The sequence below is a fragment of the Corynebacterium sp. HMSC06D04 genome, from assembly GCF_001807315.1.
In the GTDB taxonomy this organism is placed as follows: domain Bacteria; phylum Actinomycetota; class Actinomycetes; order Mycobacteriales; family Mycobacteriaceae; genus Corynebacterium; species Corynebacterium simulans.
Genome location: NZ_KV788559.1, coordinates 227,031 through 268,610, shown reverse-complemented (window position 1 = coordinate 268,610; position 41,580 = coordinate 227,031). Strand labels below are relative to the sequence as shown.

Sequence of the window (41,580 nt, the reverse complement as noted above, 5' to 3'; positions counted from 1 at the left end):
AGCCTCTTCCTTCTTCTCTTCAGCCTTCGGCTCTTCTTTGGCTTCTTCCTTTTCCTCGGCTGGCTTTTCAGCGGAAGAATCGGAAGCAGACTCGCCCTCGTCACCAATGATGGCGATCACGGAGCCGACCTCTACGTCGTCATCTTCGTCAGCCTTGATTTCGAGGATAGTGCCCGCAACGGGGGAAGGGATTTCGGTGTCGACCTTATCGGTGGAGACCTCGAGCAATGGTTCGTCGACCTCGACCGTGTCACCCACGGACTTCAGCCACTGGGTAATCGTGCCTTCGGTTACGGATTCGCCCAGTTCGGGCATCACAACAGAGTGTGCCATAAGTAATAAGACTCCTCGGAAGTCGGAATTGTTTAACGCTGATGCTCAATCCTACCGCGTGTGTGCGACTAGCGTGCACATCTGGGTCCACCAGTCCGTTTTAAGTGCGAAAGTACGCGGGGGAGTAGACTCATGGCCTATGTTTAATCCCTTCCGTCGAAACAGATCTAGGTCCCAGCTGCGGCCCCCACGTGGGCCTGGCGAGACGATCCGGAAGGAAGACGCAGCAGCCCTTTCTGAGTGGGCGCGCGGACGCGCCTATATTGAAGCATTCGTAGAACCCGAAACGGTGGTCAACGAGATGTCCGTGGTTGTCGTGGATGAGACTGGCCAGTTCATCCGCCGCCGGATCGGCGGGCCGAAGGGTATTGATGCCGTGGCGAAACTGCTGCAATGCGATGTCTATGACGTAGAAGAAACCGGCTATCCCCAGCGCATGCGCGAGCGTATGGAGCGCGAACGCATCTTGCGCAAGCGAGAAGAACAAAGACAGCGCCGCGCCCGCTTTGAGCGCGAGCACGGCGCTGAGTAGAAGCCCAGGCTAGGGCTGCGGTTTAGGACTCTGCGATTTCGCGCAGCGCTGCAACCACGGTGCGAACTGGAACGCCGGTGGCGCGCTTCGGGGTGTAGCCGTGCGGTGCGCCGTTGTTCCAGGACGGGCCGGCGACGTCGATGTGCGCCCACTCGATGTCTTCGCCGACGAACTTCTGCAGGTAGGTACCGGCAAATTCCATGCCGCCCTCGCGCTTAGCGTTGATATTGCGGATATCGGCAGCCTGGGACTTGACCTCTTCGTCGTGCTCCTCGAGCAGCGGCATTGCCCATGCGTTCTCACCGACCTCGCGGCCAATCTCAGCAATGCGGTCGCGGAAGAGATCGGAGCCCATGACGCCAGCGGTACGGGTACCCAGCGCGACAATCTGCGCGCCGGTAAGCGTAGCGGTCTCGATGAGGTACTCCGGCTTATCCTCGCTGGCGCGAGCAATGGCATCTGCCAAAACGAGGCGGCCTTCGGCGTCGGTGTTGAGCACCTCAGAGGTGATTCCGCCGTAGTGAGTAATCACATCGCCTGGGCGGGTAGCACCTGGTCCTGGCATGTTTTCAGCAAATGGCAGGGTAGCGGTGACCTTGACTGGGATCTCCAGCTTGGCGGCTGCGATGATGGCAGCGGCCATGGCGGCGGAGCCACCCATGTCGGAGATCATGTCCCACATGCCGGCGCCCGGCTTCAAGGAGATACCGCCGGTATCGAAGGTGATGCCCTTGCCCACCAGAGCAACGGTGCTGGTGGCATCCTTCGGCTCCCAGGTAAGTCGCACTAGGCGTGGTGGGCGCTTGGAGCCTTTGCCCACGGAGATGATGCCGCCGTAGCCTTCCTTCTTCAGCTGCTTTTCATCTAGTACCTCTACCTCCAGGCCTGCCGCGGCAGCCTCGTTGGAGATGAATTCGGCATAAGACTCAGGGTAGAGCTCGTTAGCCGGGGTATTTACCAGATCGCGGGCGAGGTTCACAGCCTCAGCGGTAACGCGCGCGGCCTCGAACTCTTCGGCTGCCTTCTTGTTTGCGATAACGCTGAAGGAAGCCGGCGACTCGGAGTCGTTGGCCTCGCCGGAACGGATGCCACGGTAAGCGTAGCCGCCAAGGACGAGGCCCTCGACGGTGGCGGTCAGGCCAAAGTCCGCAAGGGTGGTGACCACGGTGCCGGCGCCGGTGAGCGCACGCGCGGCGGTGCCGGCGTGACGGCGCAGCATTTCGGCGTCGAGAAGCTCAGCGTCACCCAATCCGACAGCGACGATGAGCGGCGCGATGGAATCCTGCGGTGCAGGGATGCGGGTGATTTCGCCTGCGCGGCCAGTTGCGTCTACCGCAGCAAGCGCCTCGTAGGTAGCGCGCAGCGCAGCGGAATCCAGTGCGTCGCTTCCCGGAACCTCAAGGCCATCCTCGCCGCTGAAAGCTGCGATGAGCAATGCGTCGGCCTTCTTTGGGGCCTTCTTTGCCAGTTCAACAGATGGGAAGCTGCCGCGGGCGGGCAGGGTAAACGCGGACTTTGCCACGATTTCCTCCTTGCATTCGGGATTGAAAATGGTTTTACCTCACACACCCTACCCGCCTACCTCACATCTTTAGGCGAATTTTTCCTGCCCTTCTATAGAAAAGGGAGTAGCGTGTGGGGCATGTTGAACTACACCGTAACGCGTACTGAGCACCCCACTTCCGCTGAAAAGCTGGCCGAGATTCTCCAGGATCCTGGCTTTGGCAAAAAGTTCACTGACCACATGGTGACCATCGATTGGAACGAAGAAAAGGGCTGGCATGACGCGCAGGTGCGTCCGTATGCGCCGTTTAGCATGGACCCAGCCTCCAACATCTTCCACTACGGCCAGGCCATCTTCGAAGGTATTAAGGCCTACCGTCAGCCGGATGGCACCATCGCCACCTTCCGCCCAGAAGAAAACGCGCAGCGTTTCATCGATTCTGCGGCGCGTTTGGCCATGCCGGAGCTGCCGCAGGAAGAGTTTATCGAGTCGCTGCGCCAGCTAGTCGACGTCGATCAGGCATGGGTTCCAGCCGCGGGCGGCGAGGAGGCGCTCTACCTGCGCCCCTTTATGATTTCCACTGAGGTCTCCTTGGGCGTTCACCCGGCGAATTCTTATCGCTACATGCTGATTGCCTCACCGGCAGGCGCATATTTCTCCGGTGGCATCAAACCGGTATCGGTTTGGCTGTGTACCGACTATGTGCGTGCGGCTCCAGGTGGCACTGGTGCGGCGAAGTTCGCTGGCAATTATGCGGGCTCCCTGCTTGCGCAGGCACAGGCTGCGGAGAAGGGATGCGACCAGGTGGTTTGGCTCGATGCCATCGAACACAAGTACATCGAAGAAATGGGTGGGATGAACCTAGCGTTTATCTACGGCGAGGAAGGAAACCAGACCCTGGTTACCCCAGAGCTTTCCGGCTCCTTGCTGCCGGGCATTACCCGTAAGTCCTTGCTGCAGGTAGTACAGGATATGGGGCTTAAAGTTGAGGAGCGCCGCATCACTGCGCAACAGTGGCGCGATGATGTTGCATCGGGTGCGATGACGGAAGCCTTTGCTTGCGGCACCGCCGCCGTTATCACTCCAGTGGGCCATGTCATGGGCGACGACGTTGACTTCAAGGTCAACGGCAACGAAGCCGGCAAGACCACGATGGCGCTGCGCGAGCGGCTCACTGGCATCCAGCGTGGTTGCGTAGAAGATAACCACGGCTGGCTGCACACGCTGGTTGAGAAGGCCGACTAATCCTGCGGCGCCTGTTTGGGCCTATTCTTGAGCCGATTCTAGAGTCGGCTCTTGAGCTGCTGCGAGAACATTGAGTTCGTCCGCGGCAAGTTCGAGGGCGGACTGAATGAGCGGCAACGCGGCCAGTGCGCCCAGGCCTTGTCCGGCGCGCATCTCAAGCTCAAGCAGTGGGCGCAGCTCCAGCAGCTGCAAGGCCTTAATGTGTGCCGGCTCCGTGGTGACATTCGCCGCGAGCAGCCACTGCTTTACGCCTGGTGCGAGGGACTCGGCGAAGACTGCGGCGGCGGCGCACAGCGGGCCGTCGATAAGCATCGGCGTGCGGCGCGCAGTGGCCTGACAGATAAAGCCCACCAACGCCGCAAAGCTAGGCGAGGATGCGGCTTGAATAACCTCCGCGCCCTCCAAGTTGCGGATGCGGAACATGGCGTCGCGGATCACGGTGACTTTGGTCTTCCACATTGCATCCGTGGTGCCCGAGCCAGGGCCCACGATGGCGACCGGCTCAGTGCTGGTGAAATGACCCATGAGCGCTGCGGCAACGGTGGTAGCACCAACGCCCACCTCGGCGGGAATGAGCAGATCGGCGCCGGAATCAATCTCGGCGTCGGCAGTGGCTTGGCCCAAAGAAAACGCCGCCTCGAACTCCTCGTTGCCCATCGCCGGCTCGACGTCGATAGGGGCGGAGGGCGCACAATCGACGACCGTGATGCTGGCGCCTGCGCGGCGTGCCAAGCTGTGGCTCGGTCCGGTGCCTTCCTTTAATTCAGCAATCTGCTGCGCGTCGGATTCGGGTGCGAAAGCAGAAAGGCCGACACCTTCGAAAGTGCGGGTAGCTATGCCATGCGAACCAGCGAAGACGACAACGCGTGGGCGGCGCAAAGCCGCCGCTGGTACGACATCCTGACAAGCAGCAAGCCAGCTCGCGACGCCGCTCAACCTGCCGAAAGAATCTCCGCGTACAGAGGAAGCCAACGCGTCGGCGACGGCGCGGCCTGCTTGCTGATCAGGCTGCGGAACCGGCGTGAGCTCAGACATCGCTACTCCTTAATAACTGCCTAGAAATAACTACCTAGATTAAGTAAGACTGCCTTAGACGGTAGCGCCGCGCTCGACGCGTGGCTTTGGGGTACGCCACTTACGCGGCTGGGAAGCGCGCGTATATGCGTAGAAACCCAAGCCGAAGCCAGCCTCGGTGGTTCCCGGGAACTTCAGGCGCACTGCGTTGTTGCACTGACGAGCCAGCCAGAAACCCTCGATGGCGATGACCGCGATAACCACCATTGCGAAGATATTGACCCAGTTGGCAACGTTGGGGCTGAAGTTGGCCAGCATCATAACCACAAGCAGAAGCAGCATCATAGGCATCATCCACTCGTTGATGAATTTGCGGGAATCCACCCAGTCACGCACGTAGCGGCGGACTTCGCCCTTATCGCGGGGCAGCAGGTAGCGCTCGTCGCCGCTCGCCATGCGCTCCTGGGCAAGGCGGTTAGCCGCGCGAGATTCCTCGCGCTCCTTGCGCTTATAGGCCTTCCATTCCTCCTTGGACATGGAAGCCTTCATCTCCTTGCGGTGCTGGTAGCGCTGGGCTTCGGACATGCCGTGCGGATCGCGCTTGACGCCGCGGGCGATCTCTTGCTGATCGCGCTTCGGCGTGGGGCGACCCTTGGGCGGGGTGTAACCCTTGCGGTGTTCCACCGGCTTTTCAGCAGCCGGGGTTTCGCTCATCTGAGAAGCGGGGAGGGCGGCGCTACCGTCCGCCTTTTCATCTTTTTGCCACGGAAGTTTCACGTTGATCAGACTACAAGGTTGCAGGCATTAAATGGGAATAGGCCCGTCCTGCCCGGCGTTGTGAAAGACGTAAGCGAGGTCAACCTTTCCACCTTCGAAACATTGAGGGTAGGGTAGAGGCCAGAAAAACCCGTACTTAATAGAGGAGAAGACATGACCGCTCCAGCTTCCGCTACCGGCGTCATCCTGACCGAGGCAGCAGCCGCAAAGGCAAAGGCACTGCTCGAGCAGGAAGGCCGCGATGACCTGTCTCTGCGTATTGCCGTCCAGCCAGGTGGTTGCGCTGGCCTGCGTTACCAGCTGTACTTCGACGACCGTAGCCTCGACGGTGACAAGGTCGACAACGTTGATGGCGTAAACCTCGTCGTTGACAAGATGTCCGTTCCTTACCTCACTGGCGCAAAGATCGACTTCGCTGACACCATTGAGTCCCAGGGCTTTACCATTGACAACCCGAATGCCGGTGGCTCCTGTGCTTGTGGTGACTCCTTTAACTAAATAGCGCGCTTTTAAGCGTTTCAGCTTAAAGCGTCTTGGCTTAAAGCCCTTCGTGGCTGCAAGCACGAAAAGTGCCCGCCGCTTTCCTCTGTTCCTCCTTTTGAAAGATAAGGGAGACAGGGCAAGCGGCGGGCACTTTTTGGATAAACGTCAAAGTGACGAAACCTGGCTTATAGCTTTACCGGATAGTCGCGCTGTTCGATCTGCGGATCGATGCGATTTTCTACGAAGATGCCGTGCCAGATCATGAACGAGAGGACCGTCCACAGGCGGCGCGAGTGATCGCTCACGCCGTCGCGGTGCTCCTTGAGCATCTCCAGAACTTCCTTCTTGTTGAAGATGTCCTCGGTCTGGGACTCGTTGATCTGGTCCTGTGCCCAGCCGTAGAGCTCGTCGCCAGCCAGCCAGTGGCGCATTGGAACTGGGAAGCCGAGCTTCTTGCGGTGTAGAACGTGTGGCGGAACAATCTGCTCCATTGCCTTGCGCAGAGCGTACTTGGTGGTGCCGTGGGAAATCTTCAGATCGTGCGGAATGGTTTCTGCCACCTTGAAGACTTCCTTGTCCAAGAACGGCACGCGCAGCTCCAGGGAGTTAGCCATATTCATCTTGTCGGCCTTGACCAAGATGTCGCCGCGCATCCACGTAAACAGGTCGAGGTGCTGCATGCGGGCAACTGGGTCGAAGTCACGGGACTGCGCATAAATGGGCGCCGTGACCTCACGGTGGTCCCATTCCTCCTTGGCCCACGGAATAACGCGCTGCATTTGCTCGAAGTTAAAGGAGCGGGCGTTGCCGTAGTAACGCTCTTCCATGGTCATGGAACCACGGTTGAGTAGGGACTTACCCTTCATGCCTTCTGGGAGAACCTTCGACAGCTGGCCTAAGCCACGGCGCAGCGGGGAAGGGATCTTCTCAAATGGTGCCAGCGAAAGCGGCTCCTTATAAATGGTGTAGCCGCCGAACAGCTCGTCCGCGCCCTCGCCGGAGAGAACGACCTTGACGTGTTTGCGGGCCTCCTGGGCCACGAAGTACAGCGGAACCAGGGACGGATCGGCCACCGGGTTGTCCAGGTACCACATGATTTTCGGAACCGCGGTGGCGTATTCCTCTGGGGAGACAATCTTGACGATATGCTCAACGCCGATTGCTTCAGCAGATTCTGCGGCGACGTCGACTTCGGAGTAGCCTTCGCGCTCGAAGCCGGTGGTGAAAGTCAAAAGATCCGGATTGTGGCGCTTTGCCAGGGTTGCAATCGCGGTGGAGTCGATGCCTCCGGACAGGAAAGAGCCAACCGTGACGTCTGCACGCATGTGCTTTTCGACGGAGTCCTCCAGCGCCTTAGCAATCTTGTCGAAGAGCTGCTGTTCGCTGCCCTCTGCCACCTTCTGGACCGAGAAGCGCGGCTTGAAGTAGCGATCGTTTGTGACCTTCTGGCCCGGGCGCAGCGTGACGGTAGAGCCGGATTCGACGCGGCGAATGTTAGCGTGCAGGGATTCCGGTTCCGGAACGTACTGCAGATCGACGTAATGCTCAATTGCGCGCTTGTCTAGGCTGAGGTCTAGACCTAGCGGCTCGGCCATGTCGAGGATGCACTTCATCTCGGAGGCGAAGATGGTGCCTGCCTCGGTGGTGGCGTAATACAGCGGCTTGATGCCGAACTGGTCGCGGGCGGCAAACATCGTCTTGGTTTCGGTGTCCCAGATAACGAAGCCAAACATGCCCCGCAGGTGATTGACCACATCCTCGCCCCAGTGGTGATAGCCCACGACGATGGGCTCGCCGTCGCCTTCGGTGTTGAACTTCAGGCCGGCTGCCTTAAGCTCCTCGCGCAGCTCGATGTAGTTGTAGATCTCGCCGTTGAAGGTCAGGGCATAACGCTCTGGATTATCTTCTGGGCCCCAGCGCAGCGGCTGGTGGGAGTGCTCAAGGTCAATGATGGACAGGCGGTTGAAGCCAAAGACGACGTCGTCGTCATGCCAGGTGCCCGCTGCATCCGGGCCGCGGTGGTGCATGCACTGCAAGGACTGTTCGAGGGCATCTACGTACTTGGCCGCGTCGTGATTAGCGGTCAGTAGTCCGCAAAGTCCGCACATAGGGTGGTTGCTCCTTATTAATCAAGGGTCTTTTTCTTCCGAATACTTTACGGGGCTTAAATCCTAAATGGAGTTACGCGCGCCGAGTTACAAGCTTCGTGGCAGTCTTTGTCCAGCAATCGGGGAGGGGTTGGCGCAGCTTACCCGTTAGGGTGCGAACTTTCGGATGATTTAGCCGCATGACCTTTGTGAATTGGGTCATAGGCTAAACCCGCCATTCGAGGGGTTGGTTCTGCCCTTGTGCAGGTGGGCCGGTAACATGCAGTGCGTTCGCAGTTTGCAGAGTGTTTCGGAAGGCCTGTGAAGCTATCAAATGCTTAAGAAACGCAGGCTCCATCCACTATCCTGATTGGATAGGAATGCTCTGTGAGTATTCGAGAAGTTTGTGTGGACAGAAAGGCAGAACACACGTGGGACAGCGTAAGCAGCGCAACTTTGCCCGTAAGGCGGGCCTAGCTGGCGCAATCGCTCTTGGCGGCTTCGCATTGGCCGGTTGTGACGTAGAAGCTCCAACCGCCGTTGAGAACCTCTTGGGCTTTGGTTGGCCAAAGGGTATTACCCCTGAGGCGGAGTCTATGTACAACTTCTGGATTTGGGTCTGGGTTGCAGCATGGATTGTTGGTTTCATCATGTGGGGGCTCTTCCTCACCGCCATCTTCAAGTGGAACGCGAAGAAGGCTGAAAAGGATGGCAAGGGCGAGTTCCCTAAGCAGCTGCAGTACAACGTGCCGCTGGAGATGACTCTGACCATCGTGCCAATTCTTATCATCATGGGCCTGTTCTTCTTTACCGTTCAGGCGCAGCAGAAGGTCACCGCACTGGATAAGAACCCAGAGGTTACCGTCGATGTCACCGCTTACCAGTGGAACTGGAAGTTCGGTTACGCCGAGAACAAGGTAGACGGCGAGAACTACAACGGCGAGGACACCGAGCGTAAGAAGATTGCTGAAGAATCCTCCGTTGACCCGGAGGGCGTGGAGAACCCGAACCCAATTCACGGCAAGTCCATGGGGGACATCTCCTACCTGAACTTCAACAAGATCGAGACTGTTGGCTCCACCGAGGAGGTTCCGGTTCTGGTTCTTCCTTCCGAGACCCCGATTGAGTTCCGTCTCGCTTCCGGTGACGTCTCCCACGCATTCTGGGTTCCGGAATTCCTCTTCAAGCGCGACGTTTACGCGCACCCAGAGGCTAACGCTCAGGAGCGTCGCTTCCAGATTGAGAAGATTGATGAGGAAGGCGCATTCGTTGGCCGCTGTGCCGAGATGTGCGGTACCTACCACTCCATGATGAACTTCGAGATCCGTGTTGTTAACCGCGATGACTTCAATAAGTACCTGAAGTTCCGTGAGCAGAACCCGGAGGCAACCAACGCTGAGGCTCTTGAGCACATCGGCCAGGATCCTTACGCAGTGACCACCTCTCCGTTCAACTCTCAGCGCGATACCCGCACCGGTGACAACTTCGTTGACACCCCGAAGGCATAAGTAGAAAAGGACTGAATTTCACAATGCGTGCAACATCTAAGGTCTTCTACTCGATTGCGACCTACCTGTTTGTTTCCCTGATTGTTTACGTCCTCGGCGTGAGCTTCGTGAAGGATGACGGCTACCTGTACGGTCCGGAGTGGGCAGGCATCGTCGGCCTTACCCTGGCGTTCCTGCTGTGCATCATGCTCGGCGTGTACATCAGCTTCACCGATTCCCGCGTCGACGTCGCTCCTGAGGACTGGGAAGAGGCAGAGACTGAGGACGGCGCTGGCATCCTCGGCTTCTTCTCCCCGGGTTCCATCTGGCCGCTGGCTATGACCGGCTCCATCGCGCTGCTTGGTCTGGGCATCATCTTCCTGTACTTCTGGCTCATCGTTCTCGGCGCTGCTTGCCTGGTGGCTTCCGTTACCGGTCTGTCCCTGCAGTACGGTCTGCCGAAGGAAAAGCACTAACTTTCCTTGCGCGTTAGTGGCGGCCTATCCCGGCAGCCCATAACGCCCGCCTAAAACTTCTCGCGTCCCCCATCACTTTCCGTGGTGGGGGACTTTGGCGATCTCTGCGTCGGATGGAAGGTTCCAAAAGTTCCCACAAAATCTAAAAGATTTTCTAAAGCGGATGTAGCGGGGGAGGAGACGATAGTGAAAGCTGCTCTCAACGCGCGCTATATCGCCGAGTAATGGCACGTTAGGGGCTATTTTCGCGGGGGTCAACCGAAAGTTGGAAACCTGCTATTTTCAGCAGCGACCGTTTTGTGATTTATATCATCGACCTAATTGCTCAATTCGGTTGCAAAGCGCATCTTAAGTGTTCAAATTTTCCGACGATTTCGCGGTCCTTTCGGCGGTTAACCGGCCAATAAGCTGTTTACCTGCACGGATGGGACGTCGTAAAGCAGTAGCAAAAGTTCCCGCTAGCAGCCGATTTTTCTCCAGAATTAACCTTTGCTGGCAAAGCGCTGTGGCATGGCGAAAAGTAGCTTCAAAATATCGGGGGGAATTAAAGTGACTTCACGTCTCTGACCGGCCATACTGTTATGCGTGACGAGCGTAGTTTCAAACCAAGGTATGGCAGCACCACGTGTTGCCGCGCTGAACCGACCCAACATGGTCAGCGTTGGCACCATCGTGTTCCTGTCTCAGGAATTGATGTTCTTTGCCGGACTGTTCGCGATGTGGTTCACCTCGCGTGCAAACGGCCAGGAAGGCGACTGGGCGGAGCATACCGCCCATATCAACGTGCCGATGGGATTCATCATCACGGCAGTGCTGATTTCGTCTTCCGTGACCTCCCAGTTCGGCGTATTCGCAGCAGAAAGGGGTGACGTATACAAGCTCCGACTCTGGTACTCAGTGACCTTGCTGTTGGGTGTTGTCTTCTTGGGCATCATGGCATTTGAGTGGACAGAGTTGATCACGCACGGTGTGACTGTTCAGTCCAGCGTCTTCGGTTCGGTCTTTTACATCCTGACCGGCTTCCACGCTGCACACGTGACTGCAGGCCTTATCTCCTTCGCGATCATTCTGGCGCGTATTGCTAAGTCCAAGTTCACGCCAGCACAGGCAACCGCAGCGATGGCAGTGTCCTACTACTGGCACTTCGTCGACGTTGTCTGGATTGGCGTGTTCGTAGTCATCTACCTAGTCCAGTAGGCCGTAGGAGCCCGGGAGCAGGCTCTCGGCCTACAGCCATCCATTTCCGTGTACGAGTTATCTAAAGGAAAATGATGGATAACATTCAGCAAACCGCCGCAGTGGAAGAGACCACTGCCGCGGCTAAGAAGACCCGCCGTCGCCGCAAGGCGAAGCGCACTCTTGCCGGCGCCTTCGCTCTGAGCATCGGTCTGACTGGTGCTGGTGTCCTGGCTTCGGCCTTGACCCCAGACGCGCAGATCGCAACCGCTCAAAAGGATGATCAGGCTCTCGTTCAAGAGGGCAAGGACATCTACGACGTTGCTTGTATCACCTGCCACGGTGCCAACCTGCAGGGCATTGAGGGCCGCGGCCCGTCCCTCGTTGGCATCGGTGCTGGCTCCGTGTACTTCCAGGTGCACTCCGGCCGCATGCCGATGATGTCCAATGATGCACAGGCTGAGCGCAAGACCCCGCGTTACACCGAGCAGCAGACCCAGGCGCTTGCAGCTTATGTTGCAGCAAATGGTGGCGGCGCTGACATCGTCTACAACGAAGACGGCACCATTGCTCAAGAATCTCTTCGTGGCGCTAACTACAACGGCCAGATTCAGGCCGAGGACGTAGCTAAGGGTTCCGAGCTGTTCCGCATGAACTGTGCATCCTGCCACAACTTCACCGGCCAAGGCGGCGCGCTGTCCTCCGGTAAGTACGCTCCGCCGCTGGCTCCGGCCAACGAGCAGGAGATCTACCAGGCAATGCTGACCGGTCCGCAGAACATGCCTAAGTTCTCCGACCGTCAGCTTTCTGCAGACGAGAAGAAGGACATCATCGCCTACCTCAAGTCTGCAAAGGAAACCCCGTCTCCAGCAGGCTGGGACCTTGGTGGATTGGGCCCGGTCGCTGAGGGTCTCGCAATGTGGATCATCGGCATCAGCGCTTTGTGCGTTGCCGCTATGTGGATTGGATCGCGCTCATGAGCAATGTAAAGAAGAACTACACCAACGCAGAGCTCGACAAGATGAGCAACGATGAGCTCGCCGCTCTCGGCACCGAGCTCGACGACGTAACCGTTGCGTTCCGCAAGGAGCGTTTCCCGGTCGATGGCGACCCAGCTGAAAAGCGCGCCGCCGGTAACGTCACCTTCTGGCTGGCACTGTCTGTCATCGCTGGTATCGCCTTCCTTGGCGTTTACCTCTTCTGGCCTTGGCAGTACAAGATGCTGGGAGAGGACGGCATCTGGTGGCATACTCTTTACACCCCGTTGCTGGGTGTTACCGCTGGCCTGGCTATTTTGGCCCTGGGCTTTGCCATCGTTCAGTACGTTAAGAAGATTCTGCCAGAAGAGATTTCCGTTCAGCGTCGTCACGACGGCCCTTCCGAGGAAGTCGACCGCCGCACCCTGACCGCTCTTCTGAACGATTCTTGGAAGACCTCCACTCTGGGTCGTCGCAAAACCATCATGGGTCTGCTCGGCGGCGCAGGCGTTCTGTTTGGTCTGTCCGTTATTGCTCCGCTGGGCGGCGCAATCAACAACCCATGGAAGAAGCGCCACGAGCTTAACTACGCTGGCGACGGCACTCTGTGGACCTCCGGTTGGACCATGCACGAGAAGGGCGTGAAGCTCTACCTGGCTCGCGATACCTCTACTATTGCGGAAAAGCACGAGGGCGAGTCCGGTACCCACTACACCACCCGTGGCCTCGCTCGTCTGGTTCGCGTGCGTCCTGAGGACCTCGCTGCCGGCGGCATGGAGACTGTCTTCCCGCTCGCTGCGGAAGACGTCAACGATGGTGACCTGTGGTCTGAGGAAAAGGACGTCTACGAAAACCACATGCACTCCATTCACGGCAACCGCAACGCCGTGATGCTCATCCGCCTGCGTCACTCCGATGCGCAGAAGGCAATTGAGCGTGCTGGTCAGGAAGACTTCCACTACGGCGACTACTACGCCTACTCCAAGATCTGTACCCACATTGGTTGCCCGACCTCTCTGTACGAGGCTCAGACCAACCGCATTCTGTGCCCGTGCCACCAGTCGCAGTTCGACGCTTTGCACTACGGCAAGCCGGTCTTCGGACCTGCAGCCCGTGCACTGCCGCAGCTGCCGATCGGCGTGGACGAAGAGGGCTACCTCGTTGCCAAGGGCAACTTCATCGAGCCTGTCGGACCTGCATTCTGGGAGCGTAAGTCATAATGAGTAACAAACTTGCCAAGATGGGCAACAACATGGATTCGCGCTACTCCGCAGCCGGAGTACTGCGAACCCAGCTGAACAAGGTCTTTCCGACCCACTGGTCCTTCATGCTCGGTGAGATGGCTCTTTACAGCTTCATCATCCTGCTACTGACCGGTATCTACCTGGCACTGTTCTTCGACCCTTCCATCACGAAGGTCATCTACGACGGTGCATACACCCCGCTGAACGGCGTTGAGATGTCCCGCGCTTACGCAACTGCGCTGGATCTTTCCTTCGAGGTTCGCGGCGGCCTGTTTATCCGCCAGATGCACCACTGGGCAGCCCTGATGTTCATGATGTCCATGGTTGCTCACATGCTCCGCATCTTCTTCACCGGTGCGTTCCGTCGCCCGCGTGAGGCTAACTGGATTATCGGTTGTGCACTGATTCTCCTGGGCATGGTTGAGGGCTTCCTCGGCTACTCCCTTCCGGACGATCTGCTCTCCGGCGTTGGTCTGCGAATCATGTCCGCTATCATCCTGGGCCTGCCTATTATCGGCACCTGGCTGCACTGGGCAATCTTCGGCGGCGACTTCCCGTCCGACCTCATGCTGGACCGTTTCTACATCCTGCACGTTCTGGTTATCCCGGGCATCATCCTGGGTCTGGTTGCCGCTCACCTCATCATGGTTTGGTTCCAGAAGCACACCCAGTTCCCTGGACCAGGCCGCGCAGAAAACAACGTTGTCGGCGTCCGCATTATGCCGGTCTTCGCTACGAAGGCAATCGGCATGGGAATGATGGTTGCTGGCGTTCTGGCTTTGATGTCTGGTCTTCTGACCATCAACGCCATCTGGCTGCTTGGCCCGTACAACCCGTCTCAGGTCTCCGCTGGTTCCCAGCCGGATATCTACATGCTGTGGACTGACGGTGTTGCTCGTGTCATGCCGGCATGGGAGCTGTACCTGGGCAACTACACCATCCCATCCGCGTTCTGGGTAGCTCTGCTGTGTGGCGCCATGGTTGTGCTGCTGTTTGCTTACCCGTTCCTGGAGAAGAAGTTCACTGGCGATGACGCTCACCACAACCTGCTGCAGCGTCCGCGCGATGTTCCGGTTCGTTCCGCTATCGGCGCAATGGCAATCACCTTCTTCCTGCTGGTGACCCTGTCCGGTGGTAACGACCACGTCGCACACTTCTTCCAGATCTCGCTGAACGCAATGACCTGGGTTGGTCGTATCGGCCTCATCGTCTTGCCTCCAATCGCTTACTTCATGACCTACCGCATCTGCGTTGGTCTGCAGCGTTCCGACCGCGAGGTCTTGGAGCATGGCATCGAGACCGGTGTTATCAAGCAGCTGCCGAATGGTGCCTTCATCGAGGTCCACCAGCCGCTTGGCCCGGTCGACGAGCACGGCCACCCGGTTCCGCTGGAGTACGCTGGCGCTCAGGTTCCGAAGCAGCTCAACCAGCTTGGCTTCGCTGACTCTGAGACCCAGGGTATTTTCTCCCCGGATGACTCCGCACTCATGCACCGTGTCCACGAAATTCACGAGGAGAACCACGCTGAGGAGGCAGAAATGTTCCGCCGCCTCAACGAGGCAAACCGTCGCGAAGACGAAGAGCACGGCCGCATCTAAGGCTTCTATATAAGAGCCTGAAACTCGCTCACAAGCCCTCGTCTTTCCTACTGCTAGTAGGAGAGGCGGGGGCTTTAGTGATCCCCACATCGGCCCGCTAGGCGCCTGTGTTGCTTGCCGTTCTCTACTCTTTATATATATAGGAAGCAATCCATTCAGTCTTTAAGGAGAGAGCTCTGGGGATAAAGAGCACGCTTTAAGGGGGGAAGTAGCGCATTCTCCGAGCGCATAAACTCGCCAAAACTGAGTTCAAATGTGTGTGAAAATTGGGGCTGGTGAGCCTCCAATTCTGGCCCAAAACTGAGCTGTGAGGAAGGTCACTGTCTCAATTTTTTACGCTAAATTTGGTTCAAAAGTTGATGATAATGAGTTTCCCGCAAACGGCATTAGCGGCCATTATTTTCGCAGGTTAGGCTTTGTCTCAAAGTGATAACGGGGAGCGTTCCCCGGTTAAAGGTCTGAAACATTTCGGAAACGTCAATGGAAGATAACGGGACGATAACGGCCGTGGTTTTGGGTCGGTGATTCGACATTGGCCGTGACAGTTTCGTAACCTATTTGAGACATTGAGTTACCGACGAAGTGGTGCTCAATAACGAACTGAAGATTTAAGTGCCGCATCTGGCCCCTCCTAAACCGGGGGCCGAGTGGAGATGCTCCTACAGGAACGAAGCATCAACGAACGCTAGGCCCGCCCCGGGTCAGAGCTCCGAATGGTTTGCAGAAATGGTGAACCAGAGCGTGAATCTTTACTTCCAGTATTTCTGCGAAGTAATTACGCGTGCTCATTCGAAGTAGGCACACAGGAAGATTTGGAGTTTAATTCGTGGCTAAGCACCGTCGTCAGGGCGCAATCACTACCCGCCGTATTGCAACCACCGCAGTTGCTGCAGCGTCCGCAGCAGTTGCAGTCCCAGCAGTTGCACAGGGTGCCGAGGTAGTCATTCCTAACACCGACTACCGCTTCGAGGTTGCGGGCCTGGAGAACGTCCCGAACATCAACCAGGTTCCGAACATTCAGCAGTATGTTCCGTCCCTGCAACAGGAGAACGTAAACTACGCTGCGTCCGTACAGGCGTCGGCTCCGGCCGCTGCTCCGGCACAGTCTGCGGGCCAGAAGGCTCTCGCAGCTGCACGCTCCGTCATTGGTGCACCGTACGTTTACGGTGCAAACGGCCCGAGCGCATTCGACTGCTCCGGTCTGACCTCTTGGGCATACCGCCAGGCTGGCGTTGAGATCCCACGTACTTCCCAGGCTCAGGCTGCTGCTGGCAAGCAGGTCTCCCTGGATGCTCTGCAGCCGGGCGACATCATCGTCTACTACTCTGGTGCATCCCACGTCGGTATCTACACCGGCAACGGCACCATCATCGATGCTTTGAACTCCGGTGTCCCGGTTCAGGAGCGCCCTCTGGATTACATGCCGATCCACTCCGCAGTTCGCTTCTAAGGCTTAAGCAGCTGCCTTCGGCATTACTGGCCCTTGCCTCCATTTATTTATGGACGGCAGGGGCTATTTGTGGTTTTATGGTTTGTTGTTCGTGTACTCGCTTTCAGCGCGAGATATGCGCTAGTATTAAGCGGTCTATTATTATTTTTTAAGTTTGGGAACTACTACCGTGCTTTCTTCCACTTTGCGGGCCCGCCGCACTTTCTACGCGGCATTGGCCGCAGCGCTTACCGTATCCACTGCTTGGGGCGTGGCGGTCGTGCCTCCCGCGACGGCACAAGAGGTCGAGCAAGTCCAGGAAGCACCGGCTGCCGCAGCGCCCGCGGAGGAACCTGGTAGTCCTGAGAGCGAGGACCTGCAGAAGTTGGTTGACCGTGTCGCGGACGTCGCCCAGCGCGTGGCCGCCAAGAACGAGGAAGTCAAGGCTTCCGAGGATGCACTGGCCGCTACCGAAAAGGAAGTAGAAGAACTCCAGAAGCGCGCCGATGACGCGCGCATAAAAGCGGATGCTGCAGCTGTTGCCGTAACAGACCAACAAGATCGCATCAACGGCATCGCCCAGTCGCGTTACCGCGGTGATTCCACCAGTGCCGTCGCAGCCGCTTTGGATGCCGCAGATCCTGGCACCGCTGTTGAACGTATGGGCTACCTTGGCGCGCTTTCGCGCACCGCGCAACGCAATCTTGATGACAAGGCTGCGGCCGCCGACGTCGCTCGTGGACTGCAAGACGAGGCCGCCGCTGCCGTAAAGGCCGCACAAGATAAGGCTGTGGAGCTTGAACAGCAGCGGGATCGCCTTCTCAAGGAGCAGGAAGAGCTCGAAACACAGAAGAAGGAGATCGAGGAAAAGGTCGATAGCCTAAACGAGGCGCAGCGCGCTGCCTTTGTGGGCCGCTTCGGTGCTAAGGACGTCGACGTTGCTGCCTTGTCCGACGGTTCCGGTTCCAAGGCCGTCGAAGCTGCCCTTACCCGCTTGGGTGCGCCGTATGGCTGGGGTGCTACGGGCCCTGACGTCTTTGACTGCTCAGGTCTTATGCTTTGGAGTTATCAGCAGATGGGCAAGTCCATTCCGCGTACCTCGCAGGCGCAGCTCGCAGGTGGCACCCAAGTCCCACTCGATCAGCTCGAGCCCGGTGACATCATCGGTTATTACCCAGGAGTTACCCACGTCGGTATGTACGTCGGCGATGGCAAGGTAGTACATGCTTCGACCTATGGCGTGCCGGTTCAGGTTGTTCCGGTGGACTCTATGCCGATCCAAGGAGCGGTGCGCTACTAGAGTAGGGCGCATGGCGCGCACACTACTGGTTAGCAATGACTTCCCGCCCACGATTGGCGGGATTCAGTCATATCTACGGGACTTCGTCTCCACCCTGGATCCTTCCGAGGTTGTCGTCTTTGCCTCGACGCAGGATGCTGAGGCCGCCGCGCTTTACGATGCCGCCCAGCCCTACCAGGTCATCCGTTGGCCGCGGCGCATTATGCTGCCTACTCCGGCAACCGTGCGCGAGATGCAGCGGCTTATCAAGGCCTATGACATCGACATCGTTTGGTTCGGTGCGGCAGCCCCTCTTGCATTGATGGGTAAGGCTGCCAAGGAAGCCGGCGCGACCAAGGTTGTGGCCACTACTCACGGCCACGAGGTGGGGTGGTCCATGCTTCCGGTTGCCCGTCAGGCGCTGCGGTGCATCGGAGAGCACGCTGATGTTATTACGTATATCTCCGACTACACGCTGCGTCGCTTGCAAGCGCCCTTTGGCCCTGGGCCGAAGTGGGTGCATCTTCCCTCTGCGGTGAGCCTGGAGGATTTTCAGCCGGCCGATGAGCAGAAAAAGCAGGCTGCGCGTGCGCACTTCGGTTTGTCAGATGGTCCCGTCATCACGTGTATTTCCCGCTTGGTCCCGCGCAAGGGGCAAGACCAGCTGCTGCGAGCTCTGCCGAAGGTTCGCGCGCAATTTCCCAATGCACAACTGCTCATCATTGGTCGCGGCCGCTACCGGAAAGCTTTAGAGCGGCTCGCCGAAATCTATGCCCCCGACGTCATCATCCGCGAGGCCAAAGACATTACGGAGCTGCAGATGGCCCTGCACGCCGCCGATGTCTTTGCCATGCCCGCGCGTACCCGTGGGGGAGGCCTCGACGTCGAGGGCTTGGGCATCGTCTACCTTGAGGCCCAGGCCTGCGGCGTGCCCGTCATTGCCGGTGACTCCGGCGGCGCACCGGAGACCGTCACGGATGACACCGGCATCGTGGTGCGCGGTTCAAGTGTTGCCGAATTGGAGGAGGCATTGTGCGCCTTGCTAGGCGATGCTCCTCGCGCCCGCCGCATGGGCCAGGCTGGCCGCAACCACGTGGAGAAGGCATGGACGTGGGAAATCATGGGTGGGCGCCTGCGTGAAATCTTGGCTTAGTGACAGAGATTAATTTCTTTATCGATTCCGCTCGAACATGCAGAATGTGACCAATACCCCGGCGGGGGTATATCCTGTTGTGCATGCTTGAACACGCTCAACCTGCCGCGGACTCCGGATTCACCATTGGATTCGACATCGGCGGCACCAACCTACGCGCGGCGACCATCAGCGCGGAGGGCAACATTGTTGATTCGGTGAGCGTGCCAACTGCGGATAGCGCCCGCCAGCTAGAAGATGACATCGTCCAGGCCGTAGACACCCTGCGTGAGAAGAATGAGATCTCCGCAGTCGGCTTGGCACTCGCCGGCTTTTTGGATCCCCAGTGCGAAACCGTGCGCTTTGCCCCGCACTTGCCGTGGCGCGATGCGCCGGTGCGCGAAATTTTGAGCAAGCGGCTCGGTCTACCCGTACGCCTCGAGCATGACGCTAACTCCGCAGCGTGGGGAGAGTGGCGCTTCGGTGCCGGTCGCGGCGCCAAGGACTGGGTGTTCTTCTCTGTCGGCACCGGCATTGGCGCAACCTTGATGACCGAGGACAAGATTTACCGCGGCGCGTTCGGCACGGCCCCAGAATTCGGCCACCTTACCGTGGTCCCGGGTGGACGCGAGTGCTCCTGCGGCAAGCGCGGCTGCCTAGAACGCTATGCCTCCGGTACCGCATTGCCCGATACCTGTGAGGAGCTGCGCCCAAGCTATTCCACCACGCTGCCAGTAGGTGCCGAGGGAGTAGAAATCACCACCGCCGCACGCGCCGGCGATCCTCTCGGCCTAGCCGTCATGGAGCACTTCGGAACCTGGCTGGGCCAGGGCCTTTCCATCGTGGCAGACGTCTTGGATCCCGAGCTGATCGTGATTGGCGGCGGCGTCGCCAATGATGCGGATCTCTACCTAGACACCGCGCGCGAGAACATGGCGCGCCAAATAGTAGGGGCGGGGCATCGCCCGCTGGCCCGCGTGGCCACCGCAGATCTGGGCTCAGCGGCGGGTATGATTGGCGTAGCTGACCTAGCCCGCAATGGGCTTGCCATAGGTTAATTAAACGACAGGGACAACGCGATGCGAAACAAGTGGTACTGGGCATTTAAGAACATCTTTTTCGGTCCTGCCTTGCGGTTGTGGAACCGCCCGTGGACTGAAGGCATGGATAACATTCCCACTGCAGGCCCAGCGATTCTTGTCTCCACGCACCAAGCGGTGATGGACTCTTTCTTCTTCCCACTGATGTGCCCGCGTCAGATCACCTTCTTGGCCAAGAGCGAGTATTTCACTACCCCGGGCTTGGTGGGCCGCGCGCAAGCGTGGTTCTTCAGCTCGGTCGGCCAGGTCCCTGTCGAGCGCGACAGCGACAACGCCAGCGATGCCATGCTGGAATCCGCACAGCTGATTCTGAATAGGGGAGACCTGTTTGGCATCTACCCGGAGGGCACCCGTTCTCCTGATGGCCGCATCTACAAAGGTCGTACTGGTATGGGGCGCATCGCCATGACCACCGGGAAGAAGGTCATTCCGATCGCCATGATCGGTACCCGCAAGGCCAATCCGATCGGCAGCTGGGTGCCGCGTCCTACCAAGGTCGGCATGCGCGTTGCCGAGCCGATCGATCCGCATGAGTGGGCAGCGGAACGCGGTTTGGACCCGAATGAGCATGACACCATTCGTGCTTTCACCGATTACGTTATGCAGGAATTGGCCGAGCTTTCCGGCCAGCCATATGTCGATGTCTATGCCTCTGAGGTCAAAGCCTCCCTGCAAGCAGGCAAGGGCTATCCTGCAGGCGCGGAACCAAAATACGAGGCGCACTAGGCGGTGAGTTCCCCTAAGGCTCGATTAGCGTGGCCTGACATCGCCAAGGGTATTTCCATCCTTGGCGTTGTTCTTTTGCACGTCACGCTCACTGTTCCCGAATCCAGCGAGACCCGACTTGCGGCCCTCAACCTCTGGCTAGACCCGCTGCGTTTGCCCCTCTTCTTCCTCGTCAGCGGCTACTTTTCTACGAAGGTTTTTAACTTCACCTTCCCGCAGCTTTTCGCGCGCCGCCTGTGGTATTTCATCGTGCCCTATGTGGTGTGGATGGCCGTGGAATTGCAGGTAAAACGCCTCGAATTACACTGGGTCTTTGAAAGCGACATCTTTGATCGCAATGAGATGTTGTTCAACATGGTCTTTGGCCATACGATGGCCTGGTTTATCCATTCTCTGATCTTCTTCAACATCTTCTTGTGGTGCGTACGCAAGCTGCCCGGCTGGCTGGCCGTGCTTTTAAGCTTTACGCCGCTGTTGTTCATGGCGTGGCAGGCGCACTTTACCTTCATTGCCAAGGCAATGATGTTCCTGCCGATGTTCGTAGCCGCGGCTTTCTTCCGGGACTGGATTACCCGCTTCGCCTCCGAAATCGAGGCACCTTTCAAGGGACACTTTGGCCTTTCCACCGCCTTTTTCTACGGCGGCACCATTGTGGCTTACCTCTGCGGCTCCTTTTTCCGCCGTGCTTGGGATTCTTATCCCGAGGAGGTCTTCATTCCGTGGCCGCTGCCCGGTGCGGAGTACCTGACCTCTAACGAGGTGCACATCTTGGTCCGCTTCGTGGAACAGGCCTTGGAGGTCCCGCTGGGCATTGTGCTTGCGATTTGGGTCTCTTATGTCCCGGTTCTGTCCAAGGGATTGCGCTTTATTGGCTCGCACACGCTGCCCATCTACTTGGCGCATCCCATCGGCCTTACAGTGGGCTATGGCTTCTTCATGGCTTGGTTCCCACATGAGGTCACTCTGCACGGCGAGCACTTGCTGGATAACACCTGGTTCTGGTTGATCGCCTGCTTCGTCTTTGCAGCCATTGCCTCTCTGGCGCTATGGGCGCTGGGGCGTGTGCCGATTGTAGGCTGGCTGCTCAAACCGCCGTACATCTCGCATCTCATCGACGCGCCTGCACAGCAGGATTATCATCCGGAAAACACTCCGCGGCAAGACCCAAAGGCCCACCGCTGCGAGCGGGCCCCCTGCTGCAGCGCACGCCGCCGCGACTAGCAGGTGTATGCGTGGGAGCGGGGGTCGGGCGGCGTCGCCAAGCACCGCCTCTTGCACCCCAGACCCCAAGGCATGCTGGGGGAGGGAAGCCAAGTAAGATTAGGCCCCGTGCGCTACTTCTATGACACCGAGTTTATTGAGAATGGAAAGACCATCGAGCTGGTCTCCATTGGTATCGTCGGCGAAGATGGCAGCGAATTTTATGCGGTATCTACCGACTTCAACCCCGCGCATGCCAACGCGTGGGTGCGCGAGAACGTTCTCGATAAGCTGCCTTCCCCGAGCGATCCCGTCTGGAAGTCGCGCGATCGCATTCGCGAGGAGCTCATAGAGTTTCTCACCAAGCATTCCACTCCGGTCGAGCTCTGGGCTTGGGTGGGTGCCTATGACCACGTGGTTTTGGCCCAGTTGTGGGGCGATATGGCGGGCTTGCCCAAGCGCATCCCGCGCTATACCCGCGAGCTCAAGCAGTACTGGGAATTCGCCGGCTGCCCAAAGTTGCCGCCGGTGCCGCAGGGCAATCACGACGCGCTTGTCGACGCCCGTCATAACCTAGCCAAGTTTCGCGCCTGCATGGAGGCACTACCGCTGACAAGAGCCAACCAAGTAACTATCTAGTCCCAAACTATCCTGCGGCAGGGGGCTAATGGTTAAATAGCCATGTGAGTTGGACAGTAGATATTCCTAAAGAAGCACTTCCGGATCTTCCGCCTTTGCCTGCCGGCATCGAGGAGCGATTCCGGGATGCCATCGCACGCAATGCCAAGCAGCAGCCGAGCTGGGATCGCGCGCAGGCAGATAACGTGCGCAAGATTCTGGAATCCGTGCCGCCCATTGTCGTGGCGCCGGAGATTGAGGAGCTTAAGCGCAAGCTTGCCGACGTCGCGCTCGGCAAGGCATTTCTGCTGCAAGGCGGCGACTGCGCTGAGACCTTTGAATCCAATACCGAGCCGCACATCCGCGGCAACGTGAAAACCTTGCTGCAGATGGCAGTGGTGCTCACCTATGGCGCTTCGACCCCGGTTGTGAAGTTGGGTCGCATCGCCGGTCAGTACGCGAAGCCGCGTTCGGCGGACATGGACTCAAAAGGTTTGCTCAACTACCGCGGCGACATCGTCAACGGTGTTGAGCCCACCGAAGAGGCCCGGCGTCACGACCCAGCCCGCATGATTCGGGCCTACGCTAATTCTTCGGCTGCCATGAACCTGGTGCGTTCGTTGACTTCGTCTGGCACCGCCGACCTGTACCGCCTGCACGAGTGGAACCGCGAATTCGTGGCCAACTCCTCGGCTGGTGCGCGCTACCAGGCGCTGGCCGATGAAATCGAAAACGGCTTGGCTTTCATGAACGCCTGCGGCGTTTCTGACGAGACCCTACGTTCTGCTGAGATCTACTGCTCCCACGAGGCCCTGTTGAAGGACTACGAGCGTTCCATGCTGCGCCTTGGCGTGGATACCAACGGCGAGACCAAGCTTTACGATCTTTCCGCCCACCAGCTGTGGATTGGTGAGCGTACCCGCGGCCTCGAGGACTTCCACGTCAACTTCGCCGCGCTCATCGGCAACCCCGTGGGCATCAAGCTTGGCCCTGGAGTTACCCCGGAGCAGGCGGTGGAGTACGCAGAAAAGCTCGACCCGAACCGCGAACCAGGACGCCTGACCATGATCACCCGCATGGGCCACGACAAGGTGCGTACCGTCTTGCCAGCAGTGGTCAAGGCAGTAGAAGACTCCGGGCACAAGGTGGTCTGGCAGTGCGATCCGATGCATGGCAACACCTTCACGGCGTCGAATGGTTACAAGACCCGTCACTTCGACAAGATCGTCGACGAGGTCCAGGGCTTTTTCGAGGTCCACCGCGAGCTGGGCACCCACCCAGGCGGCGTGCACCTTGAGTTCACCGGCGAGGACGTCACCGAGTGCTTGGGCGGCGCTGAGGACATCACCGACCTGGACTTGCCAGGTCGTTACGAGTCCGCAGTGGACCCGCGTCTCAACACCCAGCAGTCCCTGGAGTTGTCCTTCCTCATAGCGGAGATGCTGCGCAACTAGCGGGCAAAGACCGCTACTTAGGCTAGGAACTGCGGCAAGAAGCCGTAGTTGCCTGAGCCAAACCACCAGCCGCCGATCGCCACGGCGACGGTAGCTAGTGCCACGAGCGCCAGGAAAAGCAGCAGTGAGAAGACACTGCGGTTAGTTTCCCGGCGCTCTTCTGGTTCCTCCTCTGCGATGCGGGAGAGCTGATTGTGCTGTTGCGGGGCAGGAGCCGGCGCCTGCTGCGGCATCGGAGCCGGTGGAGTTTGCGGAGTCGGGGGCACCTGCCCGGCGTAGGGATCGATGCGTGTCTGCGATGGATAAGCCGCCGGCCGCGGGGCGGCTGGCGTATCGGCTCGCGTTTCGAAGCTAAGAGGCGCGCGCTGCGGCTGCTGCGGAACGTATTCGGTTACCGGTTCTTCTTCGGCAGGCCGCGGCTGGGGCGCCGGGCTTTCCAACGCCGTGGTGGCGTCGAAGACGTGGGTAGCTCCCGTGCCGGAGAAATCCGTGGGCTGCTCGGCAGTGCGGGCGGCGGCAGCGTTGCGGGGGACAGGGACAGTGAAGTCGGGGAGTGCGAGCTCCCGTGTGACGTCGTCAAGCGCGTCTAAGAACTCGCCCGCGTCGGCAAAGCGCTCGGACTTCTCTCGCGCCGTGGCGGTGGCGACGAGGGCGTCGAAAAGCTTCGGCACTCCCGCAATGCGGGACGAAGGTGCCGGCACGTCTGCCTGCAGGCGTGCCTGCGCGTGCTCCAATGGGGTAGCGCCACGGAAAGGAACGCTGCCTGTCAGAAGCTCGAAGAGGACGATGCCGGCGGAATAAACATCGGAGGCCGCCGTAATCGGCTCACCGGTGACCTGCTCTGGCGAAAGATACGACACCGTACCGATGATCTGGCTCGAGCCCCGCTCCGCTGCGGCCGAACGCACCAGACCAAAATCCCCCACCTTCACGCGGCTCTGTGCGGTAATCAGCACGTTGTCTGGCTTGATATCGCGATGGACTAAACCCGCGCGATGGACTTCATCCAAGCCCATGAGCATCGGGTGCATGACCGCCGCCGCGGCGTGTGCCGGCATGGGGCCGCGCTCGGCGAGCAGCTCGCGCAAGGTGCCGCCGGTGATAAGTTCCATGATGAGAAAAATCGGCACGCCATCGGAAGAGAAGTCATGCACTCCCACGAGGTTTGGATGCTGCAGCTGCGCCATCGCGCGGGCCTCGCGCTCGAAACGCTTCACAAAGGCCGGATCGTCTTGATAGTGCTCATGCATTACCTTCGCCGCCACCGCACGGCCTAAGCGCATGTCGACGCAGCGATAAACCGTGGACATGCCGCCCCGCGCGATCGGTCGATCGACGCGATAGCGGTCCTCGAGAATGTCGCCTACTTCCAGCCTTGTCATGTAATCCAGTATGGCTGATAGACGCAGCGATGTGGTATCCGGCTAAGGTTGTGTCTGTGACTAATCCACAGATGAATTCCGAACAGGCCAAGAACGAAGAAATCGCTGCCCTCCTGGAAGGCGAGGAGCTGTTGACGCTGCAAGAGGTGGCGGACAAGCTCGACCTGCAGATTACCCGCGTGTTTGATCTGCTGGGCGCCCGCAAGTTCATCGCGTGGCGCAACGCAGAAGGTACCCGCTTGGTGCCGGCTGCCTTCTTTAATCAGAAGGGCGTTATCTCCAAGTATGTTTCAGGCGTTATCACTGTGCTTAGCGACGGCGGTTTTAACGACCAGGAGATCTTCATCCATCTTTTCACCGAAGATGAAACTCTCCCGGGCCGCCCGATCGACGCCTTGCACGGCCACCTGGCGCGCGAAGTTATCCGCCGCGCGCAGGCTTCTGCTTTCTAGGCAGTAGCTTTTTCTGCAGACTCTGCTTTTATGGGTTCTTGGGCTGCGTTCTTTCGCAGCCCATCGCCGATCTTGGGGCTGACGCCAGCGAAGATCCACTGCGTTAAAGCCCACGCGGCAACGACCATGGCGATATCCCACCACCAGTTATAGAGCTGGTGGTTGCCATCGCCGGAGAAAGCGACGCCGATAAACAGCGATACGCCGGTGGTTATCTTCAGCAGCAACAGCGGTGGGCGGAAGGTGCCCATCAGCGTCAGCACCGAGGCGTAGTACCAAGGCAGCGTCACCGAGTTGAAGAGGAACGCCACCTGGTAGGCGCCCGCAGTGCCGGCGATGGCACGGCGCACACTGCCGCGGCCCAGCCACCACATGGCCACCAAGCCGATGAGCATCAAAGCCATCGAAATGGTGCGCAGTACGTTCAGCACGCCGTTGTAGGTGGTATCCGGGCTGAAGATCTGAATCAGCGGAATCATGACATCGGCGGCAAAGGTAGGGCCAGCTAGGGGATTGACCACCTTAGAGTTGCCGCTGATCTGCGAAAGCCAGCCCCAGGAGCTGCCCGAAGCCCAGGTAATCGCAGCCACTGCAAGGCCTACCTCAGCTAAAGCCACGATGCCGGAGAGCACAAAAGCACCAAGCTGGCGCCCGCGCGAGGCCGAGCCCGGCGCATAGTGCAGCACCATCATCCACACCACGAAGGGGGCTGCGAAGATAGCTGTGGCTTTAAGCGCCACCGCGACGCCGATGAGCAGCAAGCCAATGTGGAATCGTTTCTGCACCGCGGCCAGCAGCCCCAGGGACACCAAAGCCACCATCACGGACTCGTTGTGCATGCCAGCTACCAAGTGCAGAACCACAACCGGGTTGGCCACGCCGAGCCACAGCGCGAGGGCAGGATCGCCGTCAAGGGCGCGGGTGAGTTGCACAATCGCCCACGCGATGACCGCAAAGCCAAGCACGGAAATCGCCTTGTAGATGATGATGCCGGCGGCTACATTGTCCCCGACTACGCGCGTGACTGCCTCGGCCATCCACAAGTGCAGCGGGCCATATGGGGTAGTGGTGTTGCGCCAGTCATGGGAGACCTCTAGCAGGAACGGGCCTGGATTGACCGCCGCGCCTTCCGTATAAGGATCGAAGCCATCGCGTACCATGGCGCCCTGCATCAAATAGGAATAGACATCGCGCGAGGCCAGGGGAGCGGCGAAGAGCAAAGGCGCAATCCAAGCGCTCAACATAATGCGGATAGAGCGTAGGCCACCGTTGGGCTGAGGGTTCTTCAGCTGCGGATTAATGACCTGACGGCCTGCCAAAATCCAGGCTGCAACGAGGCCAAACAAGCCGACCCAGTAGAGCACCATGCCCACGTTGCGGCCATGGCCATAAGCCAAGAAACCGACGTTTAGCGCTTCGAGGAAACCGCCGCGATTGCGCGTGGCGCCGCCCGAAAACGAGGCAAAGGCCAAGATGATGCTGGCGATGATTCCCACTGGCAGCGCATTGGGCAGGCGCACGGTATAAATCTTGTGACCTTTCTCAGGTGCGGTCATAGTGCCTACATTCGACGGGCAGTGGACTTAATAGCCAATGCCTCGAGGGTCTCAGTGACTGCAGGATCAACATGGGCCTTGCGCAAGTGGCCCAAGCCGGACTCGGTTAGTGCCGAAATCTGCTCCTCCAGCATTTGCGGGGCGCCGGAGTCAGCGATAATTTGAGCCATCTGCGCGATTTCGGCTGGGTCTTCCGTGTTGCCAATGAGCGAGCGCAGCACCTTCGCGGATGCTGGGTCCTTTTCATCAGCGCGCTGCAAAGCCAGCGAGAGCAGCACGGTGCGCTTGCCTTCGCGCAGATCATCACCGGCGGGCTTGCCGGTGATTGCTGGGTCTCCAAAGACGCCTAGCTGGTCATCGCGCAGCTGGAAGGCGATGCCGATGTCGCGGCCGTAGCCACGGAAGGCGCTGATAAGCGCGGCGTCAGCACCTGCCACCGCGGCGCCCAAATGCAGCGGGCGCTCGATGGTATAGGCGGCCGTCTTATAACGGTTCACGGAATTGGCCAAAGTGGGGTCCTCAGAGCCCGCTGCCTCTAGCGAGATATCGAGCAGCTGGCCGCCGATGACCTCGGTGCGCATGCCCGCCCATGGGCCGCGCGCACGCTGCAAAGCCGCGCTGCTTAGACCTGAACCTTGCAGCATGTCTTCGGCCCAAGCCAGCGCGAGGTCACCGACGAGGATGGCAACCGACTGACCAAAGAAGTCTGCGTCACCGTGGAAGTTCTGTGCGCGATGCTGCGCTGCGACGGCGCGATGCACTGTGGGGTTGCCGCGGCGGGTATCAGAGGAATCGATGATGTCATCGTGGATAAGCGCGCAGGCCTGAATGAATTCCAGCGACGATGCGGCGGTGGCCATGGCTTGCGGATCTTCTTCGCCGTCCAAGCCGCGTGCGCCCAAGAAACCCGCCCACGCGTAGGTGGGGCGGATACGCTTGCCGCCGTCGAGGACAAAGTTTTCCAGGTAAGACGTGGCGCTAACGACGGGGCCGCCGATTTCGGCGACCTCGGGGCGGCGCTGGTCTAAAAACTCTAGGAGCTTTTCGCGGGCGGTATCCGGGAACTGCTCTAGGGAAGGAATGCTGTTGTCTTTCACTCCCCACACGTTACCTGTTGAACCGGACATTCCCTGTTACGTGGGGGAAAGCGGCAGGCGTGCCGCGAGAATTGCAAAGGCACGGGAATCAGCGGGGTATTCCAACCCGCGCAGCACATCGAAGAATCCCACCTTACGGTAGAGCCCAAATGCCGCGTTGGCCTCGTCGGGGACCTCCGGTGTCGACAGCAAAAGGTAACTGGCAGGAGCGTTCCACGCCAGCTCCTTTATTAGCGCCAATCCCAGCCCATGCCCTTGCAGGTTCGGCGCGACATGAATCTCGGCGAGCTCAAAGTAGTTGTGGAGAATCTGCAGCTGCGCCTGAGTGGCCCCGCCGGCTTCGGCGAATCCCCTCCGCAGCTGCCGGTCCCACCAGGTGTCGGGCGAACCAATGAAGCCATAAGCGACGCCGCCGATTCCGTACTCATCTTCCGCGATCACCGCCGTAAAACCTGGCCGCATGATGTCTGCTTTCCATGCCTTGATTCGATTTGCACGCATGGTGGGGCTATATCCCATGGCGGCGATGTAAATATCGACCAAGGGGGGCGCCAGCATGGCGAACTCGTGCGGGCTCAAGCGACGAATACGAAAACTCACGTCTTTAATATCAGCAGATCTTGGCAGAGTTCGACAAGGAATTCCGGCAAAAGTTCCTGCCCTGCTTGGCGACGCCCCGATAAGGGGAGGGCATGTTCGAAAATAATTGTCTGTAGTGCGAAAACCATTGCCTTATTCGAACATTTGAACTAATCTGGAAGTAGATGTCCAGTGCACGCTCTAGATTTATGGTCAACAACAGCAAAGGAGGAGCATCATGGCACAGGTTATTTCTGCAACAGCGCAGTTCAGGGGGTCGCGCGCTGCCGCAGGCGCGTTCAAGCGTGACCGTTTTCTAACGCAAGCCGGAGACCTTCTGTCGCAGGCCCGCGCCATGGCTGCCACTGAGCGTTGGGACCAAGCTCTCGAGTTTGCATACCAGGCGGGTCTGCGCACTGCCGGTGCGCGTATCGCAGATTCCGCAGTGTCAAAGCGGCGCCGTTTGCCCTCGAGTGCGTGGGAGCAGCTGGCCATGGTGGGCGCTTCCGAGAAGGATTGGGCGGAGCGTTTCCATGGATATTCCCGCCTTCGTTCTCGTGTGGCCTCCGGGCTGGATGATGCGCCGGATGAAGAAGTCGTTGTAAAGCTAATGGCCTTGGCTGCGGAATTTTTGGCAGAGGTTGAAGAGGGGATTGTCTTCGGTTCTCTTGCTGCCTAGCTGCGTGGTTTCGGGGCCAGCTATTTACTCCGGGTGTGACGTTGCCCAATAGTGGTGGGGGCAGACTGTGCTTGCGGGAACTTACTGATTACTCTGGGCGTTAGATAGTTAGTAGTTCACGAATCATGGTGTAATCCAAAGCCTGTGCGGTGGCGCGTAGTTGCATTGCAGCGTGGATTTTTGGCCCGATGCCCATTGAGATCAATTGGAGGAAAAGTGTCGCTTTCCGAGCACGAGCAGCAGGCACTGCGTGAAATTGAACGATCCTTGATGCAGGATGATCCCAAGTTTGGTTCCTCCGTTACGGGTGACTCCGGCTTTGGTAACGGCGGCGCCATCACCCTGCGCGGGGTTGCCCTCATCGTTGTTGGCCTTTTGCTGATGGTTGGCGGCGTAGCTTTGGCGCAGCAGTCACTGTGGTTTGTGGCCTTGTCTGTGCTGGGCTTCCTCGTGATGTTCGGTGCTGGCGTGTGGATGCTGCGCGGCCGTAAAGAGGCTGTTAGCTATAGCGCGCCGCGCCGCCCGGCTGGCAACCGTCAAGGCGTGAGCTCCCGCCTTGAGGAGAACTTCCGCCGCCGTTTCGAATAAGCTACCCGCTTTTTGGCGCTAGGGCCCGCATCCTTCTGGATGCGGGCTTTTAGTTTTCTCTGAGCTTTATCTCCCACTTTTACCCATTCCGCCCACTTCGACCCACATTCCCCACTTTGTCCCACTGCGGGGTGAGTGTGGCCTTTTGCGTGCGTTGGGCGGCGGTGCGTATCCCGGCGGTGTGCGAGGCGGCTGTGGGGTGTTCAAGAGGATTACCAGCCCTGGAAAACCAGACTTCCTGTTCGTGGTTTAGTTCGCTATGGGGTGATTGAAAACCGTCCTTGAACTCTGGGTTTCCGGCCCTGGGTATTTGTCGAAACGGATATAAAGACGGGCCGCCAAACGTCGATACCCGGGCCAGCAGCTGCAATTGGGGTAGCCGTAAACGCGCATCGCGGGCTGAGCGGGGACTGCGCTAATCGCAATATGCGGGGTTCAAGGTAGCGGTGGGACGCAATATGTTGGTGTGATTGGTGGGGTAATTGGGGTGTTTGTAGGGCGTTGTCAAGGGGGTGGCTGGGGAATTCTTCCCACCATCAAAACGGTCTTCTACCTTGGCTGATTTGTCGGAAAACTTTTAAACACGCAGTCGAGGGTGACAGAAGTGGGGGAAAGTGGGGTAGAGTGGGGCACAGTGTAGAACCGAGGGCCTGTGGATGTGTGTTGAACATCTGCCGGCGCGAGGGGCTGCACAGAGGAATCCGGAGTTTCGAGTAACAGGAAGGTGGACCCGGGATGTTTCTCGGTACCTACACTCCCAAGCTCGATGACAAAGGGCGGCTAACGCTTCCAGCGAAGTTCCGTGAAGAGCTGGCGGGTGGCCTCATGGTCACCAAAGGTCAGGACCATTCCTTAGCGGTGTACCCGCGTGAGGAGTTTGCGGCGCGAGCGCGAAAAGCGGCGGCGGTATCTCGTACGAACCCAGATGCGCGTGCGTTTATCCGTAACTTGGCAGCAAGTGCGGACGAGCAAAGGCCAGATGGGCACGGGCGAATCACGCTTTCAGCAGCCCACCGCGAGTACGCAAGCCTCAAGAAGGAGTGCGTGGTTGTCGGTTCGGTGGACTTCCTTGAAATCTGGGACGCAGCCGCGTGGGCTGAGTACCAGGCGCAAACTGAAGATGCTTACTCGGCGGCAGACGCCGATGACGTACTCGCTGGCTTGCTTTAGACATGCAGCTAGCGATGAGTGCGTGTACGGACTCTGCCCGAGGTGGATGCTCTGGTGTACTTCCCCGATATCAGAAACCTGCCTCGGACAGGGCCCTATACGCACTCTTTTGCACTGTAAGACAATTTTTCATAAGTGGGGGGTGACTAGCAGCGATGACGGCTCAGGACAATAACTCGGCAGTAAATTACGACGTAGCGGATAATCACGGCCACGTGCCGGTTATGCGTGAGCGCATGGCACAGCTGCTAGAACCTGCTGTTGCGGGCGATAACGCAGTGCTTATCGACGGCACCTTGGGGGCCGGCGGGCACACCGAGTACTTCTTGAACAAGTTCCCCAACGTCCGCGTAATTGGTGTCGACCGCGATGGCGCCTCCTTGGCGGCAGCCACCGAACGCCTTGCGCCCTTCGGAGATCGCTTCGTCGGCGTGAATGCCCGCTTTGATGATGTGTGTGCGGAAATCGAGCGCGCAGAGGGCGCGATTTTCGACGTCGCGCGTGAGCACGGAATCGCCGGAGCGCTCTTCGATTTGGGCGTTTCCTCGATGCAGCTTGACCAGGTCGAGCGCGGTTTTGCTTATAAGACCGACGCGCCTTTGGATATGCGCATGGACCCTTCGCATGGGATTACCGCTGCGGACATCCTCAATACTTATAGCCACGGCGATTTGGCGCGTATCTTGAAGACCTACGGCGACGAACGCTTCGCCGGAAAGATTGCCTCCGCCGTCCTCAAGGAGCGCGAGAAGGAGCCCTTTAGCAACTCTGAGCGCCTCGTTGAACTGCTTTATGCCACCATCCCGGCTGCCACCCGCCGCACTGGCGGGCACCCTGCAAAGCGCACTTTCCAGGCGCTGCGCGTGGAGGTTAACCGCGAGTTGGAGGCAATCGAGCAGGTTATTCCTGTCATCACTGACGCGCTCACCGTGGGCGGGCGTGCGGTGTTCATGAGCTATCAGTCGTTGGAAGATCGCATCGTCAAACAGGCTTTTGCCGAGCTGACGAAGTCGAAAACTCCCGCCGGTTTGCCGATGGACCTGCCGGGTACCGCTCCGAAGTTCAAGACCGTCACCCGCGGTGCGGAAAAGGCGAGCGCCGAAGAGATCGAGGAAAACTCCCGCGCTGCTTCGGTTCGCGTCCGCGCTATCGAGCGTCTTGAGGGTGAGCCTTCGCTGCACCCACCGGGAGGCACGTCATGAGTCTCAACGAACGCATCCCTGAACGTAACTACTCCGCACAGACTTTTCAGAACCCAGCACTAGGAAGGACCCGCACCATGGGGGCGAGCCGCGACTTTACTACCGGAACTGATACCGGAGCCGCCACGACTCTTCTCGAGCCAGGCCGCCGTGCGGTCCCACAGCGTACTCCGCGCCGCGTCCCGCATCGCACACAAGTGCCGACGCGCCGCGGCAACCGCTTGGGTTCGAAGCAAGTCGTGTCTTTCCGTGGCCGCCGGCTTCCGCAGCAAACCACCAAGAAGAACTCGCTGTTTACCCGGCTATCTTTCATCGCAATCGGCTTGCTGATTTTCGGCGTGGTCGTCTCCATGTGGCTGTCCGGTATCTCCACCGCGCAGACCTTCGTGGTCAAGGATCTCACTGCCCAGGAGTCTGAGCTGGATAACCAGCTTGAGACTTTGAACCGCGACCTCGAAAACGTGCGTTCGGCATCCGACGTAGCGCGCCGTGCCAACGAGGCCAAGATGGGCGTTCCGACGCAGCCGGGCATCGTTGAGGTTGACCCAGAAGGTAACCCGCAAGAGAAGCGCCCAGCGGATCCGGCAACCGAAGCAATCGTTGACGTCAACGGCGCACCGGTTCGACCGGGACAGGCTTCCAGTGACCCGGATGCAACCAAGGATGTTTCCGGTAGCTTGAACGAGGTGCCGCAAGGCCGCCAACGCACGGACCGACAGCCAGGTGAAGAGAACGCCTCATCGCCGGCACCAGGCGCGCAGGTGGAATTGCCAAACATTCCGGCGCAAGCGCCGTATGCCAACTAGCTGTGAATGTGGTTTCTTCGGATGTGCTCGCGCGTGCCTGCGCGAGCACTTCGCATTTATAGGGCAAAATCTTGATCCAAGACTGTCTGCAGCGCGATGAGCTGTAAAAAGATAATCGGCAAAAGGAAAAGGTGACTTTGTGACTCGACCCAATTCAGGTGACCGCTATGGCGGTTCCCGGAGGGACCAGGGGCGCGCCGGCAGGGGCACCCCTGCGGATCGCAATAACCAAAGCCGCCTGGGACGCAACGAAGGCTACCGTCAGGGCCGTCCCACTAACCGCACCCATCGAGGAGCCAACACTGGCTCTGCCATGCCGCGTGCCAATGCGCTGCGTCCGAGTGAGCGCGTCACTGCCGCCAGCCGTGATAAGCAAACCCGCGGTCCTGCGGCACCCGGCCGCTTCAAGTTCTTGCCGCAGAAGGAAATCCTTAGCAAGCGCGTTAAAACCGTCGTTTCTGCGCTGATGGTCGTCCTCGTTATCCTGGGCGGGCGCCTAGCCTGGGTACAGCTCGTGTGGGGCCCGGATCTTGCCGCGAAGGCGGTGGCACAGCGTTCCCGTGTCTACATCGACTCCGCCCGCCGCGGTGAGATTGTTGACCGCAACGGCCAGCGCCTTGCCTACACCATGAAGTCCCGCTCGCTGACCGTTTCCCCGACCCGCTTGCGCGAAGAGCTACGGGAGCAGGAAGAGATTGAGGCAACTGGCGAGGATTCTTTCGACAGCATGGACGAAGCCTCCCGCAACAAGTTCCTAGATGACAAGGTCGAGTCCCGCCTGAAGGAGATGGCTGAGGGCATCCCAGACAAGATCAAGGCCGCGGGCCTTAGCACTGGCGACGTCAATTCCAAGCACATTCTCGATAAGCTCCACGCTGATACGCAGTATGAGGTCTTGGTCCGCAACGTCGATCCTGACGTCGCCGTAAAGATCGCCGAGGAGTACCACGGCTTGGCTGCCGACGAGCAGCAGATCCGCCAGTACCCCAACGGCGCAATTGCCGAAAACGTCATCGGTAAGGTTTCCATGGACGGCCAAGGCCAGTTCGGTTTCGAGGCCTCCGGCGATTCCACACTGACCGGTATCGACGGCAGCTCCACCGAGGACGTTTCCACCAGTGGCCAAGCCATCCCGGGCACCCTGCGCGATCAGGTTCCAGCTACAGACGGCAAGAACGTCACCTTGACCCTCGACCTAGACCTGCAGACCTATGTCCAGCAAAAGCTCGAAAAGGCCCGCGTGAACTCCAAGGCGAAGAACGCCCAAGCAGTCGTTCTCGACGTTGCTACCGGCGAGGTTCTTGCCATGGCTAACACAGGCACCATCGACCCAAACAAGGACATCGAAAAGCAGCTCAAAGAAGACAAGGCCTTCGACAACCGGAGCGTGTCCCACCCTTATGAGCCAGGTTCCGTTGCCAAGGTGATCACCGCCGCTGCCGCATTGCAGGAAGGCGTCACCACTCCGGACGAGGTCCACCAAGTCCCGGGCTCCATCGACATGTCCGGTGTGACCGTCAACGATGCGTGGCAGCACGGCGTCGAGCCGTACACCACTACGGGTATCTTCGGTAAGTCTTCCAACGTCGGTACCCTGATGCTCGCCCAGAAGCTGGGCCAGGAACGCTACGCCAAGTATCTCGAGGCCTTCGGCCTTGGCGAGACCACCGGCATTGAACTGCCAAATGAATCCGCAGGCCTCGTACCGGCTCAGGAACAGTGGTCCGGCGGCACCTTCGCCAACCTGCCCATCGGCCAGGGCCAGTCCTGGACCACCCTGCAATTGGCCAGCGTCTACCAAGCGCTTGCCAACGGCGGCGAGCGCATCGAACCGCGCATTATTTCCTCTATCACCGGCCCAGACGGCGAGAAGGAAAAACTCGACGAGCCGCGCAAGACCCGCGTGGTTAGCGAGGAAACCGCGAAGACCACCGTCGATATGTTCCGCGCCGTGTTCCAGAAGGATCCAAATGGCGTCCAGAACGGCACCGCGGGTGGCAATAACATCGAGGGCTATCAGCTTTCCGGTAAGACGGGCACCGCCCAGAAGGTCGATGAGAAGACCGGCGCCTACTCCAACTCCGCGTACTGGATCACTTTCGCGGGCATCGCGCCTGCCGACGACCCTCGTTTCGTCGTCGCCATCATGCTCGACGAACCGCAGTCGGGCGTCAACGACAACGGTTCCGGCGGCCAGTCTGCTGCGCCGGTGTTCAAGGACATCGCTAGCTGGCTGCTCAACCGCGACAACATTCCACCGTCCAAGCCCGCGCCGGAGCTGACCCTGCGCGCTCAATAAAAACTTCAACGAATACCACACCTTCGCACTACAAAAAGGGGAGAAAGCAATGAGCGTAGACCTAGAAAGCCTCGCTACTATCGGCGGCGGGCGCGTTATCGGTGACGAGACCGTCACTGTTTCCTCCTGCAGTCTCGACTCCAAGGCGATTGCTGCGGGCGGCCTCTTTGCAGCGTTGCCCGGAACCCGCGTGCATGGCGCCCAGTTCGCCGGCGGCACCGAAGCAGCGGCGATCCTCACCGACGAAGCCGGCCTGCAGCACTTGCAGGAAGCAGGGGAGCGCCGCCCGATCATCGTGGTCGAAGACATCCGCGCCGTGCTGGGGCTCATCGCCGCAGAAATCTATGAGCACCCGACGAAGTCGCTGACCGTCATTGCGGTCACCGGCACCTCCGGCAAGACGACCACCAGCTACCTGCTTGAGGCGGGCTTGCTCCACGCTGGCTACAAGGTCGGTCTCATCGGCACCACCGGCACTCGTATCAACCGCACGCCGGTTCCCACCAAGTTGACTACCCCGGAAGCACCGACGCTGCAGGAGCTGTTCGCACGCATGCTCGCGGAGGGGGTTACCCACGTGGTCATGGAGGTTTCCTCCCACGCTCTCGAGCTGGGCCGCGTGCGGGGCACACACTTCAAGGTCGGCGGTTTCAGCAACCTCAGCCAAGATCACCTTGACTTCCACCCGACGATGGAGGATTACTTCGAGGCCAAGGCCGCGCTTTTCGGCGGCCCGCAATCCGCCGCCTCCGCCGTTATCTGCGTCGACGATGAGTGGGGCAAGCGCATGCTGGAGCGCGCCGCCGGTAAGCCGCGCACCGTGGTTGCCACCACCGCAGCAGAGCAGGCACAGCAACTGGCCGACGCCGTCGATGCAACTCTGGTCACCGCGACCCAGACCGGCACCGAGGTCACTGGCGAGCAGCATGTGGATATGAACTTCGCAGGCCAGCAGCATTCCTTCGAGCTGCCGATGCCAGGAAGATTTAATATTGCCAACGCCGCCCTGGCCACGGGCATGGCGGCCGCCGTTGGCGTTGACGTCGAGCAGTTCCTGGCCGGCATCGAGCGCGTGGCCGTTCCAGGCCGCATGGAGCGTATCGACCGCGGCCAGGAATTCGTCGCCGTGGTTGACTATGCCCATAAGCCGGCCGCAGTCGCCGCCGTTCTCGATACCCTGCGTGGCCAGCTCGAGGGAACCGATGGGCGCCTCGCGGTGGTCGTCGGCGCCGGAGGCGACCGCGACTCCTCCAAGCGCCCACTGATGGGTGCTGCCGCCGCAGAGCGCGCAGACCTTGTTGTGGTCACCGACGATAATCCGCGCAGCGAGGATCCAGCCACCATCCGCGCGGCCGTCATTGAGGGCGCGCGCGAGGCATCCTCGACCACCGATATCCGCGAGGTCGGCTCCCGTGCCGCCGCCATCGACGAAGCAGTCCGCTGGGCCGCACCTGGCGACGCCGTCATCGTCGTAGGCAAGGGCCACGAGGTCGGCCAAATCATCGGCGATGAGACTGTTCACTTCGACGACCGCGAAGAGCTCGCACGCGCTCTCGACGAAAAGCTAGCCGGCAACGCGCCACAGGAAAATGCGCGGTACGGTGACACTGTGGAAAAGGAACAAGCATGATTGCATTGACCCTTCAAGAAATCGCTGACATCACTGGCGGTCGCCTCGATTGCGTGGAAGATCCTTCCGTGCAGGTGACTGGATTCGTCGAATTCGATTCCCGCAAAGTCACCCCGGGCGGGCTTTTTCTCGCACTGCCGGGTGCTCGTGTAGACGGCCACGATTTTGCAGAAAAAGCAGTCGCATCAGGGGCAGTTGCTGTGCTGGCGGCACGTCCTGTTGGCGTGTCGGCTATTGTCGTTGAGCCGAAGGGCAAGGTCGAAGGCGACGGCGCCAACGCTGACATTTATGCCAACGATGAAGACGGCTCAGCCGCCGCAGTCATCGAGGCTTTGTCCGCACTGGCACGCGCGGTCACGCAGCGCCTAGCTACCGATTCCGCCCTCAACATCGTGGGCGTGACAGGCTCGGCCGGCAAGACCTCCACCAAGGATCTCATCGCCACTATCTTCCGCGCAGCGGGGGAGACCGTCGCGCCTCCGGGCTCTTTTAACAACGAGGTCGGCCTGCCCTATACCGCTCTGCGTTGCGACGAGCACACCGAATACTTGGTGGCTGAGATGTCCGCCCGCGGTATCGGCCACATTCGCCACCTCACTAACATCACCGCACCCAAGGTCGGTGTGGTCTTGAACGTCGGCTCCGCCCATTTGGGTGAGTTCGGCTCCCGCGAGAACATTGCCCAAGCCAAAGGCGAACTCGTCGAGGCCCTACCGAGCGCGAAAGACGGCGGCGTCGCAGTGCTCAACGCGGACGATCCTTTCGTCGCCGGCATGGCGCCGCGCACGGATGCGAAGGTGGTCTACTACTCGGCCGTGGATAAGCAAGGCTCTAATGTGCAGTACTACGCTACGCAGGTCCAGCTTGACGATGTCGCTCGTGCCTCGTTCATGATGCATACCCCAGACGCGCATCCGCTGCCGGTGAAACTGCAGGTTTTCGGCGCGCATCAGGTCTCCAACGCCTTGGCTGCCGCTGCAGCTGCCATCGAGCTGGGACTAAGCGCCGAGCTGGTAGCCAACGCTCTGTCTGGCCACCGCATTGCGTCGGAGCACCGCATGGACGTGCGCAACCGTCGCGATGGTGTCACACTCATCGATGACTCCTACAACGCAAACCCAGACTCCATGCGTGCGGCCATCGCCGCGCTGGCTTATACCGCGGCGGCGCGTCCCGACGCCCGTTCCATCGCCGTGCTCGGCGAGATGGGCGAGCTCGGCGAGGACGCACTCGACTCGCACCGCCAGTTGGGCAGTGAGCTGGCGAAGTACCACGTAGACCATCTGGTGGCCGTGGGCACTAGCGTCAACACGCGGGCGATGGCGGAAGCGGCACAAGCAAAGGGTATAAATACTAGTATCTGTGCCGATGTTGATGAGGCCGCAAAAATTGTTGACGGCCTTCTGCGTACCGCGCCAGTAGGCGTGGACGATTGGCCAAATAGGGACGCCAAAGATGTCGTCCTCGTCAAAGCTTCGAATGCCCAACGCCTGTGGCTCGTTGCAGAAAAGCTCAACCAGAGCTAGCTCACGAATATTAGAAGGAACCCAAGCAAGTGACACAGATCATCATCGCTGGTGTGGTCAGCTTTCTCGTAGCGATTTTCATCACCCCGCTGCTCATCCGTTATTTCTCGGATGTTGGCAAGGGTCAGGAGATCCGTGAGGACGGCCCGAAGTCGCACCTGCGCAAGCGCGGCACCCCGACCATGGGCGGCCTGGCCATTCTGGCAGGTATCACGGTGGGCTACCTGACGGTGGGAATCTACGGGCAGGTGACCGGCCACGGTGGCTTTACCTTCTCCGGAATCTTGGTGTTGGGCTTGACTCTGGGCCTCGGCGGCTTGGGTTTTGCTGATGACTTCATCAAGCTTTTCAAGCAGCGCAACTTGGGCCTAAACAAGACCGCCAAGTTGGTGGGGCAGCTCGCCCTCGCATTGGCTTTTGGCCTGCTCTGCCTGCAGCGCCCGGATGACACTGGCCTGACACCTGGTACCACGAAGCTGTCCTTCGTTCGAGATATTGAGACTTTCGACTTCGCGGTTGGCCCGACCATCGTGGGAACCATCGTGTTCTTGATCTTCATGTACATCTTGATCGCGGCGTGGTCGAACGCCGTGAACCTTACCGATGGTCTGGATGGTCTCGCAGCCGGCACCACCGCGATTGTCATGGGTGCGTATACCATCATGACCTTCTGGCAGTTCCGCAACTCTTGTGCCACCGAGTTCACAGCCGGCTGCTACCAGGTCCGCGACCCGCTGGATCTCGCGGTTCTCACCGCCGCTGGCCTAGGCGGCTGTCTGGGCTTCCTGTGGTGGAACGCGGCACCGGCGAAGATCTTCATGGGCGATACCGGCTCCCTCGCACTCGGTGGCCTCGTCGCAGGCATTTCCGTGACCAGCCGCACCGAGCTGCTGATGATCATCATCGGTGCGCTCTTTGTCATCGAGACCGTCTCCGTTGTTATCCAGATCGTGGTCTTCCGCACCAGCGGTAAGCGTTTCTTCCGTATGGCTCCAATCCACCACCACTTCGAAAACGGTGGCTGGGCAGAGACCGCAGTGGTCGTGCGCTTCTGGTTGATTGCCGCCATGGCGGCTATGGCCGGCGTTGCTATCTTCTACGGCGACTGGCTCGCTGATTCCGGTATCGGGCTGGTGGGCTAGTCATGTCGTCCGCTGCCTTCGATTTTGCTGCCTCCAATTCCGAGGTCTCGCCCGCGGCTCTGCCTGATTCCTTGCGCGGGCGCATCTTGGTCGCCGGCGCGGGCGTGTCCGGCCGCGGCTGTGCGAGCGTACTGCTGCGCCTCGGCGCCGACGTCGTGGTGGCTGATGGCAACGCGGATTCCCGCGCACGCCTGGAGGCCGACCTTTCTGTCACCACAATCGACGCCGCCACTGCCAACCCCGCCGATTACTCCCTCGTTGTTACCTCTCCGGGCTGGGCGCCGTCCTCGCCGCTTTTGCTCGCCGCAGCTGCGGCCGGGGTAGAGGTCATCGGGGATGTCGAGCTGGCCTATCGTCTTGATGCCGCCAGCGTCTTCGGCGCACCGCGCACCTGGCTTGCCGTCACGGGCACCAATGGCAAGACCACAACCACCGGCATGCTGGCCGCAATCATGGCCGCCGATGAGCAGCGCTCCGGAAAGCGCTCCCAAGCCGTCGGAAACATCGGCACCTCGCCATTCGACGCCCTAGCCGCCAGCCCACGCGTGGACGTCCTCGTCGCTGAGCTTTCCTCCTTCCAGCTGCATTGGTCCTCCCAGCTGCGCGCGGAGGTCGGAGTACTTCTCAACCTTGCCGACGACCACCTCGATTGGCACGGTTCCTTCGGTGCCTACGCTGAGGCCAAGGCAAAGGTGCTTGCCGGCGCCCACGCGGTCATCGGCCGCGACGACTCCCAGGTCCGCGAATACGCCGATGCCGCCGCAGAACGCGGCGCGCTTTCTCCAGACACCCACGCTTTTACCCACACCATTCCGAATGATGGGGAAGTAGGCGTCATCGACGGTCAGCTCGTTATTAACAACGTGGCAGGCGTTAGCGCCACCGTCATCGACGATGTCACCGCCCTTCAGCCCTCTGGTATGGCGGGCATTCTCGACGCCGCAGCAGCCGCCTGCGCTGCTTTGCTCGCCGGTGCCGAGCCGGCCTCAATCACCGAAGGCCTCGAAAGCTACACCGTCGCCGGTCACCGCGGCGAGCTAGTGCACCGCCATAACGGCATCGCTTTCATCGACAACTCCAAAGCCACCAATCCCCACGCAGCCGAAGCCGCGATGCGCGGGTTGGACAATGTGGTGTGGGTCGCTGGCGGCCAGCTCAAAGGCGCCGACGTCAGCGATCTTCTCGACGCCCACGCGGAAAGGCTAAAAGCAGCGGTTGTAATGGGCGTCGACAAGCAAGTGCTCTACGACGCCCTCCAGCAGCGTGGAGTTGCCACCACCGTCATCGAATCCACCGATCCCCTAAGGGCAATGGAGGAGGCGGTTACCGTCGCCGTGCAACACGCCGAACCCGGCGATACCGTCCTTTTGGCGCCGGCTGGGGCATCGTTGGATATGTACCAAGGCATGGCACAGCGCGGTGACTTCTTCGCCGCAGCCGCCCAGCGCATCGCACGTTAACCACGCAATTCAGGAGACTCCATGACCGCAACTAGGCCGCAACAACCAGCGTCGAAGACGCTCGGCCAACGCGTGGGCGAAATCCGCCAACACTACCGCGCGCAACCGGGGCTGGATTACCAGCTGCTGCGGATTATCATC

Annotated in this window: 38 protein-coding genes (1 of these 38 cut by a window edge); 29 read left to right on the top strand and 9 right to left on the bottom strand. The window is 59.6% G+C overall.

All coding sequences use genetic code 11. The annotated features are described in order from the left end of the window. Positions 1 to 333 (bottom strand): biotin/lipoyl-containing protein (locus HMPREF3155_RS10925; protein ID WP_305764344.1); only part of this gene is annotated, 333 nt, incomplete at its 3' end. Positions 334 to 472: 139 nt separating this feature from the next. On the opposite strand from HMPREF3155_RS10925, the gene HMPREF3155_RS10920 reads away from it, so the two are divergent. Next, positions 473 to 865 (top strand): hypothetical protein, encoded by a 393-nt coding sequence (locus HMPREF3155_RS10920; RefSeq protein WP_061923587.1) that lies wholly within the window; start codon positions 473 to 475, stop codon positions 863 to 865. A 22-nt stretch (positions 866 to 887) separates the two neighbouring features. Here the strand turns inward: HMPREF3155_RS10920 and HMPREF3155_RS10915 are convergent, their stop codons facing one another. Next, the gene (locus tag HMPREF3155_RS10915) at positions 888 to 2,387 is read right to left on the bottom strand and encodes a leucyl aminopeptidase (protein ID WP_070433299.1); all 1,500 of its coding nucleotides are present in this window, start codon (positions 2,385 to 2,387) and stop codon (positions 888 to 890) included. Positions 2,388 to 2,507: 120 nt separating this feature from the next. Here HMPREF3155_RS10915 and HMPREF3155_RS10910 point away from each other — a divergent pair, with 120 nt between their 5' ends. Further along, complete coding sequence (locus HMPREF3155_RS10910) at positions 2,508 to 3,614, top strand: branched-chain amino acid aminotransferase (RefSeq protein ID WP_070433298.1); 1,107 nt, start codon at positions 2,508 to 2,510, stop codon at positions 3,612 to 3,614. 21 nt (positions 3,615 to 3,635) lie between these two features. Here the strand turns inward: HMPREF3155_RS10910 and HMPREF3155_RS10905 are convergent, their stop codons facing one another. Together HMPREF3155_RS10905 and HMPREF3155_RS10900 are read right to left on the bottom strand one after the other, a co-directional pair. Then, entirely contained in the window at positions 3,636 to 4,649 is a 1,014-nt protein-coding gene (locus HMPREF3155_RS10905) for a nicotinate-nucleotide--dimethylbenzimidazole phosphoribosyltransferase (protein ID WP_062043901.1), read from the bottom strand. A 54-nt stretch (positions 4,650 to 4,703) separates the two neighbouring features. Beyond that, complete coding sequence (locus tag HMPREF3155_RS10900; protein ID WP_062043904.1) at positions 4,704 to 5,405, bottom strand: DUF3043 domain-containing protein; 702 nt, start codon at positions 5,403 to 5,405, stop codon at positions 4,704 to 4,706. Positions 5,406 to 5,558: 153 nt separating this feature from the next. Here HMPREF3155_RS10900 and HMPREF3155_RS10895 point away from each other — a divergent pair, with 153 nt between their 5' ends. Beyond that, positions 5,559 to 5,903, top strand: a complete 345-nt coding sequence (locus tag HMPREF3155_RS10895) for a HesB/IscA family protein (RefSeq protein ID WP_061923570.1) — start codon at positions 5,559 to 5,561, stop codon at positions 5,901 to 5,903. A gap of 170 nt (positions 5,904 to 6,073) precedes the next feature. Here HMPREF3155_RS10895 and asnB read toward each other — a convergent pair whose 3' ends face one another. After that, positions 6,074 to 7,996, bottom strand: coding sequence for an asparagine synthase (glutamine-hydrolyzing) (gene asnB, locus HMPREF3155_RS10890; protein ID WP_070433297.1), 1,923 nt, complete (start codon positions 7,994 to 7,996; stop codon positions 6,074 to 6,076). A gap of 410 nt (positions 7,997 to 8,406) precedes the next feature. Between asnB and HMPREF3155_RS10885 the strand changes: the two genes are divergently transcribed. The 14 genes from HMPREF3155_RS10885 to HMPREF3155_RS10820 all read left to right on the top strand — a co-directional run bounded on the left by HMPREF3155_RS10885 (position 8,407) and on the right by HMPREF3155_RS10820 (position 23,871). Beyond that, on the top strand, positions 8,407 to 9,483 hold the full coding sequence (locus tag HMPREF3155_RS10885) for an aa3-type cytochrome oxidase subunit II (RefSeq protein WP_061923561.1): 1,077 nt from the start codon (positions 8,407 to 8,409) through the stop codon (positions 9,481 to 9,483). A gap of 23 nt (positions 9,484 to 9,506) precedes the next feature. After that, entirely contained in the window at positions 9,507 to 9,938 is a 432-nt protein-coding gene (locus HMPREF3155_RS10880) for an aa3-type cytochrome oxidase subunit IV (protein ID WP_070433296.1), read from the top strand. Positions 9,939 to 10,550: 612 nt separating this feature from the next. Beyond that, the gene (locus HMPREF3155_RS10875) at positions 10,551 to 11,135 is read left to right on the top strand and encodes an aa3-type cytochrome oxidase subunit III (protein WP_179294365.1); all 585 of its coding nucleotides are present in this window, start codon (positions 10,551 to 10,553) and stop codon (positions 11,133 to 11,135) included. Between the two features lie 71 nt (positions 11,136 to 11,206). Next, positions 11,207 to 12,094, top strand: a complete 888-nt coding sequence (locus HMPREF3155_RS10870) for a cytochrome bc1 complex diheme cytochrome c subunit (RefSeq protein ID WP_062038174.1) — start codon at positions 11,207 to 11,209, stop codon at positions 12,092 to 12,094. Continuing rightward, positions 12,091 to 13,311: a cytochrome bc1 complex Rieske iron-sulfur subunit gene (locus HMPREF3155_RS10865; protein ID WP_061923549.1), complete on the top strand. Its 1,221-nt coding sequence runs from the start codon at positions 12,091 to 12,093 to the stop codon at positions 13,309 to 13,311. The genes HMPREF3155_RS10870 and HMPREF3155_RS10865 overlap by 4 nt, the downstream gene beginning before the upstream one ends. Further along, positions 13,311 to 14,933 carry a cytochrome bc1 complex cytochrome b subunit gene (locus HMPREF3155_RS10860; RefSeq protein WP_062038180.1) on the top strand — a complete coding sequence of 541 codons (1,623 nt, stop codon included), beginning with the start codon at positions 13,311 to 13,313 and terminating at the stop codon, positions 14,931 to 14,933. The genes HMPREF3155_RS10865 and HMPREF3155_RS10860 overlap by 1 nt, the downstream gene beginning before the upstream one ends. Positions 14,934 to 15,759: 826 nt before the next feature. After that, positions 15,760 to 16,383 carry a C40 family peptidase gene (locus tag HMPREF3155_RS10855; protein WP_070433295.1) on the top strand — a complete coding sequence of 208 codons (624 nt, stop codon included), beginning with the start codon at positions 15,760 to 15,762 and terminating at the stop codon, positions 16,381 to 16,383. Between the two features lie 169 nt (positions 16,384 to 16,552). Continuing rightward, positions 16,553 to 17,662 carry a C40 family peptidase gene (locus HMPREF3155_RS10850; RefSeq protein WP_235591059.1) on the top strand — a complete coding sequence of 370 codons (1,110 nt, stop codon included), beginning with the start codon at positions 16,553 to 16,555 and terminating at the stop codon, positions 17,660 to 17,662. Positions 17,663 to 17,672: 10 nt separating this feature from the next. Beyond that, positions 17,673 to 18,794 (top strand): glycosyltransferase family 4 protein, encoded by a 1,122-nt coding sequence (locus HMPREF3155_RS10845; RefSeq protein ID WP_061923541.1) that lies wholly within the window; start codon positions 17,673 to 17,675, stop codon positions 18,792 to 18,794. Between the two features lie 83 nt (positions 18,795 to 18,877). After that, complete coding sequence (locus HMPREF3155_RS10840; RefSeq protein WP_061923538.1) at positions 18,878 to 19,831, top strand: ROK family protein; 954 nt, start codon at positions 18,878 to 18,880, stop codon at positions 19,829 to 19,831. Positions 19,832 to 19,852: 21 nt separating this feature from the next. After that, positions 19,853 to 20,599, top strand: a complete 747-nt coding sequence (locus tag HMPREF3155_RS10835) for a lysophospholipid acyltransferase family protein (protein WP_061923535.1) — start codon at positions 19,853 to 19,855, stop codon at positions 20,597 to 20,599. A gap of 3 nt (positions 20,600 to 20,602) precedes the next feature. Next, positions 20,603 to 21,820 (top strand): acyltransferase family protein, encoded by a 1,218-nt coding sequence (locus tag HMPREF3155_RS10830; RefSeq protein ID WP_083281307.1) that lies wholly within the window; start codon positions 20,603 to 20,605, stop codon positions 21,818 to 21,820. A gap of 108 nt (positions 21,821 to 21,928) precedes the next feature. Next, a complete protein-coding gene (locus HMPREF3155_RS10825; protein ID WP_061923531.1) occupies positions 21,929 to 22,438 on the top strand; it encodes a polyadenylate-specific 3'-exoribonuclease AS in 510 nt (169 codons plus the stop codon). Between the two features lie 44 nt (positions 22,439 to 22,482). Beyond that, a complete protein-coding gene (locus HMPREF3155_RS10820; RefSeq protein ID WP_061923528.1) occupies positions 22,483 to 23,871 on the top strand; it encodes a class II 3-deoxy-7-phosphoheptulonate synthase in 1,389 nt (462 codons plus the stop codon). Positions 23,872 to 23,888: 17 nt separating this feature from the next. Here HMPREF3155_RS10820 and HMPREF3155_RS10815 read toward each other — a convergent pair whose 3' ends face one another. Then, positions 23,889 to 25,253, bottom strand: a complete 1,365-nt coding sequence (locus HMPREF3155_RS10815) for a protein kinase domain-containing protein (RefSeq protein ID WP_070433294.1) — start codon at positions 25,251 to 25,253, stop codon at positions 23,889 to 23,891. A 71-nt stretch (positions 25,254 to 25,324) separates the two neighbouring features. Here HMPREF3155_RS10815 and HMPREF3155_RS10810 point away from each other — a divergent pair, with 71 nt between their 5' ends. Beyond that, a complete protein-coding gene (locus HMPREF3155_RS10810) occupies positions 25,325 to 25,705 on the top strand; it encodes an Rv2175c family DNA-binding protein (protein ID WP_246817730.1) in 381 nt (126 codons plus the stop codon). Here the strand turns inward: HMPREF3155_RS10810 and HMPREF3155_RS10805 are convergent. The 3 genes from HMPREF3155_RS10805 to HMPREF3155_RS10795 are packed head-to-tail and all read right to left on the bottom strand — an operon-like array spanning position 25,702 to position 28,958. Beyond that, positions 25,702 to 27,261, bottom strand: a complete 1,560-nt coding sequence (locus HMPREF3155_RS10805) for an alpha-(1->6)-mannopyranosyltransferase A (RefSeq protein ID WP_070433293.1) — start codon at positions 27,259 to 27,261, stop codon at positions 25,702 to 25,704. The two genes, HMPREF3155_RS10810 and HMPREF3155_RS10805, sit on opposite strands and share 4 nt — an antisense overlap. A 5-nt stretch (positions 27,262 to 27,266) precedes the next feature. Then, the gene (locus HMPREF3155_RS10800) at positions 27,267 to 28,388 is read right to left on the bottom strand and encodes a polyprenyl synthetase family protein (RefSeq protein WP_061923519.1); all 1,122 of its coding nucleotides are present in this window, start codon (positions 28,386 to 28,388) and stop codon (positions 27,267 to 27,269) included. Positions 28,389 to 28,394: 6 nt separating this feature from the next. Next, complete coding sequence (locus HMPREF3155_RS10795; RefSeq protein ID WP_061923516.1) at positions 28,395 to 28,958, bottom strand: GNAT family N-acetyltransferase; 564 nt, start codon at positions 28,956 to 28,958, stop codon at positions 28,395 to 28,397. Between the two features lie 217 nt (positions 28,959 to 29,175). On the opposite strand from HMPREF3155_RS10795, the gene HMPREF3155_RS10790 reads away from it, so the two are divergent. The 11 genes from HMPREF3155_RS10790 to HMPREF3155_RS10740 all read left to right on the top strand — a co-directional run. After that, positions 29,176 to 29,616 (top strand): SAV_6107 family HEPN domain-containing protein, encoded by a 441-nt coding sequence (locus HMPREF3155_RS10790; protein ID WP_061923512.1) that lies wholly within the window; start codon positions 29,176 to 29,178, stop codon positions 29,614 to 29,616. Positions 29,617 to 29,832: 216 nt separating this feature from the next. Then, a complete protein-coding gene (locus tag HMPREF3155_RS10785) occupies positions 29,833 to 30,204 on the top strand; it encodes a DUF3040 domain-containing protein (RefSeq protein ID WP_061923507.1) in 372 nt (123 codons plus the stop codon). Between the two features lie 735 nt (positions 30,205 to 30,939). Continuing rightward, positions 30,940 to 31,374 (top strand): division/cell wall cluster transcriptional repressor MraZ, encoded by a 435-nt coding sequence (mraZ, locus tag HMPREF3155_RS10780; RefSeq protein WP_061923504.1) that lies wholly within the window; start codon positions 30,940 to 30,942, stop codon positions 31,372 to 31,374. Positions 31,375 to 31,529: 155 nt separating this feature from the next. Further along, the gene (gene rsmH, locus HMPREF3155_RS10775; protein WP_061923501.1) at positions 31,530 to 32,576 is read left to right on the top strand and encodes a 16S rRNA (cytosine(1402)-N(4))-methyltransferase RsmH; all 1,047 of its coding nucleotides are present in this window, start codon (positions 31,530 to 31,532) and stop codon (positions 32,574 to 32,576) included. Then, the gene (locus HMPREF3155_RS13075; RefSeq protein WP_235591058.1) at positions 32,573 to 33,382 is read left to right on the top strand and encodes a cell division protein FtsL; all 810 of its coding nucleotides are present in this window, start codon (positions 32,573 to 32,575) and stop codon (positions 33,380 to 33,382) included. The genes rsmH and HMPREF3155_RS13075 overlap by 4 nt, the downstream gene beginning before the upstream one ends. A 466-nt stretch (positions 33,383 to 33,848) precedes the next feature. Next, positions 33,849 to 35,681: a peptidoglycan D,D-transpeptidase FtsI family protein gene (locus tag HMPREF3155_RS10765; RefSeq protein ID WP_061923698.1), complete on the top strand. Its 1,833-nt coding sequence runs from the start codon at positions 33,849 to 33,851 to the stop codon at positions 35,679 to 35,681. Positions 35,682 to 35,730: 49 nt separating this feature from the next. Further along, a complete protein-coding gene (locus tag HMPREF3155_RS10760) occupies positions 35,731 to 37,311 on the top strand; it encodes a UDP-N-acetylmuramoyl-L-alanyl-D-glutamate--2,6-diaminopimelate ligase (protein ID WP_070433292.1) in 1,581 nt (526 codons plus the stop codon). Continuing rightward, positions 37,308 to 38,837: a UDP-N-acetylmuramoyl-tripeptide--D-alanyl-D-alanine ligase gene (murF, locus tag HMPREF3155_RS10755; protein ID WP_061923497.1), complete on the top strand. Its 1,530-nt coding sequence runs from the start codon at positions 37,308 to 37,310 to the stop codon at positions 38,835 to 38,837. Before HMPREF3155_RS10760 ends, murF begins: the two co-directional genes overlap by 4 nt. 29 nt (positions 38,838 to 38,866) lie before the next feature. After that, on the top strand, positions 38,867 to 39,979 hold the full coding sequence (gene mraY, locus HMPREF3155_RS10750) for a phospho-N-acetylmuramoyl-pentapeptide-transferase (RefSeq protein ID WP_061923494.1): 1,113 nt from the start codon (positions 38,867 to 38,869) through the stop codon (positions 39,977 to 39,979). A 2-nt stretch (positions 39,980 to 39,981) separates the two neighbouring features. Beyond that, positions 39,982 to 41,439, top strand: a complete 1,458-nt coding sequence (murD, locus tag HMPREF3155_RS10745; RefSeq protein ID WP_061923491.1) for a UDP-N-acetylmuramoyl-L-alanine--D-glutamate ligase — start codon at positions 39,982 to 39,984, stop codon at positions 41,437 to 41,439. Positions 41,440 to 41,460: 21 nt separating this feature from the next. Further along, positions 41,461 to 41,580 carry the 5' end (the start) of an FtsW/RodA/SpoVE family cell cycle protein gene (locus HMPREF3155_RS10740; protein WP_061923488.1) on the top strand. The gene runs 1,302 nt beyond the window's last position, so 120 of the gene's 1,422 nt are visible here — the first part of the coding sequence; the start codon lies at positions 41,461 to 41,463; the stop codon falls past the right edge of the window.

What these genes read in the sequence shown, in the direction of transcription:
- murF (WP_061923497.1), top strand. Translation starts at nt 37,308, where the DNA reads ATGATTGCATTGACCCTTCAAGAAATCGCTGACATCACTGGCGGTCGC.
- HMPREF3155_RS10880 (WP_070433296.1), top strand. Translation starts at nt 9,507, where the DNA reads ATGCGTGCAACATCTAAGGTCTTCTACTCGATTGCGACCTACCTGTTT.
- HMPREF3155_RS10905 (WP_062043901.1), bottom strand. Translation starts at nt 4,649, where the DNA reads ATGTCTGAGCTCACGCCGGTTCCGCAGCCTGATCAGCAAGCAGGCCGC.
- HMPREF3155_RS10870 (WP_062038174.1), top strand. Translation starts at nt 11,207, where the DNA reads ATGATGGATAACATTCAGCAAACCGCCGCAGTGGAAGAGACCACTGCC.
- HMPREF3155_RS10800 (WP_061923519.1), bottom strand. Translation starts at nt 28,388, where the DNA reads ATGTCCGGTTCAACAGGTAACGTGTGGGGAGTGAAAGACAACAGCATT.
- HMPREF3155_RS10835 (WP_061923535.1), top strand. Translation starts at nt 19,853, where the DNA reads ATGCGAAACAAGTGGTACTGGGCATTTAAGAACATCTTTTTCGGTCCT.
- HMPREF3155_RS10920 (WP_061923587.1), top strand. Translation starts at nt 473, where the DNA reads ATGTTTAATCCCTTCCGTCGAAACAGATCTAGGTCCCAGCTGCGGCCC.
- HMPREF3155_RS10790 (WP_061923512.1), top strand. Translation starts at nt 29,176, where the DNA reads ATGGCACAGGTTATTTCTGCAACAGCGCAGTTCAGGGGGTCGCGCGCT.
- murD (WP_061923491.1), top strand. Translation starts at nt 39,982, where the DNA reads ATGTCGTCCGCTGCCTTCGATTTTGCTGCCTCCAATTCCGAGGTCTCG.
- HMPREF3155_RS10815 (WP_070433294.1), bottom strand. Translation starts at nt 25,253, where the DNA reads ATGACAAGGCTGGAAGTAGGCGACATTCTCGAGGACCGCTATCGCGTC.
- asnB (WP_070433297.1), bottom strand. Translation starts at nt 7,996, where the DNA reads ATGTGCGGACTTTGCGGACTACTGACCGCTAATCACGACGCGGCCAAG.
- HMPREF3155_RS10805 (WP_070433293.1), bottom strand. Translation starts at nt 27,261, where the DNA reads ATGACCGCACCTGAGAAAGGTCACAAGATTTATACCGTGCGCCTGCCC.
- HMPREF3155_RS13075 (WP_235591058.1), top strand. Translation starts at nt 32,573, where the DNA reads ATGAGTCTCAACGAACGCATCCCTGAACGTAACTACTCCGCACAGACT.
- HMPREF3155_RS10765 (WP_061923698.1), top strand. Translation starts at nt 33,849, where the DNA reads ATGGTCGTCCTCGTTATCCTGGGCGGGCGCCTAGCCTGGGTACAGCTC.
- HMPREF3155_RS10865 (WP_061923549.1), top strand. Translation starts at nt 12,091, where the DNA reads ATGAGCAATGTAAAGAAGAACTACACCAACGCAGAGCTCGACAAGATG.
- HMPREF3155_RS10860 (WP_062038180.1), top strand. Translation starts at nt 13,311, where the DNA reads ATGAGTAACAAACTTGCCAAGATGGGCAACAACATGGATTCGCGCTAC.
- HMPREF3155_RS10810 (WP_246817730.1), top strand. Translation starts at nt 25,325, where the DNA reads ATGAATTCCGAACAGGCCAAGAACGAAGAAATCGCTGCCCTCCTGGAA.
- HMPREF3155_RS10910 (WP_070433298.1), top strand. Translation starts at nt 2,508, where the DNA reads ATGTTGAACTACACCGTAACGCGTACTGAGCACCCCACTTCCGCTGAA.
- HMPREF3155_RS10875 (WP_179294365.1), top strand. Translation starts at nt 10,551, where the DNA reads ATGGCAGCACCACGTGTTGCCGCGCTGAACCGACCCAACATGGTCAGC.
- rsmH (WP_061923501.1), top strand. Translation starts at nt 31,530, where the DNA reads ATGACGGCTCAGGACAATAACTCGGCAGTAAATTACGACGTAGCGGAT.
- HMPREF3155_RS10845 (WP_061923541.1), top strand. Translation starts at nt 17,673, where the DNA reads ATGGCGCGCACACTACTGGTTAGCAATGACTTCCCGCCCACGATTGGC.
- HMPREF3155_RS10895 (WP_061923570.1), top strand. Translation starts at nt 5,559, where the DNA reads ATGACCGCTCCAGCTTCCGCTACCGGCGTCATCCTGACCGAGGCAGCA.
- HMPREF3155_RS10760 (WP_070433292.1), top strand. Translation starts at nt 35,731, where the DNA reads ATGAGCGTAGACCTAGAAAGCCTCGCTACTATCGGCGGCGGGCGCGTT.
- HMPREF3155_RS10840 (WP_061923538.1), top strand. Translation starts at nt 18,878, where the DNA reads ATGCTTGAACACGCTCAACCTGCCGCGGACTCCGGATTCACCATTGGA.
- mraZ (WP_061923504.1), top strand. Translation starts at nt 30,940, where the DNA reads ATGTTTCTCGGTACCTACACTCCCAAGCTCGATGACAAAGGGCGGCTA.